The sequence below is a fragment of the Kocuria aegyptia genome (assembly GCF_039530085.1).
GTDB lineage: Bacteria > Actinomycetota > Actinomycetes > Actinomycetales > Micrococcaceae > Kocuria > Kocuria aegyptia.
On the sequence record NZ_BAAAOA010000019.1, the window covers coordinates 1 to 56,795 of the forward strand.

A 56,795-nucleotide genomic window follows, 5' to 3' on the forward strand; every position below is an offset into this window, starting at 1 on the left:
CTACTTCGCCGACCACGGCATCACCGGCATCGAGCGGGTGATCACCGACAACGCCTTCGCCTACCGGCACTCCACCGCTTTCCGCGCCGCGGTGGCGGCCCTGGGGGCGCGGCAGAAGTTCATCAAACCGCACTGCCCCTGGACCAACGGCAAGGCCGAGCGCCTCAACCGCACCCTGGCACGCGAGTGGGCCTACACCCGCGCCTACGCCACCAACGACGAACGTGCGCAGGCCTTGCCGAAATGGCTGGAGCACTACAACCTGGAGCGACCCCACACCGGCATCGGCGGCCTGTGCCCGATCGAGCGCATCAACAACGCTGCGAGTCAGTACAACTAGCCTGTGGCCATGGCATCCCCGCACGCGTCCGGCGGCGCCCGGCCGAGCCGGGCGGACCTCGAGGCCGCCCGGAACACGACCCTGCCCGACCTGCTCGGCCCCGGCGTGCGGCTGCTGATCTGCGGCATCAATCCGAGCCTGTGGGCCGCGGCCACGCAGGCGCACTTCGCCCGGCCCGGCAACCGGTTCTGGCCGGCCCTGCACGACGCCGGGCTCACCGGCCGGCTCGTGGACTGCTCGGCCGGGATGAGCGCGGCGGACCGGGAGCACGTCCTGGGCCGGGGCCTCGGCATCACGAACCTGGTGCGCCGGGCCACCGCCCGGGCCGACGAGCTGGACCCGGCCGAGTTCGTGGCCGGCCGGGAGCGGCTGGCCGGGCTCGTGGCCGAGCTACGCCCCGCCGTCGTCGCAGTCGCCGGGGTCACCGCCTACCGGCACGCCTTCGCGGATCCGAGGGCGGCGCTGGGGCGCCAGGACCGGGAGCTGGCCGGGGCCCAGCTGTGGGCGCTGCCGAGCCCGAGCGGGCTCAACGCCCACGCGTCCCGAGCGAGCCTCGCCGCCGCGTTCGCCGAGGCCGGCCGGGCTGCGGGCCTCCCGGCCGCCCGCCCGCTCCCGTGACCCGGTCCCGGGCGGCGCGGGCGGCTCAGACGAACAGGAGCAGGCTGACGGCCATGACCGCCATCCCGGCCACCAGCCCGTAGACCGACAGGTGGTGCTCGCCGTACTCCCGGGCCGTGGGCAGCAGCTTGTCCAGGGAGATGAACACCATGATCCCGGCCACGCCCGCGAACACGACGCCGAAGAGGGTGTCGTCGAGGAACGGGAGCAGGACGAGGTACCCGACCACCCCGCCGACCGGCTCAGCCAGACCCGACAGGAACGCCCAGCGGAAGGCCCTCCGGCGGCTGCCGGTGGCGTGGTGGATCGGCACCGCCACGGAGATCCCTTCGGGGATGTTGTGCAGCGCGATGGCCACGACCACCGGGATCGCCACGGACGGCTCCTGCATCGCCGCCACGAAGGTCGCGAAGCCCTCGGGGAAGTTGTGGATCGCGATCGCCACCGCGGTCATCGTCCCCATCCGCATGAGCCGGCGCTGCCGCCCGGCGTCGTCGTGCGGGTACTCGTGCGGGTTGGCCCGGGCGGGCACGAGCCGGTCGATGACCGCGATCAGGAGGATCCCCGCGAAGAACCCGCCCGCCGTGGCCCACGCCCCGGAGCGCTGCCCGAGCTCCGCGACCAGGGCGACCTGGGCCTTGACGAAGATCTCGATCATGGACACGTAGATCATCACCCCGGCCGAGAAGCCGAGGCTCACCGCCAGGAACTTGGCGTCGGTGCGCCGGGTGACCAGGGCCAGGAAGGCGCCCACGCCCGTGGCCAGCCCCGCGAACAGCGTCAGGCCGAAGGCGAAGAGCAGCTCGTGCACGGGCGGGTGGACTCCGTTCCGGGGCGGGGTGGGGCGCTCGCAGTCTAGCGAACGGCGCGGGCGCCCCCGGGGCCGCCCGGCGGTGGGCCAGAATGGTCCGATGACGACTTCCGCCGGGCGGGTCCCGGGAGCGGACGGCCGCCCGGCAGGCGTCCCGGCCGGGCTCGCCGACCGGTACACGACCGCGTGGGAGCTGGTCCCGGACGGGCGGGCGCGGAACGACGACGGCGCCCTGGTCCTGCCGGTGCGCACCCGCGCCGGGGAGCCGGCCGTGCTGCGGCTGTCCCCGCCGCGGCCCGGCGCCGAGCACGAGCACCTGGCCCTGCGCGTGTGGGCCGGCCGCGGGGCCGTGCGGCTGCTCCGGGCGGAGCCGGCCGACCGGGCGCTGCTGCTCGAGCGCACCGCCGACCGGGACCTGCACGACGTGCCGGTGCTCGAGGCCTGCCGCGTGCTGGGGGAGCTGACCCGGGTCCTCGCCCGGCCGCCGCGGCCCCCGTTCCCGCGACTGTCCGAGATCGCCCGGCGGTGGCAGTCGGAGCTGGCCGGAGCCGTGGGGCTCGACGCCCGGTTCCCGCGCCGCTTCCGCCTCCAGGCCGTCAAGAACCTCGAGCGGCTCCGGCGCGACGAGCTGGACGCGGCGCTCGTGCACCAGGACCTGCACTACGGTGCCGTCCGCGCGTCGGCGCGCGCGGCGTGGCTGGCCGTGGGGGCCGATGCGGTGGTCGGCACGCCCGAGTTCGGGCTGGTCCCTGCCCTGTGGCACCGCGCGGACGAAGCCGGGCACGGCGGGGCGCTGGCGGCGGCCCTGGCGGACCGGATGGAGGCCCTCGCCCTGGCGGCCGGCGCCGACGAGGAGCGCCTCCGGGCGTGGGTGCTCGTCCGGTGCACGGTGGCGGCCCGGGACGAGGTCGCCCGTCCCACCGGGGCCCCGCACCGGGAGGTCAGCCGGCTGGTGCAGCTGTGCAAGGCCGTGCAGCGGGGCGCCTGACCCGGTCCGCGGCCGGCCCGCGCCCCGGGGAACGGGGCGGCGGCGGGCACCCGGCCCGGCCGGCTCGCAACCGGGCGTGCCGCCGCGGCGTTCGGTCGGGTCGGCGGTCGGTCGGGCCGGCGGTCGGGCCGGCGGGCCGGCGGTCAGTCGGGCCGGTGGCCGAGGGCCTCGACGGTCTCGGCGGCCAGGGCGATGCCGGCGCCGCTGTAGAGGTTGAAGACCGTCCGGACCCCGTGCCCGCGCAGCTCCTGCACCTCGTCGTCGTACTGCGCCACGGCGGCCACGGCCCCGGCGAACCCGGACTCGGTGAGCTGGCGCAGGGCCACGAGGTTGGAGCCGTGGAAGGGCATGGCCAGCACGGCGACCTGCACGTGGCCGGTCGCGAGCACCCGCTCCCAGAACTCCTGGTCGGTCGCGTCCGCCTCCTGGACGTCGAAGCCCTGCGCCCGCAGCCTGTCCACGCGGTCCGTGGCGTTCTCGATGCCGACCACGGAGAAGCCGTGCTCCTCGGCGAGCTCCCGGTAGGTCGCCTGACCCACCCGGCCCATGCCGAGCACGAGGACGTCGGCGTGGCCGATGTCGATGGGGCGGTCCTCCGGGTGCAGCTTGTCGTCCGGGTGCTCCGGCAGCCGCTGGGCGAGGGTGCTGGTCAGGGAGGAGCCGCGCCGGTTGAGCAGGGCCGAGACCATGAAGCTCAGGGCGACCGCCACGGAGAGCATCACCAGCCAGTCCTCGTCGAACATGCCGGCGGAGACGCCGATGGCCCCCACGATCAGGGCGAACTCGGAGTGGTTGCCCAGGGCCAGGCCCGTGCGCAGGGACGTGCGGCGGCGCAGCCCGAACCCCCACAGCAGCAGCACGAACAGCATCACCTGCACCGGCAGAAGGGCCAGCAGCAGCACGCCCATGGTGACCATCTCGAGGGTCGGCATCCCGTGGAAGCCGATCGAGACGAAGAAGGCGACCAGCAGGAGATCCTTGAGCGTGAACAGGGTCCGGGAGAGCTCGCCCGCGTTCGCGTGCGAGGCCAGGAGCATGCCCACCAGGAGCGCGCCGAGGTCCCCCTTCAGGCCCACGGCGGAGAAGGCGATGTAGCCGGGGACCAGGGCCATGAGCACCCCGAACAGGGCCTGCAGCTCGCCGTGGCCGATCCGGTCCCAGACCCGGCGGAACAGCCACGCCGCCGGCAGCAGCAGGACCAGCCCCAGGGCCCACGGGCTCGGCGGGGTCTCGCTCGTGACGGTGATGAAGACGACCGCGGCGAGGTCCTGGATGATGAGGACGCCGATCGCCACGCGCCCGTAGAGGGACGTGGTCTCGCTGCGCTCCTCGAGGACCTTGAACACCAGCACGGTGCTCGAGAAGGACAGGGCGAACCCGGCCAGGAGCAGCGCACGGAGGTTCTCGCCGGGCAGCTGCAGCCCCACGAGCATGAGCAGGCCCAGGAATCCCGCCCCGAGCGCCGTGCTCAGGACCATGTGGATCCCGGCCGTCCCCCAGATCTCCTTGCGCAGCAGGGACCGGGCGTCGAGCTTGAGACCGATGCCGAACAGCATCAGGGTCACGCCGACGTCGGCCAGCTGGTCGAGCACGGGGAGCCGGTCCACGCCCAGACCGTTGAGCACGAAGCCGGCGGCGAGGAATCCGATCAGGGGCGGCAGACGTACGAGGACGGCCAGAGCGCCGGCCCCGAAGGCGACGACGAGATACACGGCGACCGTGGACACAGGCAGCTCCCTCGCCGGCCGGTGATGGGACCCTCCCAGTCTAGAGCGGGTCCGGCTCCTGCTCCCGGACCGGCAGAGGGTGCCCGGCGGCCCGCACCGCCTACAGTGGTCGCAGCACCGCGCAGCGAGGGAAGGACCGGAGCATGCAGGAGAACCAGCGGCCGGCCGGCGCCACGTCCGCGCCGACACGGTCCCAGCGGCTGGACCGGCTGCCGTTCACCACCGAGCACCGGAAGTTGCTGGTCGGCTCCGGTGTCGGCTGGGCCCTGGACGCCATGGACGTGGGGCTGATCTCGTTCGTGATGGCCGCCCTCGCGCAGGAGTGGGGCCTGGGCTCCGGGGAGCTGTCCCTGCTCGCCTCGATCGGCTTCGTGGGCATGGCCGTGGGTGCCAGCCTCGGCGGGCTCCTGGCCGACCGGCTCGGCCGGCGCCAGGTCTTCGCCCTGACCCTGCTCGTCTACGGCACGGCCACCGGCGCCTCCGCGCTCGTCGGCTCCCTCGCCGCGCTCGTGATCCTGCGCTTCGTGGTCGGACTCGGCCTCGGCGCCGAGCTGCCCGTGGCCTCCACCCTCGTCTCCGAGTACGCCCCCCGGCGGATCCGCGGCCGCGTGGTGGTGATCCTCGAGTCCTTCTGGGCCGTCGGCTGGATCCTCGCCGCCCTCGTGGGCTACTTCGTGGTGCCGTCCTCCCCGGACGGCTGGCGCTGGGCGCTCGTGGTGGGCCTCGTGCCGGCCCTCTACGCGGTGGTCGTGCGCCGGGCCCTGCCGGAGTCCGTGCGCTTCCTCGAGCACCGCGGCCGGTCGGACGAGGCCGAGGCCGCGGTGCGCCGGTTCGAGCGGGCCCGGCCCCTGGGCCGGTCCCGCGCCGAGACCTCCGCGCAGGCCCGGGCCGCCGAGGAGACCGGCCCGGGCCCGGCGGACGGGGCGGCGGGGATCTGGGCGCCGTCCCTGCGGCGGCGCACGGCGGCGCTGTGGACGGTGTGGTTCTGCATCAACTTCGCCTACTACGGGGCGTTCACGTGGCTGCCCACGCTCCTGCTCCAGCAGGGCCTCACGCTGACGACCTCCTTCGGCTACGTCCTGGTCATCACCCTCGCCCAGCTGCCCGGCTACGCCGCGGCCGCCTGGCTCATCGAGGTCTGGGGCCGCCGGATCACGCTGGCCGTGTTCCTCGGGGGCTCCGCGGCGAGCGCCGTGCTCTTCGGCATCGTGTCGACGGGCAGCATCGTGCTCCCGTGGCAGGTGATCGGCTCCGGCATGGCGCTGTCCTTCTTCAACCTGGGCGCGTGGGGCGCGCTGTACGCCATCGGCCCCGAGCTCTACCCGACCGCGCTGCGCGGGACGGGAACCGGGGCAGCGGCGGCGTTCGGCCGGGTCGCCTCGATCCTGGCCCCGCTGGCCGTGCCGGTGCTGCTCGCGCTCGGCGGTGAGCGCTACGACGTCGCCACCGTCTTCGCCGTCTTCGGCGCCGCCTTCCTCGTGGCCGCGCTCTCCGCGTTCGTGCTGCCCGAGCAGCGGGGACGGGCCCTGCAGTGACCTCCCCGACCGTCCTCACCGATCGGGAGATCGGCCTCGCGCGGCTCGCGGCGCACGGGCTCGTGCGCCCGCAGGACGTGGCGCCCGAGGACGTGGTGCGCGCCCTCGGGGCCGTCCAGGCGCAGGACCTGCCCGGCGCCCTGGTGTCGGTCGGCCTGCGGCGGTCCCGCGGCTCCGACGGCCTGCGGCAGGCCTTCGACGACGGCCGGATCGTGCGCACCTGGCCCATGCGCGGGACCCTGCACCTGGTGCCGGCCGAGGAGCTGCGCGAGTGGCTGGCGGTCCTGGGCCCGCGCACCGTCGCCTCGACGGCCGCCCGGCGCCGGGCCCTGGGCATCGACGAGCGGCTCGACGCGGCCCGGGAGACCGCGCTCGCCGCGCTGCGCCACGGCCCGCAGCCCCGCGCGCGCCTGCACGCCGCGTGGGAGGAGGCCGGGCTGCTCGGCGAGCCCGGCCGGGCCTACCACCTGATGCTCGCCCTGCACCTGGACGCGACCCTGTGCATGGGCCCGCTGACCGCGGACGCCCGGGACCAGCTCGTGGTGCCCGTCGCGGACTGGGTGCCGGCGGCGGGGGAGGGGGCCGCCGGGGCGGGCACCGGCGGCCCCCCGCCCGTCGTCGAGCGCTGGGTGCGCCGGTACCTGCGCGGCCACGGCCCCGTCTCCGTCGCGGACGCCGCCCGGTGGGCTGCCCTGCCGCAGTCCGCGGTGCGCGCCGCGCTGACGGGGATGGACGGTGTCGTGGCCGTGCACGACCGCGGCGGCCGCGAGCTGTGGTGCGCCCCCGAGGTGCTCGGGGGCCCCGCACCCGGTGACCGGCGCGCCGCCGGGGTGTTCCTGCTGCCGCCCTTCGACGAGTACGTCCTCGGCTACGGGGACCGGTCCCACGTGCTGGCCCCGGCCCACGCGACGCGCATCGTCCCCGGCGGCAACGGCGTCTTCAAGCCCACCCTCGTGGCGGGCGGGCGGATCGTGGGCACCTGGGCTCGCGTGCGCGGCGCCGGGGGCGCCGAGCTCGCGCTCGACCCGTTCGGGGAGCTCTCGCCCGCCCGCCGCCGGGCCGCCGAGCGGGCCTTCGCGCGGCTGCCCGCGCTCTGAGCCGAGACGGAGCCGGTATGGGTCCCGGCACCCGGGCGGTGGCCCGGCCCGTCCGGCCCTGGATAGGCTGAGCCCATGAGCAAAGCCACCCGCCTGCACTCGGACCTCTCCCGGCTCGGCCGCGAGACCGAGATGTTCCTGGCCACCACCGCGTCCCTGTCCGACGACGAGCTGGCCGCTCCCTCGCTGTGCGACGGATGGCGCCGCGCCGACGTCGTCGCCCACCTCGCCTCCAACGGGCGCGCCCTCGTCCGGCTCGTCGACTGGGCCGTCACCGGGCAGGAGCAGGCCCCCTACGCGTCGGCGGAGGCACGGAACCAGGAGATCGCCGCCCTGGCCGCCCTGCCCCGCGAGGAGCTGGTCGGGAAGGCGCGCGAGGCCGCGTCCTACTTCGCCGAGCAGGCCCAGCGGCTGTCCGGGGAGCTCGCGGTCGAGGAGGTGCACCTGCACGGCAAGCGGATCCCCGTGACCTCCATCGTGGCGCTGCGCAACGCCGAGGTCGTCGTCCACCACCACGACCTCGACACCGCCTGGACCATCGAGGAGGCCGACCCCGACTCGCTGCTCGACGCCCTCGAGGCCGCCGTGCGCACCATGCGCGCCAAGGGCGCCCCCGGCATGACGCTGGTGACGGAGGAGCGCGACGAGTGGGTGATCGGCGACGGCGCGCTGCGCGTCGCGTCCGACCGGGAGGGCCTGCTCGAGTGGCTGGCCCGGGGTAGCGGGGACAACGTCGAGGCCGACGGCCCGCTGCCCGTGCTGCCCGCCTGGTGACAGCACGCCCCGGGCGCTGCCGCCGGCCCGCGGCGCCCCGGGCCTGACGCCAGCCGGCGAGCGGCCCCGTCCACCGGGGCGGCCGTACGCGCGGATCCCGGATCCATCGGGAGGATCCGTGCCGGGACGGGGCGCCGCGCGGACCGGGGACGGGGGAGTCGGCGGGGTCACAGGCGCCCGGGGTGCCGCCCGGGCGGGCCCGCGGGGTAGAATGGTCTACGGCCCGCTGAGCGGGCGCTCCCGCCCGGGTCCCTCCGGGTGCGCGGCGGCGCCCCGGCCGCACCCATCGGGAGGGCTGCACCTCCCCCCGCATCTCCACCCGAAGAGAGACCCACGCGTATGCCTGTCACCTCCACCACCGCCCAGCGCGCCGACCTCCGCAACGTGGCCATCGTGGCCCACGTCGACCACGGCAAGACCACCATCGTGGACGCGATGCTCCAGCAGACGCACGCGTTCTCCGCCCACGGTGAGGTCGAGGAGCGCGTGATGGACTCCGGTGACCTGGAGCGCGAGAAGGGGATCACGATCCTCGCCAAGAACACCACGGTGTTCTACGACGGTCCCTCCGCGAACGGGGAGACCATCACCATCAACGTCATCGACACCCCCGGCCACGCCGACTTCGGCGGCGAGGTCGAGCGCGGTCTGTCCATGGTCGACGGCGTCGTGCTGCTCGTGGACGCCTCCGAGGGACCGCTGCCCCAGACCCGCTTCGTGCTGCGCAAGGCGCTCGAGGCGAAGCTGCCCGTGATCCTCGTGGTCAACAAGGTGGACCGCCCCGACGCCCGGATCGAGGAGGTCGTGGGCGAGTCCATGGACCTGCTCCTGGGCCTGGCCTCCGACATCTCCGAGGACGAGCCGGACCTCGACCTGGACGCCGTCCTGGACGTGCCCGTGGTCTACGCCGCGGGCCGCGACGGCCGGGCCTCCCTGGCGCAGCCCGAGAACGGCGGCCTGCCGGACAACGAGGACCTCGAGCCGCTGTTCGCGACGATCATCAAGCACGTCCCCGCGCCCTCCTACGACCCCGAGGGCGTGCTCCAGGCCCACGTGACCAACCTGGACGCCTCCCCGTTCCTGGGCCGGCTCGCCCTGCTGCGCATCTTCAACGGCACCCTCAAGAAGGGCCAGACCGTGGCCTGGGCGCGGGCGAACGGCGAGCTCAAGAACGTGCGGATCTCCGAGCTGCTGACCACCAAGGGCCTGGACCGGGTCCCGGCCGAGTCCGCCGGCCCCGGTGAGATCGTGGCCGTGGCCGGGATCGAGGACATCACCATCGGCGAGACCCTCACCGACCCGGAGAACCCGCAGCCCCTGCCCCTGATCACGGTGGACGACCCCGCGATCTCCATGACCATCGGGATCAACACCTCCCCGCTGGCCGGCCGCGTCAAGGGCGCCAAGGTCACCGCCCGCCAGGTGAAGGACCGCCTCGACAAGGAGCTCGTCGGCAACGTCTCGCTCAAGGTGCTCCCCACCCAGCGCCCCGACGCCTGGGAGGTCCAGGGCCGTGGTGAGCTGGCCCTGGCCATCCTCGTGGAGCAGATGCGCCGCGAGGGCTTCGAGCTGACCGCGGGCAAGCCGCAGGTGGTCACCAAGACCGTCGACGGCAAGGTGCACGAGCCCTACGAGCACATGACCATCGACGTGCCGGACGAGTTCCTCGGCGCCGTGACCCAGCTGATGGCCGGCCGCAAGGGCCGCATGGAGGCCATGGCCAACCACGGCACCGGCTGGGTGCGCATGGAGTTCAAGGTCCCCTCCCGCGGCCTGATCGGCTTCCGCACGAAGTTCCTCACCGAGACCCGCGGCGCGGGCATCGCCTCCTCCTACGCCGACGGCTACGAGCCGTGGGCCGGGGACATCGAGTACCGCACCAACGGCTCGATGATCGCCGACCGCGCCGGGGTGGTCACCCCCTTCGCGATGATCAACCTGCAGGAGCGCGGCTCCTTCTTCGTGGAGCCGACCTCCGAGGTCTACGAGGGCATGATCGTCGGCGAGAACTCCCGCGCCGACGACATGGACGTGAACATCACGAAGGAGAAGAAGCTCACCAACATGCGTGCGGCCTCCTCCGACACCTTCGAGAACCTCACGCCCCCGCGCAAGCTCACCCTCGAGGAGTCCCTCGAGTTCGCCCGCGAGGACGAGTGCGTGGAGGTCACCCCGGAGGCCATCCGGATCCGCAAGGTGGTCCTCGACGCCAACGAGCGACTGAAGGCCAACCGCGCCCGCGCCCGCGCCTGAGCCACCACCCCAGCAGGCGAGCGCAGCAGGCCCGGTCGTGACCCAGCCCGTCCCGTACTACCCCGAGCAGGGCGTCCTCGTGCGCGAGGACGCCCTGCCGGGACTGCTGCCCGCCGGACTGCGCCCGGAGGACGCCCGGCTGCTGTTCGTGCACGCCCACCCCGACGACGAGTCCATCGCCACCGGCGCCACCATGGGCCGGTACGCGGAGCTCGGCGCGCAGGTCGTGCTGCTCACCATGACCCGCGGGGAGCGCGGCGAGGTGATCCCCGAGCCCCTGCGCGGGCTCGAGGTCGGCCGTCCCGGCTGCACCGACGACGGCACCGCCCTGGGCCGCTACCGCGTCGGGGAGCTCGACGACGCCGCCGCAGCGCTGGGGGTGGCCGAGCGCTTCTTCGCGGGCGAGCCCCCCGCCCTGGACCCGGCCGCGGGCTTCGCCGGCGGCACGGGCCACTACCACGACTCCGGCATGTCCTGGGGCCCCGACGGCAGGGCCGCCCCCGCGGACGACTCCTCCCCGCACAGCCTCACCGCGGCCTCCGCCGAGGAGGCCGCCGCGCACGTCGCCGCGGCCGTGCGGGCCGTCCGCCCGCACGTGCTCGTCACCTACGACGACGACGGCGGCTACGGCCACCCCGACCACGTCCGCACCTCCGCCGTCGCGGTGCGCGGCGCCGCACTGGCCGCCCGACCGGGCACGGACGCCGACGGGGCGCCCGTCGACCCCTGGCGGACCCCCCTCGTGTGGGCCGTCGAGGGCGAGGCACGGCCCGAGGACCCGCGGCCGCAGGCCGCGGTGCACGGCTCCGCCGGGCGCAAGCGGGCCGCCATGGCCGCCCACGCCACCCAGCTGGTGCTGGCCGAGGACGGCTCGCGCTTCGCCCTCTCCAACGGGGTGTGGCAACCCTTCAGCGCCCTCGAGACCTACCGGCTGCTGGCCGGGGACCCCGACGCGGTCGTCGCGGAGGAGGCGGCGTCCCCGCCCGCCCGGGCCTCCGTGCCCTCGGCGCTCGTGACGTCCGTCGCGGCCGGCGCCGTGGCGGCGTCCGTGGCCACCGTCCTGCACGGCGCCGTCTGGCACTCCGGCGCCGGGTGGTGGTTGCCCTGGGGCCTGCTCTTCGCGACCGCCCTGCTGCTCAGCGTGTCCCTGTGGGTGGGCACGGCGACGCGCCGTGTGTGGGCGGCCGCCGTGCCGGGACTGATCGGCTACCTCGTCTCCTGGCTCTTCGCCTACGGCGGGGACGGCTCCGTGATCGTCGTGACGAACCCCGGCACGCCCGTGGGGATCCTGGGCCTCGTCTGGTTCGGGCTGGTCTTCACGGTGACGCTCCTGTCCGTGCTCGTCACCGCCGGCTGGCTGCGCGCCCGGCGGCGGCGCACCGGCGCTGCCTGAGCACCCGGCCCCGCGGAGCTCAGCCCTGGCGCGGACGGCGCCGTGGCGGCGCGGGCGGAGCCACCCGCGCGGCGCGGATCTCGCCGGCGCGGATCAGCACGTCCCCGCGGCGGGTCCGCACCGTGACGGCCTCCTCGTCCGCGGCCAGCAGCTCGCCCAGGGCGTCCGTGAGCGGCAGGCCGGAGGCGTCGTCGGCGGGCAGGGCGTAGCGCACGCTCACGCGCGTACCAGCAGGCAGGCCCGCCAGCAGACCCAGCGCCGCAGATGACGTCCCGGACGGCGATGTTGAGCCGGATGTCGGTTGCTCCATGGCTGTCATCCTAGCCAGGGCTCCGTGGCTAGACTGGTCGGAGCAATCCCAGCAGAAAGGTTCGAACCCCCGTGACCTACGTCATCGCCCAGCCCTGTGTCGACGTGAAGGACAAGGCCTGCGTCGAGGAGTGCCCCGTCGACTGCATCTACGAGGGGGAGCGCTCGCTCTACATCCACCCCGACGAGTGCGTGGACTGCGGTGCGTGCGAGCCGGTGTGCCCCGTCGAGGCCATCTACTACGAGGACGACACCCCCGACGAGTGGGCCGACTACTACAAGGCGAACGTCGAGTTCTTCGACGACCTCGGCTCGCCCGGCGGCGCCGCGAAGCTCGGCAACACGCACACCGACCACCCGATGATCGCCGCGCTGCCGCCGCAGAACCAGGACGTCGCCCTGTGACTCAGGGGGACAGGTCCTTCGGCCTCGCCCTGCCCGACTACCCGTGGGACACGATGGCGCCCTACCGCGCCGTCGCCGCGCAGCACCCCGGCGGGATCGTGGACCTGTCCATCGGCACCCCCGTGGACCCCACGCCCCTGGTCGTCCAGGACGCGCTGGCCGCCGCCGCCGACGCCCACGGCTATCCGACCACCCACGGCACGCCCGCCCTGCGCGAGGCCGTCGTCGCATGGTACGCGCGCCGCCGCGGCGTGCCCGGCCTGGACCCGGCCGCGGTGATGCCCACGGTCGGCTCCAAGGAGCTGGTGGCCTGGCTGCCGCTGCTCCTCGGCCTGGGCCCCGGCGACGTCCTCGTGCGCCCCACGGTGGCCTACCCCACCTACGACATCGGGGCCCGGCTGGCGGGCGCCGAGGCCGTGGCCGCGGACGACCTCGACGAGCTCGACGACGACGTGCTCTCCCGCGTGCGCATGGTGTGGCTGAACTCGCCCGCCAACCCCACCGGCATCGTCCGGGACGCGGCGTCGCTGCGGCGCGTGGTCGACCGGGCACGCGCCCTCGGTGCCGTGGTGGCCTCCGACGAGTGCTACGCCGAGCTCGGCTGGGGCGTCTGGGACGCCCAGCAGGGCGGCACCCCGGTGCCGTCGGTGCTCGACCCCCGGGTCAGCGGAGGGGACGACTCGCTGCTGCTCTCCGCGTACTCGATGTCGAAGCAGTCGAACGCGGCCGGCTACCGGGCGGCGTTCCTCGCCGGCGACGCCCGGATCATGGCGAGCCTGGTCAACTCCCGCAAGCACGCCGGGATGATCGTGCCCGCCCCGATCCAGGAAGCCATGCGGGTCGCCCTGGGGGACGACGCGCACGTGACCGCCCAGAAGGCGCTCTACCGCTCCCGCCGGGAACGCCTCGTCCCGGCCGCCGAGGCCTTCGGCCTGCGGGTCGAGCACTCCGAGGCCGGGCTCTACCTGTGGTGCACGGCCGGGGAGGACACGTGGACCACGGTGCAGCGCTTCGCCGAGCGGGGTGTCGTGGTGGGCCCCGGGGTGTTCTACGGCACGGCCGGCGAGGGGTACGTGCGCCTCGCCCTCACCGCCGCCGACGAGCGGATCGACGCCGCCGCGCAGCGGCTCTGCCGCGCCTGACACGCTCCGCCGCGGCGCCGGGATTGGTCCCTGCGCGGACGGAGCAGGTAGGTTGGAGCCTGACGATCGCTGTGTCCCGGGGCGCGGCTGTGCCGCGCCGACGAAGGCGTCCGGCACGGCGACCACGGGCGCCGGACACCGACATCCACTCGCGGAGGACGAACATGACTGAGTCTGCACAGAAGACCGGGACGGCCCGGCTCGACTACGGGAACGGCAGCCCACTCGAGCTGCCCATCCAGGACGCCACCGAGGGCAACCGCGGGTACGCGATCACGAACATGCTCAAGGAGACGGGCAACGTCGCCTTCGACCCCGGGTTCATGAACACGGCGAACGCCCGCTCCGCCATCACCTACATCGACGGCAACAACGGGATCCTCCGCTACCGGGGCTACCCGATCGAGGAGCTGGCCCAGCACTCCAACTTCATCGAGACCGCCTACCTGCTCATCTACGGTGAGCTCCCCACGCCCAGCGAGCTCGAGGACTTCGACACCCGGATCCGCCGGCACACCATGGTCCACGAGGACCTCAAGAGCTTCTTCAACGGCTTCCCGCGCAACGCCCACCCCATGCCCGTGCTGTCCTCGGCCGTCTCGGCGCTGTCCACGTTCTACGCGGACTCCCTCGACCCGTTCGACCCGGAGCAGGTGGAGATCTCCACCATCCGACTGCTCGCGAAGGTGCCCACGCTGGCCGCCTACGCGTACAAGAAGTCCAAGGGCGAGCCGATGCTCTACCCGCAGAACGACCTCAACTACACGGAGAACTTCCTCCGCATGTGCTTCGGCGTGCCCGCCGAGGACTACGAGATCGACCCGGCGATGGCGAAGGCCCTGGACGTGCTGCTGATGCTGCACGCGGACCACGAGCAGAACTGCTCCACGTCCACCGTCCGGCTCGTGGGCTCCTCCCACGCCAACATGTTCGCCTCGGTCTCCGCGGGCATCAACGCCCTCTACGGCCCGCTGCACGGCGGCGCCAACGAGGCCGTGCTGGCCATGCTCAACCGGATCGAGACGCAGGGCGTCACGCCCGAGGACTTCATGGAGCAGGTCAAGAACAAGGAGTCCGGCGCCCGGCTCATGGGCTTCGGCCACCGGGTCTACAAGAACTACGACCCCCGGGCGCGCATCGTGAAGGACTACGCCCACGAGATCCTCGAGAAGCTGGGCGGCAACGACCAGCAGCTCGAGATCGCCATGCGGCTCGAGGAGAAGGCCCTCGCCGACGACTACTTCGTGGAGCGCAAGCTCTACCCGAACGTGGACTTCTACACGGGCCTGATCTACAAGGCGATGGGCTTCCCGGAGAAGATGTTCACCGTCCTCTTCGCGATCGGCCGGCTGCCCGGCTGGGTCGCCCAGTGGCGGGAGATGATCGAGGACCCCGAGACCAAGATCGGCCGCCCGCGCCAGCTCTACGTGGGCGAGGGCGAGCGGCACTACCCGCAGCGCTGAGCGGTCCCGGGCCCGGCGCCGGCCACCGCCGGGCCCGTCCCCGCCGGGGCGCGGGCCCGGCGGTCGCGGTTGCGCGCCGGATCCGCCCCGGTACCGTGGTGGCATGAGCGAGCAGCGGCACACCCCGGACCGGATCACCGAGCTCGGCCCGGACGACGTCTTCGTCTTCGGCTCCAACGCCCGCGGCGCCCACCTCGCGGGCGCGGCGCGCACCGCCGCCGAGCACTTCGGCGCCGTCATGGGCCAGGGGCACGGTCTGCAAGGGCGCTCGTACGCGATCGACAGCATGAGCGGGCTCCCGGAGCTCGAGCGGGAGGCGGCGGCGTTCGTGGCCTTCGCCCGGGAGCACCCCGAGCTGACGTTCTGGCTCACCCGGGTGGGCACGGGCATCGCCGGCCACGACGAGCGGCGGGTGGCCGCCCTGTTCGCCGACGCGCCTGCCAACGTGGTCCGGCCCCGGGGCTGGTGAGCACCGGGGCCGGAGCTCAGACGTCCGCGGCGTAGCCCTCGGGATTGCTCCGCTGCCAGTTCCAGTGGTCCCGGCACATGGTGTCGAGGTCCCGGTCGGCGGACCAGCCCAGCTCGGCCAGGGCCGTCGACGGGTCGGCGTAGGACACCGCGGCGTCGCCGGGCCGGCGGTCCACGATCTCGAAGGGGATGCTCCGCCCGGAGGCCCGCTCGAAGGCGGCGTGGACCTCGAGCACCGAGTAGCCCTTGCCGGTGCCCAGGTTCCACGTGCGCACCCCGCCGTGCTCGGCGATGTGGTCCAGCGCCCTGAGGTGCCCGTCGGCGAGGTCGACCACGTGGATGTAGTCGCGCACGCCCGTCCCGTCGGCGGTCGGGTAGTCGGCCCCGAAGACCTTCAGCTTCTCCTGCCGACCCACGGCCACCTGGGCGATGAACGGCAGCAGGTTGTTCGGCACGCCCGTCGGGTCCTCCCCGATCCGGCCGGACTCGTGGGCGCCCACCGGGTTGAAGTAGCGCAGCAGCGCCACGTTCCAGGCCGGGTCGGAGGCGGCGAGGTCCACGAGCATGTCCTCGATGTGCTCCTTGGTCCGGCCGTACGGGTTCTGCGCGTCCATGGGCTGCTTCTCCGTCAGCGGCATCTCCTCGGGGGCGCCGTAGACCGTGGCCGAGGAGGAGAACACGAGCGAGCGGCAGCCGTGGGCCTCCATGGCGTCCAGCAGGTTGAGGGTGCCGGCCACGTTGGTGCGGTAGTACCAGAGGGGCTTCTCCGCCGACTCGCCGACGGCCTTGAGCCCCGCGAAGTGGATCACGGCCTCCGGGCGGTGCTCCGCGAACAGCGCGTCGAGTCCCGCAGGGTCCAGGAGATCGACCTCGGCGAACGCGTCCACGGACCGTCCCGCGAGCTCCTCGACGCGCGCCAGGGAGGCCCGTGAGGAGTTCGCGAGGTTGTCCATCACGACGACGTCCTGTCCGGCCCTCAGCAGGGCGAGGACGGTGTGCGAGCCGATGTAGCCGGTTCCCCCGGTCACGAGAATCTTCATTCTCCCAGCATATCGACCGGACTGCGGCAAGTCCCTCAGGAGCTCCCGAGGACCAGCACGACGTCGCCGGGCGGCGGACCGCCCTTCGGATGGGCCTCGGCGGCGTCCACCCAGCCCGGGGCCGGCGCGAAGCGGGTGGTGCGCTGGTCGGCCCGGACCCAGCTGCGCCCGTCGAAGGAGACCTCCGCGATGCCCAGCGCGTCCGCCTGCGCGACCGCCCAGTGCGCCACGGCCCAGCCCTCGGGCTTCCCGGGCGCGGGCACGACGACCCGGTCCCCGTCCGTGCGCGGGGCCGGGACGGCCGCTCCGAACGCGTCGCGGAGGGCGTCGGCCGCCCGGCCCGGGTCGCCGGGCCCTGCGGGGCCCTCGAGCACGCAGTTGAGCGAGGCCTCGGTGGCGCCGGTCAGGCTGCCGGCGAAGGCCCGGGCGACGCCCTCGTGCCGTGCGTACGCCTCCGGGTGCCCGGAGCGCTGGACGGCCTGGGCGGCGTCGGTGACGGACATCGTCGCGTAGTCGAGCTCGGCGAGGCCGTCGTAGAAGGCCGCCGTGGCGTGGGCCGGGTCCATGATCTGCTCCACCGTTCCCCAGCCCTGCGACGGGCGCTGCTGGAACAGCCCCACGGAGTCCCGGTCCCCGTAGTCGATGTTGACCAGCTTCGACTCCTGCATGGCGGTGGCCAGGGCCACGACCGCCGCGTACGGGTCGGTCCCGCGCGCCACGGACTCGGCGGTGATCAGGGCGGCGTTGGCCGACTGCTCCGCGGAGAGGGTGTAGCGCTGCCGCTCACCGTCCGCGCTCGAGACCACGCACCGGGGCTCCCCGGCCGAGGGCCTGCCGGCGCGCAGCTCGACGGCCACGAGGGCCCCCGCCGCGAGCACGGCGCCGAGGAGCAGGAGCACGAACAGGGACAGCCGCAGCGAGCTGCTGCGGCGGCCGGGGACGGGGGAGGACACTGAGCGCTCCTGAACGGGCGGGAGAACGGACGGGAGGAAGGACCGGCCGGGGGAACGGGTGGCCGAGGGGCGGGGACGGCCGACGCCGCGCAGGGCGGGTCGTGCCCGTCCTGCGCGGCGTCGGGTGGCGGGGCCGGACCCGCGGTGCTCAGTTGGCGTGCAGCGCCGCGTTGAGCTCCACGGTCCCGCCGGCGCGGGGCAGCACCTCGACGGCGCCGGTGAGGGAGTTGCGGCGGAACAGCAGGTTGGACAGGCCCGAGAGCTCCGAGGCCTTGGCCGTGGAGAGCTCGCCGTCGGAGTGCACGCTCACACGGGTGCCGGCGGTGACGTAGAGGCCGGCCTCGACCACGCAGTCGTCGCCGAGGGAGATGCCGACGCCGGAGTTGGCGCCGAGCAGCACGCGCTCGCCCACGGAGATCCGCTCCTTGCCGCCGCCGGAGAGGGTGCCCATGATGGAGGCGCCGCCGCCGACGTCCGTGGCGTCGCCCACGACCACTCCGGCGCTGATCCGGCCCTCGACCATGGACTGGCCCAGGGTGCCGGCGTTGAAGTTGACGAAGCCCTCATGCATCACCGTGGTGCCCTCGGCGAGGTGGGCGCCGAGCCGGATCCGGTTGGCGTCGCCGATCCGCACGCCCATGGGGACCACGTAGTCCACCATCCGCGGGAACTTGTCGACGCTGTGCACGGTCACGTGCCCGCCGGAGGCCTTCATGCGGAGCAGCGCGGAGGTCAGCTCCTCGGCGAGCACCGGCCCGCGGTCCGTCCAGGCGACGTTCGCGAGCAGACCGAAGACGCCGTCGAGGTTCAGGGTGTTGGGGCGCACGAGGCGGTGGGAGAGCAGGTGCAGGCGCAGGTACGCGTCCGCCGCGTCGGCGGGCGCCGCGTCGAGGTCGATCACGGACTCGACGATCTCGCTGCGGACGTTGCGGTCGGGGTCGGCGGTGGCCGCGAGCCGCAGGTCCGCGTCGAGGGAGGTGTCGACCGCGTCGGAGAGGGACGGGGTGGGGTACCAGACGTCGAGGACGGTGCCCTCCTTGGGGCCCGAGGCCACGACGGTGGCCAGGCCGAGACCGGAGGCGGGACGAGAGGTGGAAGCAGTCATGGCTTCCATCCTACGGGGCACGCCGGGCCCGGGCCGACCGGCGGAGAGGGCAGCCCCGTTATGCTGGCAGCCATGATCGCACCCGAGCTCGACCTCGCCGCGGACCCCGCCGACCTGACGGCCGCCCTGATCGACATCGCGTCCGTCTCGGGCTCGGAGGGCCCCCTCGCCGACGCCGTCGAGGCCGCGCTGCGCCGGATCCCGCACCTCACCGTGCACCGGGACGGGGACGCCGTGGTGGCGCGCACCGACCTGGGCCGCGCCGAGCGGGTCGTGCTCGCCGGCCACCTCGACACCGTCCCCCTGCCCACCGCTCCCGGCGCCCGGGGGACCGTCCCCTCCATCTGGGCGGGAGCCGGCGGCGACCGGGTGCTCTACGGCCGGGGGGCCACGGACATGAAGGGCGGCGTGGCCGTCCAGCTCGTCCTGGCCGCGGCCCTGACGGCGCCCAACCGCGACGTCAGCTACGTCTTCTACGACCACGAGGAGGTCGAAGCCGACGCCAGCGGCCTGGGACGGCTGCAGCGCAACGCCCCGGAGCTGCTCGAGGCGGATTTCGCGGTGCTGCTCGAGCCCACGGACGGGACGGTGGAGGGCGGGTGCAACGGCACGATGCGCTTCCGCATCACCACCACCGGGCGCGCCGCCCACTCGGGGCGGTCCTGGATCGGGGAGAACGCGATCCACAAGCAGGCCGACGTCCTCGCCCGGCTGGCTGCCTACGAGCCGCGGAGCGTGACGGTGGAGGGGCTGGAGTACCGGGAGGGGCTCAACGCGATCCGGATCGGCGGCGGCGTGGCCGGCAACGTGGTCCCGGACACCGCCCACGTGGAGGTCAACTACCGCTTCGCCCCGGACAAGAGTCCCGAGCAGGCCCTGGCGCACGTGCGCGAGGTGTTCGACGGCTACGAGCTCGAGCTCACGGACCTGTCCCCGGCGGCGCGGCCCGGCCTGGACCGCCCCGCCGCCGCGGCGTTCGTGGCCGCGGTGGGCCAGGAGCCGAAGCCGAAGTACGGCTGGACCGACGTGGCGCGCTTCTCCGAGATGGGCGTGCCGGCGGTGAACTTCGGTCCCGGCGACGCCCTGCTCGCCCACACCGACGACGAGCACGTGCACGCCGACGCCGTCCGGGAGTGCTGCCGCGCCCTCGCCGCGTGGCTCACCGACTGAGCGGCGTCAGACGGCGGTCTCCTCGGCGGCCATGGGTCCCTCGGCCGGCTTGGTCCGGCCCGCGGTGCGGTAGCTGAGGAACCGGGAGAGCCACGCCGCCAGCAGCGTCAGCAGGTAGTTGATCAGCACGAAGACCAGGGCCACGACGAACAGCGTCTGGAGGATGTTGCCGTCCCCGGAGCCCAGGCGCCGCCCGCTCGCGAGCAGCTCCGGGTAGGTGATGATGTAGCCCAGGGCCGTGTCCTTGAGGATGACCACGAACTGGCTGACCAGCGAGGGCAGCATGGCCGTCAGCGCCTGGGGGAGCTCGATCAGGCGCAGCGAGCGGGACGGCGTGAGCCCGATGACGAGCCCGGCCTCCCGCTGCCCCTTGGGCAGCTGGTGGACTCCGGAGCGGATCAGCTCGGCGATCACGGACCCGTTGTAGAACATCAGCCCGAGGACCACCGCCCAGAAGGGGACGTTCGACGGCTCGACCAGCCCGGCCCGCCCGATGCCCAGGTAGAAGAAGATCATCATCACCAGCACCGGGACGGCGCGGAAGAACTCCACGACCACGGTCGAGACCCACCGGACGGGCCCGATCTGGGAGAGCCGCCCGAGCCCGAAGACCAGGCCGAAGGCGATGGAGAGGAGCACCGCCAGCAGCGCGGCCCGGAGGGTGTCCCACAGGCCCGGGAGCAGGAAGTTCTCCCACGTGCGCGCGGTCAGCAGGGGAGCCCACCTCGCGGCGTCGAGCTGGCCCTGTGCGGCCAGCTCGCCCAGCACGACCCAGGCGAGGGCCGCCGCGAGCAGCGCGCCGAGCACGTTGAGCGCCGCGCTGATCCGCCGGCCGCGGGGTCCTTGGACGTCGAAGAGGACGTTCTGGGTCTTGGCCATCAGCGCTTCACCGCCAGCTTCCGGGAGGCCCAGGTGGTGAGCAGGCCCACCGGGACCACTATGAGGACGAAGCCGAGGGCGACCACCAGGAAGATCGCGATGATCACGTCCGGGCGGAACTCGATCATGGTCTTCATGAGCGAGGAGATCTCGGGGACCGACGCGGCCGCAGCCACCGTCGTGTTCTTCGTCAGGGCGATCAGGGTGTTGCCGAGCGGCGTGACGGCCCCCCGCAACGCCTGCGGGAAGATGATCAGCCGGGCGGCGGGCAGGAAGGACAGGCCGATGGCCCGGGCGGCCTCGGCCTGGCCGACCGGCACGGTGTTGACCCCGGAGCGGATTGCCTCGCAGACGAAGGCCGCGTGGTAGAGGCTCAGGCCGACGACCGCCCAGTTGAAGAAGTTCTGGTTGAAGTCGGCGGACAGGGTGATCCCCAGCTGGCTCCACACGCCCAGGACCAGGAAGACGAGGATGATGGTCAGCGGGGTGTTGCGGAACAGGTTCACGTACCCGGTGCCCAGCAGGCGCAGCGACGCGATGGGGGAGATGCGCATCAGCGCGATCAGCCCGCCGAGGACGGCCGAGCCGATCGCGGCCCAGAAGGTCAGCCGGAGGTTGAGCCAGAAGGCGGCCAGGACGTCGTACTGCTCGAACAGACTTGCGAAGTCGGCCAGGTAGTCGCTCACGGGAGCTCCCGGGGATCGGGGTGGTGCTGGGTCACGCGAGGGCCCTTCGTCGTCGAACGGTCGGTGTGCTGCGGGAGCGCCGGTCCCGCGGCCGGCCGGGACGGGCCGGCCGCGGGCTCACGCGTCCGTCGTCACTCGCCGCAGGGCTCGGGCTCCGGCGGGTTCAGCTCCGCGTTGTAGGAGTAGTCGGCCCCCTCCGTGTTGGCGGTGACCGCCTCTTCCCAGGCGCCCTCGTCGATCATCTTGGTGATGGCCTCGTTGACGGCCTCGCACTGGTCGGAGCCCTGCGGCAGTCCCACACCGTAGCGCTCCTCGGAGAAGGTGTTGCCGACCACCTTGAACTTGCCCTGGTTGGCCTCGGTCGAGGCGAGGCCCGCGAGGATGATGTCGTCCGTGGTCACGGCGTCCACCTGCCCGGACTCCAGCGCGGTGAGGCAGTCGGCGTAGCCGGGCTGCTCGACGAGGTTGGCGCCGGGCTGGTCGTCCTTGACCCGTTGCGCGGAGGTCGAGCCGGTCACCGAGCACAGGTTCTTGCCCTCGAGGTCGGCGGGGCCCTGGATGCTGTCGTCCTCGGCGCGGACCAGCAGGTCCTGGCCGGCCACGAAGTAGGGGCCGGCGAAGTCCACGGTCTGGTCGCGCTCCTCGGTGATCGAGTAGGTCGCGAAGATCATGTCCACCTGGTCGTTGGCGAGCATGTTCTCGCGGTTGGCCGAGGGGGACTCGACCCACTCGATCTGGTCCGCCGAGTAGCCGAGCTCGTTGGCGACATACGTCGCGACGTCGACGTCGAAACCGGTGTACTGGTCGCCGTCCCGGAAGCCGAGACCCGGCTGGTCGTACTTGATGCCGATCCGGACGGACTCGCCGGACCCGCCGGTCTCTCCGCCGCCGGCCTGCTCGTCGCCGCCACCGCCGCACGCGGTGAGGGTCAGGGCCGCGGCCGCGGCCATCGCGGCGAGTCCGAGGGGCTTGGTGTTGCGCATGGTCTGCTCCTTGCAGTCGAGGTGATGGCGTTCGGTCGGAGGGGCGGTGGACGGTCAGTGGCCGAGGATCTTGCCCAGGAAGTCCCGGGCGCGGGCGGAGCGCGGATTGGTGAAGAACTCCTCGGGGGTGCTCTCCTCGACGATCTGCCCGTCGGCCATGAACACGACGCGGTCGGCGGCCTTGCGGGCGAAGCCCATCTCGTGGGTCACCACGATCATGGTCATGCCCTGCTTCGCCAGGGCCACCATGGTGTCGAGCACCTCGTTGATCATCTCGGGGTCGAGGGCGGAGGTCGGCTCGTCGAAGAGCATGACCTTCGGCTCCATGGCCAGGGCACGGGCGATGGCGACGCGCTGCTGCTGGCCGCCGGAGAGCTGCGCGGGCAGCTTCTCGGCCTGGTTGTCGACGCCCACGCGGGTCAGCAGCTCCATGGCCTGCTTCTTGGCCTCGGCCGCCGACTTCCCACGGACCTTGACGGGGCCCAGGGTCACGTTCTGCAGGACCGACTTGTGGGCGAAGAGGTTGAAGGACTGGAAGACCATGCCGACGTCGGCGCGCAGCCTCGCGAGGTCCTTGCCCTCCTCCGGCAGCCGTTTGCCGTCGATGAGGATCTCGCCGTCGTCGATGCTCTCGAGCCGGTTGATGGCCCGGCACAGGGTCGACTTGCCGGAGCCGGAGGGACCGATCACGACCACCACCTCGCCGCGCTGCACCTCCAGGTTGATGTCCCGGAGCACGTGCAGGTCCCCGAAGTGCTTGTTGACGTGCGACATGCGGACCAGGGCCTCGGCCGTCCCCGCGGTGGGGGAGGCCGGTGCGGCGGCCGGCGGAGTGGCGTGTGACATACCGGAAAGATATCCCAGAATCGTCCGGCGTGACGCAGGGCACGTTGTGATCGGGCGGATTGCGTACCCGTCCGTAGAAATGTTGCGGCGCCCGCGTGCGCGCGCCCGTCCGCGCCCGCCCGTGCGGACGGGCGCGGCGGCCGGCGCATAGCCTGGGGACATGACCGAACTCCTCGTGGTGCTGACCGGGCTCGTGCTGCTGCTCACGGTGGCCGGCGTCGTGGTCCTCGGCCGCGACCGGCTCTCCGACCGGGTCTCACCGGCCCGGGACGGCATCGACGTGGGCCGCGCCCCCGACGCGCCGCTCGTGCTGCCCGAGCACCCGACGGCGGCGGACGTGGAGCGGATCGCGTTCTCCGTCCGGCGCCGGGGCTACGACCCCGCGGAGGTCCGCGCCGTGCTCGCCCACCTCGCGGACCGGCTGCCGCCGCCGGAGGACCCGCCGTCCCGCCCGGTGCCGGGAGCGTGAGCGCCCGGCCGGCCGTGGCCCTCCGGTGGGCGCAGGCCTCCTGGTGGGCGCAGGCACCCTGGTGGGCGCAGGCGCTGCTGGTCTGGGGGGCCTCGCGGACCTGGGCGTGGGCCGTGTTCACCACGGTGGGCCGGCAGCAGGGCCCCGGGCCGTGGGGGGACGGCCCGCTGAGCTACCTCGAGTTCACCGGCACCTGGGACTCGGACTGGTACGAGCGCATCGCCCGGGAGGGCTATCCCGCGTCGCTGCCCCGGGACGGAACCGGGCAGGTGCAGGAGAACGCCTGGGCCTTCTACCCGGTCTTCCCGCTGGTCGTCCGGGCCGCCTCGGCGCTCACCGGCACGGGCTGGGACGTGACCGCCTCGGCCGTGTCCCTGGCGGCGAGCCTCGGCGCCGTCCTGCTCGTCCACCGGCTGTTCCTCCGGTTCGCCCCGCCGGCCACCGCGCTGTGGGGGCTCGCGTTCGTGGCGTTCAACCCGGTGGCTCCGGTGCTGCAGGTCCCCTACGCCGAGTCGCTGCACCTCCTGCTGCTCGCGGGCGCGCTGCTGCTGGTGGGGCGGGGGAGCCACCTCGCGGCCGCCCCCGTGGTGCTCCTCATGTGCCTGACGCGCCCTGCGGGGGTGCCCTTCGCCGCGGCACTCGGGATCACGTGGTTCGTGCGCACCGTGCGCCGGCACCGGTCCGGACAGCTGCGTCGCGCGGTCGACGCCGTCGACGGGCTGCTCGCCCTCGCGGTCTTCTCCTGCGGCGCGGCCCTCGCCTGGCCGGCCGTCGCGTGGGCCGTCACGGGGGAGCCGAGCGCGTACACCGACACCGAGACGGCGTGGCGGGGCGGCGGAGGGCTGGAACCCGTCGTGCCGTGGTTCGACGCCGCCACCGGGCTGTTCGGGCCCGTGCTGGGACTCGCGGCGCCCGTGCTGCTGGTCGCGGGCGGGACGGTGCTGTTGCGGACCCGCGCGGTGCGGGACCGGTTGGACCTGCTCACGCGCGTGTGGCTGGCCGGCTACGCCGTCTACCTGCTCCTCTTCCTCCACCCCCAGAGCAGCACGTTCCGGCTGCTGCTGCCGCTGTTCCCGCTCGCCCTGCCCCTGGCCGCGGTCTCGGACTCGCGCGCCTACCGGGTGGCCTGCGTGCTCTCCGGTGCGGTGCTCCAGCTCGTCTGGGTCGGCTGGCTGTGGCACTGGAAGCAGCTGCCCGGGGGCGGGGACTACCCGCCCTGACCCCGGACCCGCCACGCCGACGCGGTCCGGGGGGCGCCGGGGTGGTCCGAATCCACGGCGGCGGCTCGGATAGGATGGGATTCACACCGATCGAGAAAGAGGAGTTCCCACATGGCGGCCATGAAGCCGAGAACCGGTGACGGACCGATGGAGGTCACCAAGGAGGGGCGCAGCCTCATCATGCGGGTGCCGCTCGAGGGCGGCGGACGGCTGGTGGTCGAGCTGAAGCCGGGCGAGGCCGCGGAGCTCAAGGAGTGCCTGGCCGGCGTCACCGAGTGACTCCCGGCGCGGACGGCGGGGGGCCCGGCACCACGAGGTGCCGGGCCCCTCGCGGTCCGGCCGAATCCTGGCGGAACCCCGGCGGGCGGGAACCGGCCGCTCAGCGGCGCACGGCCAGCAGCAGGCCCGAACCGGTCGTCAACAGCGCGGTGCTGAAGCGCTCGTCCTCCCGGAACAGCCGGTGCACGGCCCGCATGGTCCTGGTGTTCTCCTCGCGGTTGGCCGGCTGCGCCACCTTGTCCTGGGACAGGGCGTCGTTGACCACCAGCATCCCGCCCGGACGCAGCAGCCGGACCGCCTCCTCCGCGTAGTCGAGGATCCCCTCCGCGTCGGCGTCGAGGAACACGAGGTCGTAGGCGCCGGCACTCAGCCGGGGCATCACGAGGGACGCGCGGCCGGGGATCGTGCGGGTCCGGCTCGTCGGGATCCCGGCCTCCCGGAACGTGTCGCGGGCGGCGCGCAGCGCCCGGATGTCGGTGTCGATCGTCGTCAGCACGGACGTGCCGGGCAGCCCGCGCAGCAGGGCGAGACCCGACACCCCGGCCCCCGTGCCCACCTCGACCACCGTCGCGGGCCGGGCCGCCGCGGCGAGCACGGTCAGGGCGGCGGCCGTCCCCGGGGTCACCGGGGGAATGCGCAGGGCCAGGGAACGCTCCCGGGCGCGGTAGGCGAGCTCGTCCTCGGCGGCGAACGCCTCGGCGTACGACCAGCTCGTCGTCTTGTCCGCGCCCATGGTCCGCCCTTCGTCGCTGTAGTGGATGCGCGCCATCCTACCGGCTGGGCCCCCTCCGCCCGGCCACCGTCCAGTCGGCATCCAGCTTCCCGGTCGATCATGGAGACGACCACGACGCCTTCCAGGGGCCCGTTCGGGGACCCGTTCATCGACCCGACCGCGGCGCGGGACCGGAGCACGGCCGGACCGTCCTGCCCGCACCGCCGCACGAGGAGGACCGATGTCCCGCCCGGACCGCACCGCGCCGGCCCGTCGCAGCAGCGCGCTCCCCGTGGCCGCGGCCACCGTCAGCGCAGTGCTCACCCTGGTCCTCGGCTCCGGCTACGCGGTCGGGCGCACGGTCGTGGCGCAGTCCGCGGACAGCGCCGAGGAGCGGGCGCCGGTCTCGGTGTGGCACGGCACCGACGGGGTGCTGCACGCGGACGAGGTGTCCGCGGACGGGCTGCGCGCGGAGGGCTGGACCCTGCCCACCCTGGCCTCGGACGGGTTCCGGGTGGTCTCGATGACCCGGGGCACCCTGTCCGGGCGCCCGGTGGTCGTCGTGAGGCTCCACCGCGGCGAGGACGAGGTCGTCGTGGTCGAGCAGCGCGGGCGGGTCGACCGGGCGAACCCCATGGACGGGCTCACCGGGCTGCCCGTGAGCGCCGAGGGCCTGGAGCCCGTGGCGGTGGAGGGCGTGCCGCTGTGGGTCGACCCCGGCCCGCCGTGGCGAGTGGTGCTCGTGGGCGACGAGGTCGTCTACACGGTCTCGGGGGACTCCGGCCCGTCCGCGATGGCCCACACGGTGGGCCTCGTCGTGGCCGACGAGCGGGGACGCGTGGTGGAACCGTCCGCCGGGGACCCCGGCGCCGTCGAGACGGTGCTCGTGGGCCTGCGCGAGATCTTCGGCTGAGCGGCCCCCGGCCCCCGGACTGGTAAAATCTCTTCCTGTGCTCGGCATCAACGGCGGCGAAGCGATCATCCTGGTGCTCCTGGCCCTGTTCATCATCGGGCCGGAGCGGCTGCCGGAGTACGCGGAGAAGCTCAAGGAGCTGGTCAGGGCCGCCAAGCGCTACGCGACCGGCGCCACCGAAGAGCTCAAGGAGACCCTCGGGCCGGAGATCGCCGACGTCGACTGGCGCAAGCTCGACCCCCGCCAGTACGACCCCCGCACCATCGTGCGCCAGGCTCTGCTGGAGGACGACGAGCCGGCGGAGCGCGCCGCGCCGCGGTCCCGCCCGGGGCCGGTGCTGACCCGGCTGGCCCCCGGTGAGCGCGCGCCCTTCGACCCCGAGGCCACCTGAGCCGGCCCCTGCGGCGGATCAGCGCGGACCCAGCCCCAGCGGGCGCCCCGCGAGCCCGCGCGGGCGGGCGCCCAGCGCGTCGGCGACCGCGCGCAGCGCGACCGCGGCGGGCGAGCCGGGTGCGGACCACACGACCGGGCGGCCTGCGTCCCCGCCCTCGCGCAGGGCGACGTCGAGGGGCACGGCGCCGAGCAGCGGCACGTCGTAGCCCAGCCGGCGGGTCAGGGAGTCCGAGATCCGGGCCCCCCCGCCGGCGCCGAAGAGCTCGAGCACGCTCCCGTCTGGCATCGGCATGCCCGCCATGTTCTCGACCACCCCGGCGACCTTCTGACCGGTCTGCACCGCGAGCGCCCCGGAGCGCTCGGCGACCTCGACGGCCGCCTGCTGGGGCGTGGACACCACGAGCACCTCCGCCGAGGGCAGCAGCTGCGCCACGGAGATCGCGATGTCGCCCGTGCCCGGCGGCAGGTCGAGGAACAGGTGGTCCAGGTCCCCGAAGTGCACGTCCGTGAGGAACTGCTCCACGGCGCGGTGCAGCATCGGCCCGCGCCAGGCCACCGGCTGGTCGGGGTCCACGAACATCCCGATCGAGATGACCTTGAGCGCCCCGGCGTGCCCGGAGTCCTCCCGCGCCGCCTCGGGGACGTCCACGACGGGGGGCAGGATCATGTCCCCGACCTGCGTGGGCGCCCGGTCGACGCCGAGCAGCCCGGGGACGGAGAAGCCGTGGACGTCGGCGTCCACGATGCCCACCGACCGGCCCCGCGCCGCGAGCGCGGCGGCGAGGTTCACGGTGACCGTCGACTTGCCGACACCGCCCTTGCCGCTGGTCACGGCGTGCACCCGCGTCAGGGAGGCCGGGTCGTTGAAGGGAACGGTCCGGGTGTGGCCGACCCGGGCCTTGAGGGCGGTGCGCTGCTCGGGAGTCATCACCCCGATCTCGACGTCCACGGAGCGCACCCCGGCCACGGTTCCCACGGCGTCCCGGACGTCCCGCTCGATGGTCGAACGGAGGGGGCAGCCGCTGATCGTCAGGAGCACGTGCACGGCGGCGCGGCCGGCGTCGTCGAGGGCGGCGGAGCGGATCATCCCCAGCTCGGTCACGGGCCGGCGCAGCTCCGGGTCGAGCACGCGGTCGAGGGCCGCGCGCAGCGCGGGGTCGATCGCCTCGGGGGCGAGGACGTCGTGGGGGCGGGGCTCAGACACGGGGGATCCCTCTGGTCTCGGGGGCGGTGGGGCGGTCGGGGTTCCTGCTCCTGCGGCGGGCGGGCCTCCGCGGCGGGGTCCCGGGCTCGTCGGCGTCCGGGGCGTCGTCCTGGGACTCCAGGATCTCCTCGAGCACCGAGCGCAGCTCCGAGCGCACGAAGTCCCGGGTGGCGACGTCGCGCAGCGCGATCCGCAGCGAGGCGATCTCCCGGGTCAGGTACTCGGTGTCGGCGAGGTTCTGCTGCGCGCGGCGGCGGTCCTCCTCCTGGGTCACCCGGTCCCGGTCGTCCTGCCGGTTCTGCGCCAGCAGCAGCAGGGGCGCCGCGTAGGAGGCCTGCAGCGAGAGCATCAGCGTGAGCAGCGTGAAGTTCAGGTCCTTCGAGTCGAACTGCAGCTCCCGGGGGGCGATGGTGTTCCAGCCCAGCCACAGGGCCACGAACACCGTCATCCACAGCAGGAACTGCGGCGTGCCCATGAAGCGGGCGAAGCCCTCGGTCATCCGCCCGAAGGCGTCGGGGTTCGGTCGGAACCGGTCCAGCAGCCCGGGCCGGTGCTCGCGCGGCTGGTCGAGGGCGTTGCCGCGGGCGCTGACCCGGGGGCGCCGGGGCTCGCGCTCACTCATACCGCTTGCCCACCTTCCGGATCGGGGTCCCGTCGTCGGCGGTGCGCCAGTCCTCGGGCAGCAGGGCGTCGAGGACGTCGTCGATCGTGATCGCCCCGACCACCCGGTCGTGGTCGTTGACCACCGGGATGATGGTGAGGTCGTAGGTCGCGAGCTCACGGGCGACCTCCTGCAGGGAGGCGAGGTCGGAGACCGGCTCGAACGAGCGGTCGATGAGGTTGCCCACGGCCTCCGGCGGGGGATAGCGCAGGAGCTTCTGGGTGTGCACCATGCCCAGGTACTTGCCGGTGGGCGTCTCCAGCGGCGGGCGGGAGACGATCACGGCCGCCGCGACCGCGGGGCTGAGCTCCTCCTGGCGGATGTGCGCGAGCGCCTCCGCCACGGTGGCCTCCGGCGGCAGGATGATCGGCACGGGGGTCATCAGCGAGCCGGCCGTGCCCTCCTCGTACTCCAGCAGGCGCCGGACGTCCTCGGCGTCCTCGGGCTGCATGAGCGCGAGCAGCCCCTCGGCCTGGGCGTCGGGCAGCTCGTTGAGCAGGTCGGCGGCGTCGTCGGGCTCCATCTCCTCGAGCACCGTGGCCGCGCGGTCCGGCTCCATGTTGGTGAGGATGTAGACCTGGTCCTCCTCCGGGAGCTCCTCGAGGACGTCGGCGAGCCGATCGTCCTGGAGCTCGTGGGCGATCTCGAGCATGCGCTTGGCCGACATGTCGTGGAGCTCGTCGGCGAGGTCGGCGGGCTGCTGCTCCTCGTGGGAGGCGACCCACTGGGTGGCGGGCTGGTGGCCCGCGGCGGAGGGGTCGCCCGCGTCCTCCCAGTCGATGATGAGCGTCTCGTTGCGCCGCCGCATCAGGCCCCCGCCCGCGCCCGTGCGGCGGACGAAGAGCTGGGTGATCAGCCAGTCCCCGGTGTTGCGCTTGCGCTCCATCGCCATGTCCTCGACCGTGGCCGAGCCGGAGCCGTCGCGCAGCACCACGGTGCGGTCGAAGACCTCGCCCACGGCGAGGGTCTCCGCTCCGCGCTGCTCGAAGCGGCGCAGGTTCACGAGGCCCGTGCTGATGATCTTCTCCGCGTCGATGCTGGTCACGCGGGTCATCGGCACGAACACCCGCTTCTTGCCGAGGACCTCCACCACGAGGCCGACCACGAGGGGCCGCCGGGAGGAGCGCCCGTACCGGGAGCTGCCGCGCATGAGCACGACGACGTCGCGCAACCGCCCCAGACGGTCCCCCAGGGGGTCGAACACGTCGAGGCCGATCAGGCGCGCGATGAAGATCTTGTCGATGCTGCTGCTCACCGTACAAGACTACCCACCGGCTCCCCGGGGCCGGTCGCGGGGCCGGGGACCCGGGGAGCGGCGGGGCCGGCGGATGGGGAAGAATGGGGGCATGAGCTCGCCACGGTCCCTGCCCCCCGCCAGTCCCGCCGCCCGCGGTCTGCCCCGCGGGGAGGTGATCGGGCGCTACGGTACCTACGCCGACGCGCAGAAGGCCGTGGACCACCTCGCGGACGAGCAGTTCGAGGTGGACCGGATCGCGATCGTCGGCAACGACCTGAAGTCCGTGGAGCAGGTGACCGGCCGGCTCAGCTACCCGAAGGTCGCCGGCCAGGGAGCGCTCAACGGCATGGTCTTCGGGGCCTTCCTCGGGATGATCCTGTCGCTGCTGGGCGGGGAGCAGTGGCTGTCCACGCTGCTCGTGTCGGTGCTGATGGGCGGGGCGTTCTGGATGCTGCTGGCCACCATCACCTACGCCATGCAGCGCGGGAAGCGGGACTTCACCTCGACCAACCAGATCGTCGCCACCTCCTACGACGTCGTGGCCGCCCCCGAGGTGGCCCAGCGCGCCCAACAGGTGCTGCAGGGTCTGCGGGGGCTGCAGAGCCTGCCGTGGAGGGCTCCCGCACCGGGGCCCGGCCCGCAGCAGGCGCCCCGCCAGGGACCCCCGCAGGCCGGGGCCCCGGGACGGCCTGCGGGGGCCCCGTGGCAACGGCCCTCCTCCGGTGCTCCCGCGGAGTCGGTCCGCGGCCCCGCGCCCGCGGACCCGGCGGAGGCCCAGGGCGAGCGGACCGCGGCGCCCGGCCGCTCCGCGATGTTCCAGGACCTGCCCGACGGCCGGCCCCAGTACGGCATCAGGCTCCCCGCGGGGGAGCCCGCCGGGGACGCCGCCCCCCAGGACGCCGGGGGACAGGGCACCGCTGGGCAGGACGCGGCGGGGCGGGACCCGGGTGCCGGCGGGGCGGAGCCGTCGGCCGGCGGGAGCACGTCCACCGACGCCTCCCGCTGAACGGCCACCGGCTCAGCTGGGGTCGACGCCCTCCCGGGCGTGCCACAGCCCGGTCATCCACGCCTCGACCTCGTCCGGGGTGCGGGGCAGCCCGGAGGAGAGGTTGACGTTGCCGTCCTCGGTGATCAGGACGTCGTCCTCGATCCGCACGCCGATCCCGCGGTACTCCTCCGGCACCGCGAGGTCCTCCGCCTTGAAGTAGAGGCCGGGCTCGATGGTGAACACCATGCCGGGCTCGATGACCCCGTCCACGTAGAGCTCCCGCTTGGCCTGCGCGCAGTCGTGCACGTCCAGGCCCAGGTGGTGGCTCGTGCCGTGCGGCATCCACCGCCGGTGGTGCTGGCCCTCCGCGGAGAGCGAGACCTCGGCGGGCACGGGCAGCAGCCCCCAGCTCTCCAGCCGCCGCGCCAGGACCTCCATGGCCGCGGCGTGCACGTCCCGGAACCGGTTGCCGGGCACCGCGGCGTCGAACGCGGCGTCGGCGGCGTCCAGGACCGCCTGGTAGATCCGCCGCTGGACCTCCGTGTAGCGCCCGTTCACGGGCAGGGTGCGGGTGATGTCCGCGGTGTAGAGGGACTCGGCCTCCACGCCCGCGTCCACGAGGATCAGCTCCCCGGGGATGACCCTGCCGGTGTTGCGGATCCAGTGCAGGACCGTGGCGTTGTTGCCGCACGCCGCGATGGTGTCGTAGCCGAGGTCGTTGCCGTCCGTGCGGGCGCGGGCGAAGAAGGCGCCCTCGACCATGCGCTCGCCGCGGTGGCGGTGACCCGCGGCGGCGGGGAGCACGTGCACGATGTCGGTGAAGCCGGCGATGGTCGCGTCCACGGCCTCGCGCAGCTGACCGACCTCGTGGGCGTCCTTGACGAGCCGCAGCTCCGAGAGCGCCTCGGCGAGCTCGCCGTCGAGGGCGTCCGAGGACTCGAGGTCCACCCCGGTGTTGATCCGGGAGGTGTCCACCAGGGCATCGACGTCGAGGTCCACCTCGCGCACGAGCCGGATCCGCAGGCCGCCCAGCGCGGTGGGCCCGGCGTTCTTGGTCACCGCGTCCTCGAGGCCCCCGAGGTCCCGGGTGCGCAGCCCGTAGGCGGCGCCCAGCTCCTCGAGGGTGGGGCGGGGGCCGACCCAGAACTCGCCGTTCTTGGCGTCGGCGTAGAACTCCTTCGAGTCACGGCCGGCCATGGGGTGGAAGTACAGGGTGGCCTCGTGGTGTCCCCCGTCGTCGCCCGCTCCCTCCTCGACGGGCTCGAGCACCAGCACGGCGTCGGGCTCGTGGTCCACGCCCAGACCTGTCAGGTGCGCGAACGCGGAGTGCGGCCGGAAACGGTAGTCGGTATCGTTGGAGCGGACCTTCAGCGGCCCGGCGGGGAGCACGAGCCGCTCACCGGGGAAGCGCTCGGAGATCCGCCTCCGCCGCTCGGCGGCGAAGTCCGCGACCGGGACCCGGTCCACCTCGGCAGGCTCCGGCTCCGCCCACTGGGAGGCCATGAACTGCTGGAAGGCGGCGGAGTCGGGGCGCTGGGACCGGTTCTCGACCCGGTCCGAGAGCGGCTGCGCGGCGTCCTGGGGAGTGGTGCTGTGCTCTGTCATGATTCCTTGTCCTCGAGTCGTCCGTCTCATCGTGCCACGGGAGGCGGCGGGCCGTCCGGTCCGGACCGGTATCGTGGAGCGGGTGAAGATCGACCTGCACACCCACTCGTCCGCCTCCGACGGCACGGAGAGCCCGGCGGACGTCGCTCGAGCGGCGCACGCGGCGGGCCTGGACGTCTTCGCCCTCACCGACCACGACACCACCTCCGGCTGGCAGGCGGCCGGGGACGCCGCCGTGGCCCTGGGGGTCGCCTTCGTCCCGGGCATGGAGATCTCCTGCACCACCGGCGACGGGATCTCGGTGCACCTGTTGAGCTACCTGCACGACCCGCAGGACCCGGGGCTGTGCGCCGAGATCGAGGCCTCCCGCTGCTCCCGGCGCACCCGGGCCGAACGCATGGTGGAGCTGCTGTCCGAGGACTACCCGATCGACTGGGACGTGGTCCTGGACCACGTGCGCGAGGGCGCGACCGTGGGCCGCCCGCACATCGCCGACGCACTGGTCACCGTGGGGGTCGTGGAGAACCGCACCGCGGCCTTCGCCTCGGTGCTGCACAGCCGCTCCCGCTACTACGTCCCCCACTACGCCCCGGACCCGGTGCACGCGGTGCGCCTCGTGCGGGCCGCCGGCGGTGTCCCCGTGTTCGCCCACCCGCTCGCCGCGGCCCGCGGCCGGGTGGTGGGCCCGGAGGTCTTCGAGGCCATGATCGACGCCGGGCTCGGCGGTCTGGAGGTCGCGCACCGCGACAACCCCGAGGACGCCCGGGCGCGGCTCGTGCGGATGGCCTCCGAGCACGACCTGGTGGTCACGGGCTCGAGCGACTACCACGGGGGCGGCAAGCCCAACCGGCTGGGGGAGAACCTGACCTCCGTCCAGTCGCTGGTGCGGATCGAGGAGCAGGCCGGCTCCGGTGTGCCCGTGCGCTATCCCTGAGCGCTCCCGGGGCCGGCACGCCCGGGACCCTGCCCGTGCGCGCGGCGGTGCCCGTTCTGCCGGGCGGCCCCGGAGCGGGCCTCCGTCGTCACCGGGATGGGCGCGCGCTCAGTCCCACACGGCCGCGCCCGGCAGACGCGCGCGCATGACCTCGATGGCCTCCGGGTTGCGGTCCACGCACACGAACCGCCGGTCCAGCTGCCCGGCGGCGGCGCCGAGCGTCCCGGAGCCGGCGAAGAAGTCCAGCACCCAGTCCCCGCGGGCGGAGCTGGCGGCGACCATCCGCCGCACCAGGCCCACGGGCTTCTGCGTGGGGTAGCCGGTCTTCTCCCGGCCGGTGGGGGAGACGATGGTGTGCCACCACACGTCCGTGGGCAGCTTGCCCAGCCGGACCTTCTCCGGGGTCACCAGACCGGGGGCCATGTACGGCTCCCGGTCCACCTCGGCGCTGTCGAACAGGTACCGCTCCGGGTCCTTGACGTAGACCAGGACGTTGTCGTGCTTGGCGGGCCAGCGCCGGCGGGAGCGCCCGCCGTAGTCGTAGGCCCAGATGATCTCGTTCAGGAAGCACTCCCGGCCGAAGATCGCGTCCAGCATGACCTTCGCGTAGTGCACCTCCCGGTAGTCCAGGTGCAGGTACAGCGTCCCGTCGTCGGCGAGCACCCGCCACGCTTCCCGCAGCCGGGGCTCCAGGAACCCCCAGTAGTCGGCGAACGCGTCGTCGTAGCTGCGCAGGGCCCCCAGCACGGTCGTGTAGGAGCGGCCGGCGAAGCCGGTGCGGTCGCCCTCGCCGGCGGCGGCCGGGGTCACGGTGGACTCCCGCCGGCGCTGCGTGCGGCCCGTGTTGAAGGGCGGGTCCACGTAGATCATGCGGAAGGCCCCGTCGGGCAGCCGCCGCAGCAGATCCAGGTTCTCCGCGGCGACCACCGCGTCGGGGCCTCCGGCGTCGAAGGCGAAGGGGCTCACTCGCCGGCGGTGCCGCTCTGCTCCTGCGTGGCCCCGCCGCTGCGGCGGCGCCGGCGACGCCGGGTGGTGCCCTCCGGGGTCCGCTCCACGGAGGTCTCCCGGGAGGCCTCGGGGGCCGTCTCCCGCGTCTTCCCCCGGGGCCCCCGGCCGTCCTCGCCCGCAGCGGCCGCCGTCGAGGTGCTGTCGCGGCGGCCGCCGCGGCCCTCGCTGCGGCCCTCGCTGCGGCCCTCGCCGCGTCGGGGGCCGCCGCGCTCGCGCGAGCGCGCGTCCCGGCTGTCGCCGCGCGGGCCGCTCTTGCGCCCGCCGGGCTCGCCGAGATCCTCGAGCACCTCGGCGCCGAGCCCCTCGTGGGTGCGCTTGGAGCGGGGAAGCCGGCCCTTGGTGCCCTTCGGGATGCTCAGCTCCTCGTACAGGTGCTCGGAGGAGGAGTAGGTCTCGCGGGGCTCGGGGATGCCGAGCTCCAGGGCCTTGTCGATCAGCCGCCAGCGCGGGACGTCGTCCCAGTCCACGAACGTCACGGCCGTGCCCTTGTTGCCGGCGCGGCCGGTGCGGCCGGTGCGGTGCAGGTAGGTCTTCTCGTCCTCCGGGCACTGGAAGTTGATGACGTGCGTGACGTCCTCGACGTCGATGCCGCGGGCGGCGACGTCCGTGGCCACGAGCACGTCGACCTTGTTGTTGCGGAACGCGCGCAGCGCCTGCTCGCGCGCGCCCTGACCCAGGTCGCCGTGCAGCGGGGCGGCGGCGAAGCCACGGGTGATCAGCTCGTCCGCGAGCTTCGCCGCGGCGCGCTTGGTCTTGGTGAACACGATCGTGCGCCCCCGGCCCTCCGCCTGCAGGATCCGGGCCACGACCTCGTCCTTGTCGAGGTGGTGGGCCCGGTAGACCACCTGGCGGATGTCCTTCTTGGTGGCGCCCTCGTCCGGCGCGGCGGCCCGGATGTGCATGGGCTTGGTCATGTAGCGGCGGGCCATGGCCACCACGGGGCCGGGCATCGTCGCGGAGAAGAGCATGGTCTGCCGGACCTCGGGCACGGCCGAGAGCAGCTTCTCGACGTCGGGCAGGAACCCGAGGTCGAGCATCTCGTCGGCCTCGTCAAGCACCACGGCCCGGACCGCGGACAGGTCGAGGTGGCGCTGCCGGTTCAGGTCGATGAGCCGGCCGGGGGTGCCGACGACGACCTCGACGCCCGCCTGCAGCTCCTCGATCTGGGGCTCGTAGGCGCGTCCGCCGTAGATGGTCGCCACCCGGGCGTTGCGGGTCCGCGCGGCGGTCGCGAGGTCGTGGCCGACCTGGACGGCGAGTTCGCGGGTCGGCACCACGATGAGCGCCTGCGGGGCGCCGGGCTTCTTCAGCTGGTCCCAGCCGGCGTCACCGCGGCCCACGACGCGCTGGACCACGGGGATGCCGAAGCCGAGGGTCTTGCCCGTGCCGGTCTTGGCCTGGCCGATGATGTCCTGCCCGGACAGCGCCACGGGCAGGGTCATGGCCTGGATGGGGAAGGGGTGGACGATGCCCTCGGCCGCGAGGGAGTCCACGATGTCCTGGCGCACCCCGAACTCGGCGAAGTCCTGGGGCAGCGGCTCGGGGTGCTCGGTGGTCTCGACGACCACCTCGGGGGTGCCGTCGAGGGCGGTCTCGTCGCCGGGCGCGGCGGCGTCCGGGGTGGTGTCGGTGATGTAGTCGGTCACGGTCGGGTTCCTTCGTTCGGGCACGCCTGCCGAAGGGAGGGACCTCGGGGTCCGGCCTCCGGGCCGCCGTGCTGGCGGCCGCCGGGGGGCGTGCGGTGGGTGGAAGCCGATCGCGAGCGTGCGCCGCCTCGACCGGGCGGGCCACGAGGAGCGTGGCGCCCGGGTCCGGTCCTGCGCGAGGCCGCCGTGCGGGGCCTGTTCGCGGGGAGCGGGGGCGAGTAGGTGTCTGTCGTTCGTGGGATCGCGGGTACGACCGGTCATCCAGTGCGCTTAACAGTGTAGCCCGACGACCGCGCACACTCCGTGCGGTCGCCGGGCCGGGGTCCCGCCGTGCTCGGCGGAGGGGCGCTCAGTCGTCCTTCGTGAAGGGCATGAACCCCACGGGCCGCTTCTGCTCGGCTCCGACGGCGGCGTAGCCGATGACGTTGGCCGGGACGACGGTCACGTTGCCCTTGGTGTCCGTCAGGGTCAGCGGGGATCCGGAGGAGACGGCCGCGGTGATCTTCTCGACCGCCTCCTGCGCCTCGAGCGCGGAGTCGACGACGATCTCCCGGGCGACGTGCTGAACACCGATCTTGATTTCCATGGGTCCTCCTCGGGACAGGGCGGCGGGGTGCGTCCCGGTCAGTCTAGGGAGGGCCCTACTCCCAGTCCTCGTCGATCACGGAGATTCCGCCCCAAGCTAAACGGAAGATCTGGCGCTGGGCCTCGGCCCGTCCGCCGGTGCCCGGGTTGCGGATCCAGTGCACCGCGGCGGTCTGCGCCATCCCGGTGAGGGAGCGGGAGACGAGCACCGCGTGCGGGTGGCTCAGCCCCGCGTTGGGCCCGAGGACCCCGGCGATCGAGTCCGCCACGGCCAGGTGGAAGTTCTCGAAGCGCTCGGCGACCTCCGGGTCCGTCAGCAGGTCCGACTCGAAGATCAGCCGGTGGGCCTCCGGATTGGCCTCCACGAAGCCGAAATAGACGTCCAGCATGGACTCCACCCGTTCGCGGTTCACGTCGCTGCCCTGCAGCGCCGAGACGAGCCGGCTCGAGAGCTCCTGGAGGTAGTGGTCCACGAGGGCGAGGTACAGCTCGCGCTTGCCGGGGAAGTGCTGGTAGAGGACGGGCTTGCTCACCTGCGCGGCGTCGGCGATGTCGTCCATGGACGCCCCGTGGTAGCCGTTGGAGGAGAACACGGTCAGCGCCGTCTCGAGCAGCTGCCGCCGTCGGGCCTCGCGCGGGAGGCGCGCGGGGCGGCCTCTCCTGGTCTCAGTCATGAACCGTTCCTCCTCAACCGGCCGGCTGTCCGGCCGAACGAATGCTGCCCTACCCCGCGGCCCGGGAGCGGCGGGCGACCTCCGGCGGCGCCTCGGCCGCCGGAGGTGCGGCGCCCTCCTCGGCGGGCGCGGGGACCTCGATCCCGTACAGGGCCGCCAGGCCGGTGATGTACTCGTCCTGCCGGCCCTGCGCGGCGAGCTCGCGCGCGCGGACGGTGGGGGTGTGCAGGAGGGACCGGACCATGCGGCGCATCGCGAGCTCGATCTGCTCCTGCGCGGCCGTGCATCCGTGGTGGGAGGTGACCTTGGCGAGCTCGGCGTCCAGGACCGCCATGGTGTGCTTGCGCAGGGCGACGATCGCGGCGTCCATGTCCCGGGCGTCCTGGCTCGCGGCGAACTCCTGGGCGGCTCGCTCGACGATCCCCCGCGCGGCGTCGACGGACTCCCGCGTCTCGTCGGGGGCGGCCACGCGCACCGACTCCAGGGTGATGAGCTCGACGCCGGGGAGGTCCGCCACGGCGGGGTCGAAGTCCCGGGTCAGGGCCAGGTCGACCACCGTGCGGGACCCGGCGGGGAACGCGGCGGCGCCCATGGGGGCGGAGCCGCCGCTGCAGCCGATCACGACGTCGGCGCGCTCCAGGGCCGCGGCCAGCTCCTCGGCCGCCACCGGCGTGCCGCCGCGGTTCTCCGTGAACTGCTCGGCCCGGCCCGAGGCCGAGTACACCTCGATGTCCGCGCAGCCGCGGTCGCGCAGGGCGGCCATGGTCGCCCCCGCGTAGGCCCCCGTGCCGAACACGAGGGCGCGACGGGACGCCCAGGTGCCGGTCGTGACGTCGTCGGCGAGGTCCAGGGCCACGGAGACGATGGAGCGGCCGCGCTCGCCCAGGGCGGTCTGCGTGCCGACCTTGCGGGCGGTGCGGGCGGCCGCCTCGAACAGCCGCTGCAGCTTGCCCGAGACCGTCCCGGCCTGCTGGGCGTCGTTGAGGGCGCGCCGGACCTGCCCGGTGATCTCCCGCTCGCCCACCACCGCAGACTCCAGCCCGGAGACCACGGTGAAGAGGTGGCGTGCGGCGCCGGAGTCGGTGAAGGCCCGCAGGGAGTCGGCCACGAACTCGGGGTCCAGCCCGGCGCGGGAGCCGATCTGGTCGGTGAGGTCGGACAGGACCCGGTCCAGCGCGGTGCCGGACGAGGTGCCCGGTGCATCCTCGAGCTCTCCGTAGATCTCGAGCCGGTTGCACGTCGAGAGGGTCACGGCGCCCCGGAGCGGACCGTTGCGGACCATCTCCTCGGACAGCCCGAGCGCACCGGTGCTGAGACGCGCAACGGTGTTCAGATCGACGTTCTGATGAGAGGCGACGAGAGCGAAGAGGACCACAGTGCATTCATACTAGACGGTCACCGCGGATCCGTGCCTCGGTGACGTCCGAGAGACAGCTCACGTCCGTCACCGATCCACCCGTCCGGCAGTCCGGTGACGCTGCGTCGGTAAACGACGTCGGTGTTCCTTGGCACAATGGGAGCACTATGCCTACCACCCCTGAGACGGCGAGCACGCCGGACACGTCGACCGCAGCCGTTCCCGGGCACCCCACGGGCGGCACCCACCCCTCGGCCGCGTTCCAGCGCCTGACCGGATCGCTCGGGGCGCTGCCGCAGGGCCACCCGCTGCGCTCCGCCGGCACGCTGGACGCCCCGCTGCTGCAGGCCCTCACGGGCCGGGCGCCCGGCCGCCGCCCGGTGTGGTTCATGCGGCAGGCGGGCCGGTCGCTGCCGGAGTACCGGTCCCTGCGGCAGGGCACCGCCATGCTCGACGCCTGCCTGGACCCCGCCATGGCCGCGGAGATCACGCTCCAGCCGGTGCGCCGGCACGACGTCGACGCCGCCATCTTCTTCTCCGACATCGTGGTGCCCATGCGCGTGGCCGGGGTGGGCGTCGAGATCGTCCCCGGCCGCGGGCCCGTGCTGGGGAGTCCCGTGCGCACGGCCGCCGACGTCGCGGCCCTGCCCGAGCTCGCCGAGGCGGCCCTCGACCCGATCCGGGAGGCCGTCGCCCGCACCGTCGCGGAGCTCGGCGCGACCCCGCTCATCGGCTTCGCCGGGGCGCCGTTCACCGTGGCCGCCTACATGGTCGAGGGCGGGCCCTCCCGGGACCACCTGCTGCCGCGCACGATGATGCACGCCGACCCGGCGGCCTGGCGGGCGCTGGCCGAGTGGGCGGCTCGGACGTCCGGGGCGTTCCTGCGCGCCCAGGTCGAGGCAGGCGCCTCGGCCGTGCAGCTCTTCGACTCCTGGGCGGGCTCCCTGTCCCTGGCCGACTACTCCGCGCACGTCCTGGAGCACTCGGCGGCCGCGCTGGCCGCCGTCGAGGACCTCCCCGTGCCCCGCGTCCACTTCGGGACGGGCACGGGCGAGCTGCTCGCCGCGATGCGGGACGCCGGCGCGGACGCGGTGGGCGTGGACTACCGGATCCCGCTGGCGGAGGCCAACCGGCGGCTCGGCGGGTCCACCGTGCTGCAGGGCAACATCGACCCGGCCCTGCTCGCCGCGCCCTGGCCCGTGCTCGCCGAGCACGTGCGCGAGGTGCTGCGCGGCGGGGACCAGGCCCCGGGGCACGTCGTCAACCTCGGCCACGGTGTTCCGCCGGGCACCGACCCCCAGGTGCTCACCGACCTCGTGTCCTTCGTCCACGACCAGCCGCTGGAGCAGTCCTCGGGCGGTGGCCGGCGGTGAGCGCGGAGCCGGACGGCCGGCCCGCCCGCCGCACCCCGCCCCGCTCCGCCCTCGTGGTGGGCGGCGGCGTCTCCGGGCTCGTGGCCGCCCGCGACCTTGCCGCCCGCGGGCTGCGCGTCACGCTGGTCGAGGCCGAGGACCACCTCGGCGGAGCCGTCGGCGCGCACCAGGTGGCGGGCCTCGTCCTGGACTCCGGCGCCGAGTCCTTCGCGACCCGCTCCCGGGCGGTCCCCGACCTGCTGGACGAGCTGGGGCTCGGCGAGCGCGTGGTGTACCCCAATCGTTCCGGATCGTGGCTCTTCCTGCCGGAGGGCGCCGTGCCGGCCCCCGACTCCGGGATCCTGGGCATCCCCGCCGACCCGACCGCCCCCCGCCTGCGGGCGGCCCTCGGCCGGGCCGGTGTGCTGCGCGCGGGCCTCGACCGCAGGCTGCCGGCGTTCGTCGGCATGACCGAGCGCTCCCTCGGCGGCCTCGTCCGGGCCCGGATGGGGGAGCGGGTGCTCGACCGGCTCGTCGCGCCGTTCACCACGGGCGTGCACTCCGCCCACCCCGACGACCTCGACGTCGACGCCGTGGCCCCCGGCCTGCGCCGGGCGCTGCGCGAGCACGGCTCCCTCGGCGCCGCCGCGGGCGCCCTGCGCCGGGCCGCGCCGGCGGGGGCGAACGTGGCGGGGCTGCGCGGTGGCATGAACGCCCTGTCCGAGACCCTCGTGCACGACCTCGAGCGGACGGGCGTGAAGCTCGTCACCGGCTACGACGTCATCGCCCTCGACCGCGACCCCCGGCGCGAGGGCTGGATGGTCATCCAGCGCCAGCCCCGCTTCGGCCACAAGACGGCCGTGGCGCGCGGGGAGCTGCTCGTGATGGCCACCGACGGCGCGGCCGCCGTCCGGCTCCTGGCCAGCCACGAGGAGGAACTCCAGCGCTTCGCCCCGGAGCCGGGGCCCCAGGTGGCCCTGGCCACGCTCGTGGTCGACGAGCCGCACCTCGACGGGGCCCCCCGGGGCACCGGCCTGCTCGTGAGCGAGGACGCCCGCGGCGTGCGCGCCAAGGCCCTCACCCACGCCAGCGCCAAGTGGGACTGGGTGCGGCAGGCCGCCGGCCCCGGCCGGCACGTGCTGCGGCTGTCCTACGGCCGTGCCCAGCCCGACGCCACCGCCGTGCCCCCGGAGGTGTCCCTGCCCGACGACCAGCTCGTCCGCCTGGCCCTCTCCGACGCCTCGACCCTCATGGGCGTGCCCCTGCGGCCCGCCCAGCTCGTCGGCGCGGACATCGTGCGCTGGCGCTCCGCGCTGCCCCGCGCCGGAGTCGGCCACGCCCGGCGGGTCGCCGACTTCCGGCGGGCGCTCGCGCAGCTGCCCGACGCCGTCGCGGTGGGCGGGTGGCTGGCGGGCACGGGCCTCGCCTCCGTCGTCGCCGACACCCGGGCCCAGGTCCGCGCCCTGCTCGCCGAGGCGGGCGTCCCGGACGACGCCGCGCCGGCCGCCGATCCGGCACGGACCCCACCGACCAGCACCCCACGAAAGGACTGAGCCTTGTCCCACGACCCCAGCCCCCACGAGCACGGCGGCCGTCCCACGGCCTCGCCCGAGCCGACCCAGGACGGCGGCGCGGAGCGTCTGCACTGGGCCGTCTGGTCGGTGTTCGCCCGTTCCGCCGGCGGCGCCGAGGCCCGGACGGCCGGCGACGACGCCTCCGCGGCGGCCGAGTTCGACGGCGTCGTCGAGCAGCTGGCGGCCGAGGGCGTGACGCTGCGCGGGGCCTACGACGTCTCGGGGATGCGCGAGGACGCCGACGTCCTGACGTGGTTGCACGGCGACGACCCCCAGGCGCTCCAGTCTGCGGTCCGGCGGCTGCGCCGCACGGAGCTCCTGGCCGGCACCGCGCAGGCCTGGAACGCGATGGGGGTCCACCGCGAGGCCGAGTTCACCCGGAACCACTCGCCGTCCTTCGCCCGCGGTGTCGCCCCGGAGGACTGGGTGTGCGTCTACCCGTTCGTGCGCTCCTACGAGTGGTACTACATGAACGCCCAGCGCCGCGCCGAGATGCTGCGCAACCACGGGATGGCGGCGCGCGACTACCCGCAGGTGCTCGCGAACACCATCGCGTGCTTCGGGCTCAACGACTTCGAGTGGCTGCTCGCGCTGGAGGCCCCCGAGCTGGTGGACCTCGTCGACGTGATGCGGGCCTTCCGCAACACGGAGGCCCGGTTGCACGTGCGCGAGGAGACACCGTTCTACACGGGTCGCCGGGTCCGCACCGAGGAGCTCGCGGAGGTGCTCCGGTGAGCGCCGAGAACGCCCTGTCGCGGGCCCGCGCGCACGCGCCCGAGCACTACGACGCCGTCGTGCTCTCCTCCTTCGGCGGGCCGGAGGGGCAGGACGACGTCCTGCCGTTCCTGCGCAACGTCACGAAGGGCCGCGGCATCCCCGACGAACGGCTCGAGGAGGTCGCCACCCACTACCGGGCCAACGGCGGCGTCAGCCCCATCAACGCCCAGAACCGCGCGCTGCGCTCCGCGCTCGAGGCGGAGCTGCTCGGCCGGGGCCTGAGCGTGCCCGTGCTGTGGGCCAACCGCAACTGGGCGCCCTACGTGGCCGACGTCGTGCGGGAGTGCCACGCGCGCGGCCTGCGCAAGCTCCTGGTGCTCGCCACCAGCGCCTACTCCAGCTACTCCGGCTGCCGCCAGTACCGCGAGGACTACGGAGTGGCGCTCGAGGAGCTCGGGCTCACGGACGAGATGCAGGTCGACAAGGTCCACCAGTACTACGACTCGGAGGGCTTCGTGCAGCCTTTCGTCGAAGGCCTCCGGGAGGGTCTCGCCCGGGTGCGGGACCGGCTCGGCGCCGACGGCGGCAGGATCGCGATCCTGTTCTGCACCCACTCCATCCCCACCACCGACGCCGAGGCCTCGGGACCGGCGCGGATGGACTTCGAGGAGGGCTCCGCCTACGTGGCCCAGCACCTGGCCGTGGCGCGGACCGTGCTGGAGCGCGTGGGGCCGGAGGAGCTCGGGGACCACACCTGGGACCTCGTCTACCAGTCCCGCTCCGGGCCCCCGCAGGTCCCGTGGCTCGAGCCGGACGTCAACGACGCCCTCGAGGAGGTCGCCGAGCGCGGTGTCGCCGGCGTGGTCCTCGTGCCGCTGGGCTTCGTCTCCGACCACATGGAGGTCAAGTGGGACCTCGACACCGAGGCCCTGGAGACCTGCGAGCGGCTCGGTCTCCCGGCCGTGCGCACCCCCACCGCGGGCATACACCCGGCGTTCGTGGCCGGGCTCGCGGACCTCGTCGAGCAGCGCGTCGCCGGGCGCACCGCACCGCCGCGGGTCTCCGCGTGCGCCCGGGGCACGTGGTTCGACGACTGCGCCCCGGACTGCTGCGTCAAAGTGCTGCGCGGCGCCACCGGGCCCCGCCCGACCATCGCCCAGCGTCCGCACGGGGAGCCCGTCCCGGTCGACCTCGACGAGGCCGGGGAGGTGAGGTGGGCGTGACGGCCGCGGCGCAGGGGCTTCCGGCGTTCCGGGTCGGGACCCGCGGCTCCCGGCTCGCGCTCACCCAGACCACCACGGCGGCCCGCGCCGTCGCGGCGGCGGGCGGGCTGGAGCCGGAGCTCGTCACGATCCGCACCGAGGGCGACGTCCTGACCGGGCCCCTGTCCCAGATGGGTGGCACCGGGGTCTTCGCCACGGCCCTGCGGGCCGCGCTGCTGGCCGGCTCCGTGGACCTGGCCGTGCACTCCCTCAAGGACCTCCCCACCGCTCCCGTGCTGGGCCTCGAGGTCGCCGCGGTGCCGGAGCGGGAGGACCCCCGGGACGCCCTGTGCGCCCGTGACGGGCTGGCCCTCACCGAGCTGCCCCCGGGGTCGAAGGTCGGCACCGGCTCCCCGCGGCGCGCGGCGCAGGTGCGCGCGGCGCGCCCCGACCTAGTCATCGTCGACATCCGCGGCAACGTGGGCACCCGGCTGGGACGGGTGGCCCCCGGCGACCTCGACGCCGTGGTGCTCGCCGCCTCCGGGCTGCGGCGTCTCGGGCTGGAGGACGCGATCACCGAGCTGATCGACCCGTCCGTCATGCTCCCCGCTCCCGGGCAGGGCGCCCTGGCCCTGGAGTGCCGCACCGAGGACGCCTCCGGCGACACCCCGCTCGCCGCCGGCCTCGCCGCGGTGGACCACCTGGAGACCCGCCTGGCCGTGACCGCGGAACGGGCGCTGCTGACCCGGCTCGAGGCCGGCTGCGCGGCGCCCGTGGGCACCCTCGGACGGGTCCAGGGCGGCGAGGTCGTGCTCGACGTGGTCGTCGCCGACCCGGACGGCAGCCGGCTCATGCGCCGCAGCGGCCGCACCGCGGCGGGCGACGTCGAGGCCGCCCGCGCCCTCGGCATCCGGCTGGGCGACGAGCTGCTCGCCGACGGCGCCGGCCGGCTGGCCCGGTTGACGCTCTGAGACCCGTGCCGCGCCCCGGCCCCGCCGACCGCTGCGCCGACCCCGCCGCCCTGCGCGGGACCAGGGTCGTCGTGACCCGTTCCGCCGACCGGGCCCGGGAGCTCGTGGAGCTGCTGCGCGGGCACGGGGCCCGGGTCCGGCTCGCCCCGCTGCTCGAGGCCGCCCTGCCCCGGGACACCGGTCCTGTGGCAGCCCTGGTCGACCGGGCGGCGGAGCCCGGTCCCGCCGCGCGGACCTGGCTCGTGGTGACCTCGGTCAACACGGTCCGGGCACTGCGCGCGGTCGCCGGGGACCCGGCCGAGCCCGCTCTCGGCGACCGGCTGGCGGCGGCACGTCGGGCCGGTCTGCGGGTGGCCGCGGTGGGGGACGCCACGGCCGCGGCCCTCACGGCGGCCGGGCTGCCGCCGGACCTCGTGCCCGGCACGGCGCACTCGGCCACTGGGCTGCTCGCCGACTGGCCGCCGGAGCCCGCCCCCGGCACGATCCTGCTGCCGCTCTCCGCCCGGGCCCGGCCCGTCCTCGAGACCGGCCTGACCGCACGGGGGTACCGCGTCCTGACGGCCACGGCCTACGAGACCGTGCCGTGGCCGGCCACCGCACCCCTGGCACGGACGGCTGCGGCCGACGGCGTGGCCGGCCGGCCGGACGGCCGGGCGGCGGAGCTCCACCGGTCGGACCTGCTGACGGTCCTGGCCGCCGGCGAGGTCGACGCCGTGGTGCTCACGGCGCCGTCCCACCTCGCCGAGCTCGTGGGCGGCGACCCCTCCGTCCTGGCGGGCACCGTCCTCGTGGCCATCGGCGAGCCCACGCGCCGTGCCGCGGCCGACCGCGGCTTGCGGGCCGTGGCCGCGGCCAGGCCCAGCCCGGAGGGGATTTGCGACGCCCTCCTCCGGGCCCTCGCCGACCGCGAGGCGACCGTCCGGGCCGCCCCGCGGGCTCCCGCACCGGGCCCGGCGGCCGCTGCCCCGCCGGCGACCAGGAGCACCGCCGCACCGACGACACCGATCCCGACGACACCGATCCCGACGACCGAGGAGACGAACTCCGTGACCCACCGAACTCCGCGCTACGACCTGGTCTCCCGCCCCCGCCGGCTGCGCACCACCCCGGCCGTGCGCCGTCTCGCCGCGCAGACCAGGGTCCACCCGTCCGATCTCATCCTGCCCGTGTTCGTCCGGGAGGGCCTCGCCGAGCCGGCCCCGCTCGGCTCCATGCCGGGGGTCGTCCAGCACTCCATGGACTCGCTCCGGCGCGCCGCCGCCGAGGCTGCGGCCAAGGGTCTCGGCGGGTTCATGGTCTTCGGCGTGCCCGCCGAGCGGGACCCCGAGGGCAGCGCCGGGTGCGACCCCGAGGGCATCCTGAACCGTGCGCTGCGCGCGGTGCGCGCCGAGGTCGGGGACGACCTCGTGGTCATGGCGGACCTGTGCCTGGACGAGTTCACCGACCACGGTCACTGCGGCGTCCTGGCCGCGGACGGGACGGTGGACAACGACGCGACCCTGGAGGTCTACGGCCGGATGGCGGTGGCCCAGGCCGAGGCGGGCGCCCACGTGCTCGGCCCGTCCGGCATGATGGACGGTCAGATCGGCGTGATCCGCTCCGCCCTGGACGAGGCCGGGCACTCCGACGTCGCCGTCCTGGCCTACTCCGTGAAGTACTCCTCCGCTTTCTACGGCCCGTTCCGCGAGGCCGTGGACTCCCAGCTCCGGGGCGACCGCCGCACCTACCAGATGGACCCCGCCAACCGCCGGGAGGCGCTGCACGAACTGCAGCTGGACCTGGACGAGGGCGCCGACATGGTCATGGTCAAGCCGGCCATGAGCTACCTCGACATCCTCCGCGACGTGGCCGAAGTCTCCCCGGTGCCCGTCTCCGCGTACCAGATCTCCGGCGAGTACGCCATGATCGAGGCCGCGGCCGCCAACGGCTGGATCGACCGGCGGGCCGCGATCCAGGAGTCCGTGCTGTCCATCCGCCGGGCGGGCGCCGACTCCGTGCTCACCTACTTCGCCGTCGAGCTCGCGGACTGGTTCCGCGACGAGAACGGCCTCTCCTGACCCCCACCGTCCCCCGAGCCGGCACCCCCGGCGAAAGGAAGCAGACAGAACCCATGAGCGTTTCCCAGGAACTCTTCGACCGCGCGCGCAAGGTCATGCCCGGCGGGGTCAACTCCCCGGTGCGGGCCTTCGCGTCCGTGGGCGGCACCCCGCCCTTCATCACCGCGGCCAAGGGGCCGTACCTCACCGACGCCGACGGCCGCGAGTACGTCGACCTCGTCAGCTCGTGGGGGCCCGCCCTCGTCGGGCACTCCCACCCGGCCGTCATCGAGGCCGTGCACGAGGCCGTGGAGCGCGGCCTGTCCTTCGGGGCGACGACGCGCGGCGAGACCGAGCTGGCCGAGCTCGTGGTCGAGCGGATCGGCGCGATCGACGAGCTGCGCATGGTCTCGACCGGCACGGAGGCGGCCATGACCGCGATCCGCCTGGCGCGCGGCGTGACCGGCCGGGACCTCGTCGTGAAGTTCGCCGGCTGCTACCACGGGCACGTGGACTCCCTGCTGTCCGAGGCGGGCTCCGGCGTCGCGACCCTCGCCCTGCCCGGTTCCGCCGGGGTCACCGCGGCCACCGCGGCCGAGACCCTGGTGCTGCCCTACAACGACCTCGCCGCCGTGGAGGAGGCCTTCGCCGCCCACCCCGGCCGGATCGCCGCCGTCATCACCGAGGGTGCTCCCGCCAACATGGGCGTGGTCACCCCCGGCGAGGGCTTCAACGCGGGTCTGCGCCGGATCACCGGTGAGCACGGGGCCCTGCTGATCTTCGACGAGGTGCTGACCGGGTTCCGCGTGCACGAGGCCGGCTACTGGGGTCTCACCGCCGCCGGCGAGGACGGCTGGGAGCCCGACCTGTTCATGTTCGGCAAGGTCATCGGCGGCGGCCTGCCGGTCGCCGGCGTGGGCGGACGGGCCGCGGTCATGAACCACCTGGCGCCCCTGGGCCCCGTCTACCAGGCCGGGACCCTCTCCGGGAACCCCGTGGCGATGGCCGCAGGCGCGGCGACCCTGCGCACCGCGGACCGGATCGCCTACCAGACCGTCGACCGGCGCTCGGCCCAGCTGCAGGAGGCCGTGCGCGCGGCGCTGACCGAGGCCGGGGTGGACCACTCGATCCAGTCGGCCGGCAACCTGTTCTCGGTGGCCTTCGGGACCTCCACCACCGGTGTGCGCGACTACGCGCAGGCCAAGGCGCAGGAGACGTTCCGCTACCCGGCGTTCTTCCACGCGATGCTCGACCAGGGCGTCTACCTGCCCCCGTCGGTGTTCGAGGCGTGGTTCCTCTCGGCCGCGCACGACGACGCCGCGATGGACCGGATCGTCTCCGCCCTGCCGGCCGCCGCCCGCGCTGCCGCCGAGGCCCGGCCGGCCGCCTGAGCCCGGCCGCCCGGCCCGGGCCGCCGCCCCGGGGAGCGCTCAGACGTCCTCGGGGCGGCGGAGCGGCCAGGCGCCGTCCACCACCGCGTCCGGGCGGGTCCGGCGGAAGTACTCCTGGAGGCTCGCCGCCTGCTCGGCCGCCCACCCGACCTGGTCGGCGTGCAGCGCGTCCGCGGGGCGGGCCAGCTCGGGGAAGCGCCGGGTCATCAGCACCGCGAGCCGCTCCGTGGCGACCGAGTCCGCCGCCGAGGTGTGGGCCGCGGTCAGCTCGACCCCGTACTCCTCGCACAGCGCCCCGAGGGTGCGCTTGCCGCGACGGTACCGGTGCACCTGCTTGTTGAGGACGTAGGGGTCGAGCACCGGGAAGGGCCGCGGGACCTCCACCCCGTGGCGCCGGCCCTCGTGGGCGAGGACCGTGAAGTCGTAGGAGGCGTTGAACACCAGCACGGGCGTGCCCGCGGCGAAGAGGGCGCCCAGGACGCCGGCGATCTCCGCGACCACCTCCGCGGCGGGCCGTCCCTCGGCGCGGGCCCGCTCGGTGCTCACCCCGTGCACGGCGGCCGCCTCCTCGGGTATCTCCACCCCCGGGTCCGCCAGCCACTCCCACTCGTCCGTCACGGCACCTGCGGCGTCCGTGCGCACCACGGAGGCCGTGACGATGCGGGCCGTGTGCGGATCGCGGCCGGTCGTCTCGAGGTCGAAGGCGGCCCGCGGACCCTCGGTCCACGCGGGGGCCGCCCCCGGGGCGCCGGGGACGCCCTCGAGGTCGAAGAGCACGGCCTGCTCCGCGGCGTCGTCCGGCGCGGGCGGGCCGGGCCTCGGCGCGCGCAGCGGGGCGGCGTCGAACAGGGGCAGCTGGTCGGTGGGGCCGGCGGGGCCTGAGGGCGAGGACATGGCTCCCACCGTACCGGCCCCCTCCGACCCGCCACGGACGCCGGGCACCGGCCGCCGCGCTTACACCGTCGGAGTCCCGTGATGAGATGAGACCCATGCGGCACCCCGAGGACAGCACCCACACCACGAGCCCTGCCGTGCCCGGGGCGGGACCGGTGCGCTGGAACCTGGTCCCCCCGCACGGCTCCGCGGCGGAACGCACCCGGTGGCGGCCGAGCGCCGAGCAGGAGGAGGTCGCCGGTCTCCCGGCCGGCTGCGGCCCCCGGCTCGTGCTGGGCGGCCCCGGGACCGGGCGGACCCGGGTGCTCGTGGAGCTGGCGGCGCGCCGGATCGGCCACGGCCTCGACCCGGACCGGCTGCTCGTGCTCACGCCGTCCCGGCTCTCGGCAGCCCGGTTGCGGGACGACCTCACGGCCGCGGTCTCGGCCACCATGAGCTCCCCGCCCGTGCGGGCCTGGCAGTCCTACGCCTTCGACCTGCTCCGGCGGGCCCAGAACGAGGGGCTGCTCCCGGGCGTCGTGCACGGCCCCAAGCTGCTGTCCGGGCCGGAGCAGGACGTGCTCATCGGCGAGCTCATGGCCGGGCACGCCACGGGGTTCGGTGCCCCCGTCATGTGGCCCTCGGACCTCCGGGAGGCCCTGGGCACCCGCGGCTTCCGCCAGGAGGTGCGCGAGCTGTTCGACCGCATGTCCGAGTACGACCTCGCCCCCGAGGACCTCCGCGGCCTCGCCCGGCGCCTGCAGCGCCCGGACTGGGCGGCGGCCGCCACCATGCAGGCCGAGTACCAGGCCGTGCGCCGGCTGCGGATGCCGGAGTCCTACGACCCCGCCGCCCTCGTGACCGAGGCCGCACGGGTCCTCGAGGAGCAGCCCGAGTTCCTGCGGGCCGAGCAGGAGCGCCTCGACCTCGTGCTGGTGGACGACCTGCACGAGGCGACGCCCTCGATCCACCGGCTGCTCGCCGTGCTGTGCCGGGGACGGGACACCGTCATGACCGCCTGCACGGACACCGTGGTCCAGGGCTTCCGCGGGGCCCGGCCCGACCTTCTGCGCACCCTCGAGGACCGGCTCGCCGAACCCGCACGCCCCCTCCGGCGGCACCTCCTGGGCACGAGCCGGCGGATGCCCGGGGCGGTCGCCGAGGTGTGGCAGCGCGTGGCCGAACGGATCCCCGCCGTCGCCGGGGCCCGGCACCCCCGCGGCCTCCGGCCCCCGGAGGGCGCCGGGGACACCGAGCACTCCGAGGGGACCGGCGGCGCCGGGGACACCGGGGTCGCGGCGACCGCGCCGGAGCACACCCCGGAGGACCGCGCCGGGGCCGGCGCGGAGCGGGGAGAGGTCACCACGGTGGTGCTCTCGTCGCCGCTGCACGAGGCCCGCTGGATCGCGCACCAGGTGCTGGAGCGCCACCTGGTGCACGGCGTCGCGCTGGCGGACATGGCCGTGGTCGTGCGCAACGGCCGCTACCTGGAGGGCCTCGAGCGCCAGCTCTCCGCCCTCGGCGTGCCCGTCAGCACCTCCGCCGCCGAGACGCCGGTGCGCGACGAACCGGCGGTCCGGCCGCTGCTGGGTGCCCTGCGCATCGTGACCGCCGCCGCCGCGGAGCGCGGTGATGAGGCGCACTTCGGCGCCCTCACCGTCCAGGCGGCCGTCGACCTGCTGTCCTCGCGGATCGGCAACGCCTCCCCGATGGACGTCCGCCGGCTCCGTCAGCGGCTCCGGGCGGAGGAGCTGGCCGCGGGCGGTGCACGCAGCAGCGACGACCTGCTCGTGGAGGCCCTCGTGGCCCCCGGGGCGCTCGACGCCGCCGGCGTGCGCTCCGTGCCGGCCCGCCGGATCGCCCGGATGCTCGCGGCCGGGACCCGGGCCCTCCGGGAGGAGGGCGCCACGGCCGAGACCGTCCTGTGGGCGCTGTGGGAGGCCGCCGGGGTCGCCGACTCCTGGCGGCGCCGCGCGCTGGAGGGCGGACCGGCGGGGGAGCGGGCCGACCGCGACCTCGACGCCGTGGTGGGCCTGTTCGAGTCGGCCGAGCGCTACGTCGACCACCTTCCGGGGGCAGGCCCCGCCCAGTTCCTGGACTACATCGAGAACCAGGAACTCCCCATGGACACCCTGGCCGCCCGCGCCCCGACCGACGAGACGGTCGAGATCATGACGCCGGCCACCGCCGCGGGCCGGCAGTGGCCCGTGGTCTTCGTCGCCGGCGTGCAGGAGGGCGTGTGGCCCAACACCCGCCTGCGCGGGCAGCTGCTCGGCGCGGACCTGCTCACGGACGCGCTCGACCTCGGCGTCGACCAGGCCGCGCGGGTCACCCCCGTGACCCGGATGCGGGAGGTCCGCCACGACGAGCTGCGCTCCTTCTCCGCCGCGGTGTCCCGCAGCTGCGGCACGCTCGTGGTCACGGCGGCCTCCGGCGAGGACGAGCAGCCCTCCGAGTTCCTGGACCTCGTCGATCCCCCGGGGTCGCAGCCCGGGGACGGCGTCCGGGCCGTGGTGGACGCCCCCCGTCCCATGACGCTGCGCGCACTCGTGGCCGAGCTGCGGCAGTGGGTCCAGCTGCACGAGGAGGACCCGGTGCGCTCGGAGGCCGCGGCCCGGCTGCTGCACCGCATCGCATCCTCCCCGCGCCCGGTGCCCGGCGCCCACCCCGACACCTGGTGGGGCGCGGCGGAGCTCTCGAGCACGGCGCCCGTCTTCGACGACGGGGTGCCCGTGCCCGTCTCCCCGTCCCGGATCGAGACCATCCACCGGTCACCCCTCGACTGGTTCGTGGCCGCCTCGCGGGCCGAGGCCGCGACCGACCTCAGCCGCAGCCTCGGCTCGCTCGTGCACGCCATCGCCGAGGAGCTGCCGGAGGCCTCGGGATCCGAGCTCGTCGCCGAGCTCGAGCGCCGCTGGCCCACACTGGGACTGCCGGAGACCTGGGAGTCCGCGGTCCAGCTCGAGCGCGCCCGGCAGATGCTGCGCAAGTTCGCCCAGTACGTCGTGGATGCCAGGAGCAAGCACGGCCGCCGGCTGGCCTCCGTGGAGGGGGCGTTCAGCGTGCTCGTCCAGGGGCGGGCGCGCGACGCCCTGCTCCGCGGCCGCGTGGACCGCCTGGAGCTCGACGAGCAGGGCCGCTACGTCGTGGTCGACCTCAAGACCGGCCGGAATCAGCCGGCCGGGGCGAAGATCGCCGAGCACCCGCAGCTGGCGGCCTACCAGGTGGCGCTCACGGCCGGGGCGGGCACGGCCATGGTCGCCGGTGAGGACGAGGCCGTGCTCGAGCTGCCCGGCGGCACCGTGACGGAGCTCTCCGGCGGCGCCCTGCTCGTCCAGCTCGGCACCCGGGCCAAGTCCCCCTCCGTGCAGCAGCAGGACCCCCTCGACCCGGACGCCACGTGGGCGCGGGAGCTGATCACCCGAGCCGCGGAGCTCGTGGCCGGGGAACGGTTCACCGCCCGCCACGACCAAGCAGAGGGCACCTTCAACGGCCACGGGTGCAAGCTGCCGCAGATCTGCCCGCTCTGCGCCGAGGGACGGCAGGTGAGCGAACCGTGAGGACGGCCCCCGGACCCGTCCCACCCGGACAGCAGGAGACGACAGCACCCATGACCCACGCCCCCGGCACCCCCGACGACGCCACCCCGCCCGCCGCCGAGCACCCCTACGGCGGCGTGGAGCCCCGGTACAGCCCCGAGGAGCTCGCCGAGCTGCTCGGCGGCAACCGCCCCACGGCCCAGCAGTCCGCGGTGATCTCCGCCCCGCTCACCCCCCGGCTGGTCGTTGCGGGCGCGGGCTCGGGCAAGACCGCCACCATGGTCGACCGGGTGGTCTGGCTCGTGGCCAACGGCGTCGTCGCCCCGGACCAGGTCCTCGGCGTGACCTTCACCCGCAAGGCTGCCGGCGAGCTGGGGGAGCGCATGCGCTCCCGGCTCGCGCGGTTGCGCGCCCAGGGGCTCGTCGCGCCCGCCGACGCGGGGGAGGACGACCTCCCGGCCGCCCCCCAGGACCCCACGGTCAGCACCTACCACTCCTACGCCAACACGCTCGTGCGCAACTACGGGCTGCGGATCGGGATCGAGCCGGACACCACCCTGCTGGGCCAGGCCCGCACGTGGCAGATCGCCGCGCAGACCGTGGAGGCCTGGACCGGTGAGCTGCTCGAGACCATGCCCGCGAAGTCGACCATGGTCGCCGCGGTCCTCGACCTCGCCTCCGCGTGCGCGGAGCACCTCGTGGAGCCCGCGGACGTGGAGCGCTTCGCGGCCCGGCTGCTCGGCGCGCTGGCCACGGCGCCCCCGGGGCGCCGGAAGAAGACCCTGGGCGCCCAGCTGAAGAAGGTCGAGGACAACCAGCGCACCGCGTGGGTCCTCGCCGAGCTCGTGGCCGACTTCTCCCGGCGCAAGCACGAGGCCCAGGCCATGGACTTCGGCGACCTGCTCTCCGCCGCCGCCCGGCTGGCGGAGCAGGACCCGGTCGCCCGCCGGACCGAACGGGAGCGGCACCGGGTGGTGCTGCTGGACGAGTTCCAGGACACCTCGCACGCCCAGCTGCGGCTCTTCGCCGCCCTCTTCGGGCACGGGCACTCCGTGATGGCCGTGGGCGATCCCCAGCAGTCGATCTACGGCTTCCGCGGGGCCTCGTCGGGGCAGCTGTTCGGTTTCTACGACTCCTTTCCCGTCGCGCCCGGCCAGGACGGGGAGCCGAGCTTCCTCACCACGGCGTGGCGCAACGACGCGAGCATCCTCGACGTCGCCAACACCATTGCCGCACCCCTGCGGACCCTGCCGGCGTGGGCCCGCAGCACGTCCTCCCTCGCCGTTCCCGAGCTCACCCCGCGGCCCGGCGCGGGCACCGGCCGGGTGCGCATCAGCCGGTACACGACCGACGTCGAGGAGGCCGTCGCCCTCGCGGAACGCGTCCGCTCCCGCCGGGAGCAGCACCGCGGGGACCCGGAGGAGCAGATGCCCACCATGGCGGTGCTCTGCCGCAAGCGCTCCCAGATCGAGCCCGTGCGCCGGGAGCTCGCCGCCCGGGGCATCCCCTACGAGGTCGTGGGCCTGGGCGGTCTGCTCAGCACACCGGAGGTCTCCGACGTCGTCGCGACCCTCCGGGTGCTGGACGACCCCGGCCGCTCGGACGCCCTCGTGCGGCTGCTCGCGGGCGCCCGCTGGCGGATCGGGACCCGGGACCTCATGGCCCTCGCCGACTGGGCGTCGCACCTGGAGCGTCGCCGCACGGAGGCCGCGCAAGCGGGCCGGGCCGAGGACCTGGAGAGCCCGGTGACCGCGGAGGAGGCCCAGGAGGAGGCCCTCGTCGAGCCCGATCTGTCCGACCACGCCTCGCTGATCGAGGCGCTCGAGACCCTCCCGTGGCCGGGGTGGACCTCCGCGCACGCCCGCACCCTGTCCGAGGCGGCCCGGGAGCGCCTCACCAGGCTGCGGGCGGAGCTGGACCACCTGCGCTCCTTCCTCTCCGACGACCTGCCGAGCCTGCTGCACGAGGTCGAGACGGTCCTCGGGCTCGACGTCGAGGTCGCCGCGCACCCGCACCGCCCCGTACACCAGGCGCGGCGCAACCTGGACGCCTTCCACGAGGCCGCGCAGTCCTTCACGGCGTTCTCCGCGACCAGCGACGTCTCGGCCTTCCTCGCGTGGCTCGACGTCACCCTCGCGGAGGAGAACGGGCTCGAGCCCGGCCCCGACCGCACGCGGCACGACGCCGTGCAGCTGGTCACGGTGCACGCCTCCAAGGGACTCGAGTGGGACCACGTCTACGTCCCGGGCCTCAACGCCGGGAACTTCCCGACCGACAAGCCCTCCCGCTGGACCCTCGACACCGGCACCCTGGCCTGGCCGCTGCGCGGTGACGCCCGGTTCCTGCCGCAGTGGGCCGTGGACACGAGCGACCTCAAGGCCCTGGAGGAGTCCCACGCGGAGTTCCTGGAGCTCGCCGCCCAGCACGCCGAGGACGAGGAGCGCCGCCTCGCGTACGTGGCCGTGACCCGGGCCCGGGAGGTCCTGGAGCTGTCCTGCACCGTGTTCCGGGGCACGGCCGCGAAGGGCCAGGAGCCCTCCGTGTTCGTCGCGGAGCTGGCGCCGCTGACCGAGGGACCCGAGCCGCCCGTCCGCCTCGGCCCCTGGGCGGAGGCACCGGCGGGGACCCGCAACCCGGCCGCCGCCACCGTGCTGAGCGCGCCGTGGCCGTACGACCCGCTGGAGGGTCCCGAGATCACCGAGACCGTGACGGACGAGAGCGGCCGGAGCGCCGTGCGCGTGAGCCCACCCCCGCACCTCGGCCGCCGGGCCGTGCTCGAGCGGGCCGCCCGCGCGGTCCGGGAGCGCGGGTTCGAGGACACCGCGGACCTCGACGTCGAGGACCTGCTCGGCGTCGCGGAGCGGGACGGGCTCGTGCCCGACCCGCGCCGGTGGTCCGAGGAGGCGAGGATCCTGCTCGCCCGGCACGAGGACGGCCGGACCGAGCGGGCCGTCCCCATGCCGTCCCACGTGTCGGCGTCCACCCTCGTGGCGCTCGCGCGCGACCCGCTCGAGGTCGTGTCGGGCCTGCGCCGGCCCATGCCGCGCCGGCCCGGCACCGCGGCGCGGCGGGGCACCACCTTCCACGCCTGGATCGAGCAGTACTACGGCAGCTCCGCGATCTTCGACGTCGACGAGCTGCCCGGGACCGCCGACGACTACGTCGACGCGGCCTACGACCTCCCCGAGCTCGCCGCGACGTTCCGGTCGGGCCCGTGGGCGGACCGCCAGCCGTACGCGGTGGAGTTCCCCCTCGAGACCCCGATCGCCGGGATCACGGTCCGCGGCCGGGTGGACGCCGTCTTCCGCAACGGCGACGGCACGTGGGAGCTGGTCGACTGGAAGACGGGGCGGGCGCCGTCCGGCCGGGAGCTGCAGGAGCGGTCGGCGCAGCTGGCCGTGTACCGGCTCGCGTGGTCCCGGCTGCGGGGCGTGCCGCTCGAGGAGGTCACCGCCGCCTTCTACTACGTGGCCGAGGACCGGATCGTCCGCCCGCACGACCTGTCCGGGGCCGAGGAGCTCGAGGCGGTGATCCGGCAGGCCTACGACGTCGTGCTGCGCCCCTAGACCGGCCTCTGCGGGCCCTCCTGGGCCGTGTGGGCGGTCGAGGTCCCGGGCGCACCGGCCGGTGCCGGGCGCGCGGGGTCGTCGGCCGGCTGGGGGTGCTCGGCGACGTCCTGCACGGGACGCTCCGGCGAGCTTTCCGGGACGGGGGCGCTCGGAGCCGGGGCGGGGCGCCGGGCGACGTCCTGCTCGAGCGTGGCGAGCATCTGCTCCGCGTCGGCCACCAGGTCCTGCGCGCCACGGTCCACGGCGCGCACGAGCCACTGCGCGAGGGCGAGCTCCGCGTCCAGCCGGGCCCGGTCCAGCAGGTGCGGGTCCGGTGCTCCGTCGGGCGCCTGGAAGGACGTCCGGCGGCAGGCCGCGGCGTAGGCCTCGAGCACTCCCTCGGCGAGGCGGGCGTCCCGCGCCGCGAGGAGCCACGCGAAGTCCTCGGCGGGGTCGCCCACGTGCAGATCGGTCCACCCCGTCACCCCGCGCACCCGTCCGCGGGAGATCACGAGGTCGTCCTCCTGCAGGTCGCCGTGGACCACGCGCGGCCGGAACCGCCACACAGCGCGGTCCTCCAGGACCCGCTCCCACCGGCGCAGCAGCGCCGTCGGCACGCGCCGGGTGTCTGCGGCGCGGCTCAGCTCCGCGAGGCGCCGCTGCCGGCACTGCTCGGCGGTGTAGCCGGGCAGGTCGGCGTCCAGGACCAGGGCGGTCGGCAG

51 protein-coding genes and 1 pseudogene (1 of these 52 running past the window's edge) are annotated in these 56,795 nt (G+C 74.6%); 30 read left to right on the top strand and 22 right to left on the bottom strand.

Annotated features, from left to right (window positions below):
- The coding region (locus ABD220_RS08850) for an integrase core domain-containing protein (protein WP_344121746.1) at positions 1-340 on the top strand (340 nt) is incomplete at its 5' end.
- A 9-nt stretch (positions 341-349) separates the two neighbouring features.
- Positions 350-958 (top strand): mismatch-specific DNA-glycosylase, encoded by a 609-nt coding sequence (locus ABD220_RS08855; protein ID WP_344121748.1) that lies wholly within the window; start codon positions 350-352, stop codon positions 956-958.
- 25 nt (positions 959-983) lie between these two features.
- Here ABD220_RS08855 and zupT read toward each other — a convergent pair whose 3' ends face one another.
- The gene (zupT, locus tag ABD220_RS08860) at positions 984-1,769 is read right to left on the bottom strand and encodes a zinc transporter ZupT (protein ID WP_344121750.1); all 786 of its coding nucleotides are present in this window, start codon (positions 1,767-1,769) and stop codon (positions 984-986) included.
- A gap of 100 nt (positions 1,770-1,869) precedes the next feature.
- Here zupT and ABD220_RS08865 point away from each other — a divergent pair, with 100 nt between their 5' ends.
- Complete coding sequence (locus tag ABD220_RS08865; protein WP_344121752.1) at positions 1,870-2,757, top strand: aminoglycoside phosphotransferase family protein; 888 nt, start codon at positions 1,870-1,872, stop codon at positions 2,755-2,757.
- A gap of 143 nt (positions 2,758-2,900) precedes the next feature.
- Here the strand turns inward: ABD220_RS08865 and ABD220_RS08870 are convergent, their stop codons facing one another.
- Positions 2,901-4,484 carry a cation:proton antiporter domain-containing protein gene (locus ABD220_RS08870; RefSeq protein ID WP_344121754.1) on the bottom strand — a complete coding sequence of 528 codons (1,584 nt, stop codon included), beginning with the start codon at positions 4,482-4,484 and terminating at the stop codon, positions 2,901-2,903.
- 143 nt (positions 4,485-4,627) lie between these two features.
- On the opposite strand from ABD220_RS08870, the gene ABD220_RS08875 reads away from it, so the two are divergent.
- The 5 genes from ABD220_RS08875 (at position 4,628) to ABD220_RS08895 (ending at position 11,536) form a co-directional block, all read left to right on the top strand.
- On the top strand, positions 4,628-6,019 hold the full coding sequence (locus ABD220_RS08875) for an MFS transporter (RefSeq protein WP_344121756.1): 1,392 nt from the start codon (positions 4,628-4,630) through the stop codon (positions 6,017-6,019).
- Positions 6,016-7,116, top strand: coding sequence for a winged helix DNA-binding domain-containing protein (locus ABD220_RS08880; RefSeq protein ID WP_344121758.1), 1,101 nt, complete (start codon positions 6,016-6,018; stop codon positions 7,114-7,116). The genes ABD220_RS08875 and ABD220_RS08880 overlap by 4 nt, the downstream gene beginning before the upstream one ends.
- 75 nt (positions 7,117-7,191) lie before the next feature.
- Positions 7,192-7,890: a maleylpyruvate isomerase family mycothiol-dependent enzyme gene (locus tag ABD220_RS08885; RefSeq protein ID WP_344121760.1), complete on the top strand. Its 699-nt coding sequence runs from the start codon at positions 7,192-7,194 to the stop codon at positions 7,888-7,890.
- 339 nt (positions 7,891-8,229) lie between these two features.
- Entirely contained in the window at positions 8,230-10,143 is a 1,914-nt protein-coding gene (gene typA, locus ABD220_RS08890) for a translational GTPase TypA (RefSeq protein WP_344121762.1), read from the top strand.
- 37 nt (positions 10,144-10,180) lie between these two features.
- Positions 10,181-11,536, top strand: coding sequence for a PIG-L family deacetylase (locus ABD220_RS08895; RefSeq protein WP_344121764.1), 1,356 nt, complete (start codon positions 10,181-10,183; stop codon positions 11,534-11,536).
- Between the two features lie 19 nt (positions 11,537-11,555).
- Here the strand turns inward: ABD220_RS08895 and ABD220_RS08900 are convergent, their stop codons facing one another.
- Positions 11,556-11,846, bottom strand: coding sequence for a putative acetyltransferase (locus ABD220_RS08900; RefSeq protein WP_344121766.1), 291 nt, complete (start codon positions 11,844-11,846; stop codon positions 11,556-11,558).
- Positions 11,847-11,917: 71 nt separating this feature from the next.
- Between ABD220_RS08900 and fdxA the strand changes: the two genes are divergently transcribed.
- From fdxA to ABD220_RS08920, 4 genes are all read left to right on the top strand, one after another.
- Positions 11,918-12,250 (top strand): ferredoxin, encoded by a 333-nt coding sequence (gene fdxA / locus ABD220_RS08905; RefSeq protein WP_058872613.1) that lies wholly within the window; start codon positions 11,918-11,920, stop codon positions 12,248-12,250.
- The gene (gene dapC / locus ABD220_RS08910) at positions 12,247-13,392 is read left to right on the top strand and encodes a succinyldiaminopimelate transaminase (RefSeq protein WP_344121769.1); all 1,146 of its coding nucleotides are present in this window, start codon (positions 12,247-12,249) and stop codon (positions 13,390-13,392) included. The genes fdxA and dapC overlap by 4 nt, the downstream gene beginning before the upstream one ends.
- A gap of 164 nt (positions 13,393-13,556) precedes the next feature.
- Positions 13,557-14,855 (top strand): citrate synthase, encoded by a 1,299-nt coding sequence (locus ABD220_RS08915; protein ID WP_344121771.1) that lies wholly within the window; start codon positions 13,557-13,559, stop codon positions 14,853-14,855.
- A gap of 103 nt (positions 14,856-14,958) precedes the next feature.
- Positions 14,959-15,324 (top strand): A1S_2505 family phage non-structural protein, encoded by a 366-nt coding sequence (locus ABD220_RS08920; protein WP_344121773.1) that lies wholly within the window; start codon positions 14,959-14,961, stop codon positions 15,322-15,324.
- A gap of 16 nt (positions 15,325-15,340) precedes the next feature.
- On the opposite strand, the gene galE is transcribed toward ABD220_RS08920, so the two are convergent.
- The 3 genes from galE to dapD all read right to left on the bottom strand — a co-directional run bounded on the left by galE (position 15,341) and on the right by dapD (position 18,430).
- Entirely contained in the window at positions 15,341-16,363 is a 1,023-nt protein-coding gene (gene galE, locus ABD220_RS08925; RefSeq protein WP_344121775.1) for a UDP-glucose 4-epimerase GalE, read from the bottom strand.
- Positions 16,364-16,398: 35 nt separating this feature from the next.
- A complete protein-coding gene (locus tag ABD220_RS08930) occupies positions 16,399-17,316 on the bottom strand; it encodes a hypothetical protein (RefSeq protein ID WP_344121777.1) in 918 nt (305 codons plus the stop codon).
- A gap of 148 nt (positions 17,317-17,464) precedes the next feature.
- Positions 17,465-18,430 carry a 2,3,4,5-tetrahydropyridine-2,6-dicarboxylate N-succinyltransferase gene (gene dapD / locus ABD220_RS08935; protein WP_344121779.1) on the bottom strand — a complete coding sequence of 322 codons (966 nt, stop codon included), beginning with the start codon at positions 18,428-18,430 and terminating at the stop codon, positions 17,465-17,467.
- Positions 18,431-18,481: 51 nt separating this feature from the next.
- Here dapD and dapE point away from each other — a divergent pair, with 51 nt between their 5' ends.
- Entirely contained in the window at positions 18,482-19,591 is a 1,110-nt protein-coding gene (gene dapE / locus ABD220_RS08940; protein WP_344121781.1) for a succinyl-diaminopimelate desuccinylase, read from the top strand.
- Between the two features lie 6 nt (positions 19,592-19,597).
- On the opposite strand, the gene ABD220_RS08945 is transcribed toward dapE, so the two are convergent.
- The 4 genes from ABD220_RS08945 to ABD220_RS08960 form a co-directional block, all read right to left on the bottom strand.
- Complete coding sequence (locus ABD220_RS08945; protein ID WP_344121783.1) at positions 19,598-20,470, bottom strand: amino acid ABC transporter permease; 873 nt, start codon at positions 20,468-20,470, stop codon at positions 19,598-19,600.
- A complete protein-coding gene (locus tag ABD220_RS08950) occupies positions 20,470-21,156 on the bottom strand; it encodes an amino acid ABC transporter permease (protein WP_344121785.1) in 687 nt (228 codons plus the stop codon). The genes ABD220_RS08945 and ABD220_RS08950 overlap by 1 nt, the downstream gene beginning before the upstream one ends.
- Positions 21,157-21,287: 131 nt before the next feature.
- Positions 21,288-22,139 (bottom strand): glutamate ABC transporter substrate-binding protein, encoded by an 852-nt coding sequence (locus ABD220_RS08955; protein WP_344121787.1) that lies wholly within the window; start codon positions 22,137-22,139, stop codon positions 21,288-21,290.
- 54 nt (positions 22,140-22,193) lie between these two features.
- Entirely contained in the window at positions 22,194-22,913 is a 720-nt protein-coding gene (locus tag ABD220_RS08960; protein ID WP_425552543.1) for an amino acid ABC transporter ATP-binding protein, read from the bottom strand.
- A 232-nt stretch (positions 22,914-23,145) separates the two neighbouring features.
- Between ABD220_RS08960 and ABD220_RS08965 the strand changes: the two genes are divergently transcribed.
- The 3 genes from ABD220_RS08965 (at position 23,146) to ABD220_RS08975 (ending at position 24,953) form a co-directional block, all read left to right on the top strand.
- The gene (locus tag ABD220_RS08965; protein WP_344121788.1) at positions 23,146-23,454 is read left to right on the top strand and encodes a DivIVA domain-containing protein; all 309 of its coding nucleotides are present in this window, start codon (positions 23,146-23,148) and stop codon (positions 23,452-23,454) included.
- Positions 23,451-24,674, top strand: a complete 1,224-nt coding sequence (locus ABD220_RS08970; RefSeq protein WP_344121790.1) for a hypothetical protein — start codon at positions 23,451-23,453, stop codon at positions 24,672-24,674. The genes ABD220_RS08965 and ABD220_RS08970 overlap by 4 nt, the downstream gene beginning before the upstream one ends.
- A 111-nt stretch (positions 24,675-24,785) precedes the next feature.
- The gene (locus ABD220_RS08975) at positions 24,786-24,953 is read left to right on the top strand and encodes a DUF3117 domain-containing protein (RefSeq protein WP_075872508.1); all 168 of its coding nucleotides are present in this window, start codon (positions 24,786-24,788) and stop codon (positions 24,951-24,953) included.
- Positions 24,954-25,053: 100 nt separating this feature from the next.
- On the opposite strand, the gene ABD220_RS08980 is transcribed toward ABD220_RS08975, so the two are convergent.
- On the bottom strand, positions 25,054-25,686 hold the full coding sequence (locus tag ABD220_RS08980) for an O-methyltransferase (RefSeq protein WP_344122069.1): 633 nt from the start codon (positions 25,684-25,686) through the stop codon (positions 25,054-25,056).
- Between the two features lie 220 nt (positions 25,687-25,906).
- On the opposite strand from ABD220_RS08980, the gene ABD220_RS08985 reads away from it, so the two are divergent.
- Entirely contained in the window at positions 25,907-26,578 is a 672-nt protein-coding gene (locus ABD220_RS08985; protein ID WP_344121793.1) for a hypothetical protein, read from the top strand.
- A gap of 37 nt (positions 26,579-26,615) precedes the next feature.
- Positions 26,616-26,969 (top strand): twin-arginine translocase TatA/TatE family subunit, encoded by a 354-nt coding sequence (locus ABD220_RS08990; protein WP_344121796.1) that lies wholly within the window; start codon positions 26,616-26,618, stop codon positions 26,967-26,969.
- Positions 26,970-26,987: 18 nt separating this feature from the next.
- On the opposite strand, the gene ABD220_RS08995 is transcribed toward ABD220_RS08990, so the two are convergent.
- The 3 genes from ABD220_RS08995 to ABD220_RS09005 are packed head-to-tail and all read right to left on the bottom strand — an operon-like array spanning position 26,988 to position 30,091.
- Positions 26,988-28,175, bottom strand: a complete 1,188-nt coding sequence (locus ABD220_RS08995) for an Mrp/NBP35 family ATP-binding protein (protein ID WP_344121798.1) — start codon at positions 28,173-28,175, stop codon at positions 26,988-26,990.
- Positions 28,168-28,797 (bottom strand): DUF1003 domain-containing protein, encoded by a 630-nt coding sequence (locus ABD220_RS09000; RefSeq protein ID WP_344121800.1) that lies wholly within the window; start codon positions 28,795-28,797, stop codon positions 28,168-28,170. Before ABD220_RS09000 ends, ABD220_RS08995 begins: the two co-directional genes overlap by 8 nt.
- Positions 28,790-30,091: a magnesium transporter MgtE N-terminal domain-containing protein gene (locus ABD220_RS09005; protein ID WP_344121802.1), complete on the bottom strand. Its 1,302-nt coding sequence runs from the start codon at positions 30,089-30,091 to the stop codon at positions 28,790-28,792. The genes ABD220_RS09000 and ABD220_RS09005 overlap by 8 nt, the downstream gene beginning before the upstream one ends.
- Before the next feature lie 91 nt (positions 30,092-30,182).
- Between ABD220_RS09005 and ABD220_RS09010 the strand changes: the two genes are divergently transcribed.
- On the top strand, positions 30,183-31,079 hold the full coding sequence (locus tag ABD220_RS09010) for a YflT domain-containing protein (RefSeq protein ID WP_344121804.1): 897 nt from the start codon (positions 30,183-30,185) through the stop codon (positions 31,077-31,079).
- Positions 31,080-31,091: 12 nt separating this feature from the next.
- Here ABD220_RS09010 and ABD220_RS09015 read toward each other — a convergent pair whose 3' ends face one another.
- The gene (locus ABD220_RS09015; RefSeq protein WP_344121806.1) at positions 31,092-32,666 is read right to left on the bottom strand and encodes an aminopeptidase P family protein; all 1,575 of its coding nucleotides are present in this window, start codon (positions 32,664-32,666) and stop codon (positions 31,092-31,094) included.
- A gap of 82 nt (positions 32,667-32,748) precedes the next feature.
- Here ABD220_RS09015 and ABD220_RS09020 point away from each other — a divergent pair, with 82 nt between their 5' ends.
- Positions 32,749-33,600: a PHP domain-containing protein gene (locus tag ABD220_RS09020; protein ID WP_344121807.1), complete on the top strand. Its 852-nt coding sequence runs from the start codon at positions 32,749-32,751 to the stop codon at positions 33,598-33,600.
- Between the two features lie 108 nt (positions 33,601-33,708).
- On the opposite strand, the gene ABD220_RS09025 is transcribed toward ABD220_RS09020, so the two are convergent.
- From ABD220_RS09025 to ABD220_RS09045, 5 genes are all read right to left on the bottom strand, one after another.
- Positions 33,709-34,566: a DNA-methyltransferase gene (locus tag ABD220_RS09025; RefSeq protein ID WP_344121809.1), complete on the bottom strand. Its 858-nt coding sequence runs from the start codon at positions 34,564-34,566 to the stop codon at positions 33,709-33,711.
- A complete protein-coding gene (locus tag ABD220_RS09030; protein ID WP_425552539.1) occupies positions 34,563-36,254 on the bottom strand; it encodes a DEAD/DEAH box helicase in 1,692 nt (563 codons plus the stop codon). Before ABD220_RS09030 ends, ABD220_RS09025 begins: the two co-directional genes overlap by 4 nt.
- Before the next feature lie 349 nt (positions 36,255-36,603).
- The gene (locus ABD220_RS09035; RefSeq protein WP_344121811.1) at positions 36,604-36,840 is read right to left on the bottom strand and encodes a DUF3107 domain-containing protein; all 237 of its coding nucleotides are present in this window, start codon (positions 36,838-36,840) and stop codon (positions 36,604-36,606) included.
- Positions 36,841-36,895: 55 nt separating this feature from the next.
- Complete coding sequence (locus tag ABD220_RS09040; RefSeq protein ID WP_344121813.1) at positions 36,896-37,513, bottom strand: TetR/AcrR family transcriptional regulator; 618 nt, start codon at positions 37,511-37,513, stop codon at positions 36,896-36,898.
- Between the two features lie 49 nt (positions 37,514-37,562).
- Positions 37,563-38,888 (bottom strand): glutamyl-tRNA reductase, encoded by a 1,326-nt coding sequence (locus ABD220_RS09045; protein WP_344121815.1) that lies wholly within the window; start codon positions 38,886-38,888, stop codon positions 37,563-37,565.
- 149 nt (positions 38,889-39,037) lie between these two features.
- Between ABD220_RS09045 and hemE the strand changes: the two genes are divergently transcribed.
- The 8 genes and pseudogenes from hemE (at position 39,038) to hemL (ending at position 48,113) form a co-directional block, all read left to right on the top strand.
- Positions 39,038-40,243, top strand: a complete 1,206-nt coding sequence (gene hemE, locus ABD220_RS09050) for a uroporphyrinogen decarboxylase (protein WP_344121817.1) — start codon at positions 39,038-39,040, stop codon at positions 40,241-40,243.
- Positions 40,240-41,775: a protoporphyrinogen oxidase gene (hemG, locus tag ABD220_RS09055; RefSeq protein ID WP_344121819.1), complete on the top strand. Its 1,536-nt coding sequence runs from the start codon at positions 40,240-40,242 to the stop codon at positions 41,773-41,775. The genes hemE and hemG overlap by 4 nt, the downstream gene beginning before the upstream one ends.
- A 3-nt stretch (positions 41,776-41,778) precedes the next feature.
- Complete coding sequence (gene hemQ, locus ABD220_RS09060) at positions 41,779-42,531, top strand: hydrogen peroxide-dependent heme synthase (RefSeq protein ID WP_425552540.1); 753 nt, start codon at positions 41,779-41,781, stop codon at positions 42,529-42,531.
- Positions 42,528-43,736, top strand: a complete 1,209-nt coding sequence (locus ABD220_RS09065) for a ferrochelatase (RefSeq protein ID WP_344121821.1) — start codon at positions 42,528-42,530, stop codon at positions 43,734-43,736. The genes hemQ and ABD220_RS09065 overlap by 4 nt, the downstream gene beginning before the upstream one ends.
- Positions 43,727-44,686 (top strand): hydroxymethylbilane synthase, encoded by a 960-nt coding sequence (gene hemC / locus ABD220_RS09070; protein WP_344121824.1) that lies wholly within the window; start codon positions 43,727-43,729, stop codon positions 44,684-44,686. Before ABD220_RS09065 ends, hemC begins: the two co-directional genes overlap by 10 nt.
- A gap of 104 nt (positions 44,687-44,790) precedes the next feature.
- Positions 44,791-45,549, top strand: a pseudogene (locus ABD220_RS09075) (uroporphyrinogen-III synthase); the annotation flags it as partial.
- 183 nt (positions 45,550-45,732) lie between these two features.
- A complete protein-coding gene (hemB, locus tag ABD220_RS09080) occupies positions 45,733-46,743 on the top strand; it encodes a porphobilinogen synthase (RefSeq protein WP_344122074.1) in 1,011 nt (336 codons plus the stop codon).
- Between the two features lie 53 nt (positions 46,744-46,796).
- Positions 46,797-48,113: a glutamate-1-semialdehyde 2,1-aminomutase gene (gene hemL, locus ABD220_RS09085; RefSeq protein WP_344121825.1), complete on the top strand. Its 1,317-nt coding sequence runs from the start codon at positions 46,797-46,799 to the stop codon at positions 48,111-48,113.
- 39 nt (positions 48,114-48,152) lie between these two features.
- On the opposite strand, the gene ABD220_RS09090 is transcribed toward hemL, so the two are convergent.
- Positions 48,153-49,007 carry a 3'-5' exonuclease gene (locus ABD220_RS09090; protein WP_344121827.1) on the bottom strand — a complete coding sequence of 285 codons (855 nt, stop codon included), beginning with the start codon at positions 49,005-49,007 and terminating at the stop codon, positions 48,153-48,155.
- A 95-nt stretch (positions 49,008-49,102) separates the two neighbouring features.
- Between ABD220_RS09090 and ABD220_RS09095 the strand changes: the two genes are divergently transcribed.
- Both ABD220_RS09095 and ABD220_RS09100 read left to right on the top strand, forming a co-directional pair.
- Complete coding sequence (locus tag ABD220_RS09095; RefSeq protein ID WP_344121829.1) at positions 49,103-52,546, top strand: ATP-dependent helicase; 3,444 nt, start codon at positions 49,103-49,105, stop codon at positions 52,544-52,546.
- 50 nt (positions 52,547-52,596) lie between these two features.
- Positions 52,597-56,091 (top strand): ATP-dependent helicase, encoded by a 3,495-nt coding sequence (locus ABD220_RS09100; RefSeq protein WP_344121831.1) that lies wholly within the window; start codon positions 52,597-52,599, stop codon positions 56,089-56,091.
- Here the strand turns inward: ABD220_RS09100 and ABD220_RS09105 are convergent.
- Positions 56,088-56,795, bottom strand: partial view of a phosphotransferase gene (locus ABD220_RS09105; RefSeq protein ID WP_344121833.1) — the 3' portion only. The gene runs 450 nt beyond the window's last position; only the last 708 of its 1,158 coding nucleotides appear in the window; its start codon lies off the right edge, out of view; its stop codon occupies positions 56,088-56,090. The two genes, ABD220_RS09100 and ABD220_RS09105, sit on opposite strands and share 4 nt — an antisense overlap.

Bases quoted from the DNA above. Each gene is read 5' to 3' on its own strand.
- ABD220_RS08900 (WP_344121766.1), bottom strand. From the start codon at position 11,846: ATGGAGCAACCGACATCCGGCTCAACATCGCCGTCCGGGACGTCATCT.
- ABD220_RS08980 (WP_344122069.1), bottom strand. From the start codon at position 25,686: ATGGGCGCGGACAAGACGACGAGCTGGTCGTACGCCGAGGCGTTCGCC.
- ABD220_RS08865 (WP_344121752.1), top strand. From the start codon at position 1,870: ATGACGACTTCCGCCGGGCGGGTCCCGGGAGCGGACGGCCGCCCGGCA.
- ABD220_RS09010 (WP_344121804.1), top strand. From the start codon at position 30,183: ATGAGCTCGCCACGGTCCCTGCCCCCCGCCAGTCCCGCCGCCCGCGGT.
- ABD220_RS09090 (WP_344121827.1), bottom strand. From the start codon at position 49,007: ATGTCCTCGCCCTCAGGCCCCGCCGGCCCCACCGACCAGCTGCCCCTG.
- galE (WP_344121775.1), bottom strand. From the start codon at position 16,363: ATGAAGATTCTCGTGACCGGGGGAACCGGCTACATCGGCTCGCACACC.
- ABD220_RS09035 (WP_344121811.1), bottom strand. From the start codon at position 36,840: ATGGAAATCAAGATCGGTGTTCAGCACGTCGCCCGGGAGATCGTCGTC.
- hemL (WP_344121825.1), top strand. From the start codon at position 46,797: ATGAGCGTTTCCCAGGAACTCTTCGACCGCGCGCGCAAGGTCATGCCC.
- ABD220_RS09000 (WP_344121800.1), bottom strand. From the start codon at position 28,797: ATGAGTGAGCGCGAGCCCCGGCGCCCCCGGGTCAGCGCCCGCGGCAAC.
- ABD220_RS08885 (WP_344121760.1), top strand. From the start codon at position 7,192: ATGAGCAAAGCCACCCGCCTGCACTCGGACCTCTCCCGGCTCGGCCGC.
- ABD220_RS08985 (WP_344121793.1), top strand. From the start codon at position 25,907: ATGTCCCGCCCGGACCGCACCGCGCCGGCCCGTCGCAGCAGCGCGCTC.
- ABD220_RS09040 (WP_344121813.1), bottom strand. From the start codon at position 37,513: ATGACTGAGACCAGGAGAGGCCGCCCCGCGCGCCTCCCGCGCGAGGCC.
- ABD220_RS08855 (WP_344121748.1), top strand. From the start codon at position 350: ATGGCATCCCCGCACGCGTCCGGCGGCGCCCGGCCGAGCCGGGCGGAC.
- ABD220_RS08965 (WP_344121788.1), top strand. From the start codon at position 23,146: ATGACCGAACTCCTCGTGGTGCTGACCGGGCTCGTGCTGCTGCTCACG.
- typA (WP_344121762.1), top strand. From the start codon at position 8,230: ATGCCTGTCACCTCCACCACCGCCCAGCGCGCCGACCTCCGCAACGTG.
- ABD220_RS08920 (WP_344121773.1), top strand. From the start codon at position 14,959: ATGAGCGAGCAGCGGCACACCCCGGACCGGATCACCGAGCTCGGCCCG.
- ABD220_RS08975 (WP_075872508.1), top strand. From the start codon at position 24,786: ATGGCGGCCATGAAGCCGAGAACCGGTGACGGACCGATGGAGGTCACC.
- hemE (WP_344121817.1), top strand. From the start codon at position 39,038: ATGCCTACCACCCCTGAGACGGCGAGCACGCCGGACACGTCGACCGCA.
- ABD220_RS09095 (WP_344121829.1), top strand. From the start codon at position 49,103: ATGCGGCACCCCGAGGACAGCACCCACACCACGAGCCCTGCCGTGCCC.
- dapD (WP_344121779.1), bottom strand. From the start codon at position 18,430: ATGGAAGCCATGACTGCTTCCACCTCTCGTCCCGCCTCCGGTCTCGGC.
- ABD220_RS08960 (WP_425552543.1), bottom strand. From the start codon at position 22,913: ATGTCGCACGTCAACAAGCACTTCGGGGACCTGCACGTGCTCCGGGAC.
- ABD220_RS09015 (WP_344121806.1), bottom strand. From the start codon at position 32,666: ATGACAGAGCACAGCACCACTCCCCAGGACGCCGCGCAGCCGCTCTCG.
- ABD220_RS08955 (WP_344121787.1), bottom strand. From the start codon at position 22,139: ATGCGCAACACCAAGCCCCTCGGACTCGCCGCGATGGCCGCGGCCGCG.
- ABD220_RS09100 (WP_344121831.1), top strand. From the start codon at position 52,597: ATGACCCACGCCCCCGGCACCCCCGACGACGCCACCCCGCCCGCCGCC.
- ABD220_RS08945 (WP_344121783.1), bottom strand. From the start codon at position 20,470: ATGGCCAAGACCCAGAACGTCCTCTTCGACGTCCAAGGACCCCGCGGC.
- ABD220_RS08875 (WP_344121756.1), top strand. From the start codon at position 4,628: ATGCAGGAGAACCAGCGGCCGGCCGGCGCCACGTCCGCGCCGACACGG.
- dapE (WP_344121781.1), top strand. From the start codon at position 18,482: ATGCTGGCAGCCATGATCGCACCCGAGCTCGACCTCGCCGCGGACCCC.
- ABD220_RS08915 (WP_344121771.1), top strand. From the start codon at position 13,557: ATGACTGAGTCTGCACAGAAGACCGGGACGGCCCGGCTCGACTACGGG.